Here is a 57,671-nt window from a genome sequence, read left to right as displayed (position 1 = left end):
TTTAGGAATTTAAAGGTTTTAGTAAGTTGAACTAAGGCTGCGTTATTCCATATAAGATTAACACTTTTTGCTGAATTTCTTGTATGAAAAAAGGCGGTTAGTTATAAAAGAAGATTAAAAAGTTCAACCATAAAGTTGAACTTTTAAGGCTTGTTACATATTTTCAAATTGGAGATACTCTAAAATATTTCCGAAGGGGTCTCTGAAACTAATATATTTTCCAGGAGGACAATTAGTTGGTTCATCTACAATAAAATCGACTTCTTTTTCTTTTAAAAGTTTAACCGTTTCATAAATATTTTCAGTTCGAAGTCCTAATACAACTCCTGTAATTTTATTATCGTGATTAAAGGTTGTATGATTGTTCTCCTCTAGAATAATTGGTAACTCTCCATGTACAAGTGAGGCAATATTAGGTCCATACTGCTTGTTTAACTCAAAACCTAAAGTATTCGTATAAAAGTCAATTGCTTTGTTTAAATTTGGCACGTAAATACTTATAACACAAACTTGATTCATCATTTTATCCCACCTTTTTGTTTTATTTATTTATTCTACACGCATTTATGAAAATCCTTTATGTGAAAATTCAATCGATTGTCTTGTTCAACTAACGAAGAGAGTTCCTTCAACAAGTGGAGGGGCATTATTATTGACGCCGCAGTATAGTAGAAGAACGCATAGCGATTTATTATGGTAATACTTATAGTGAAAGGAAGCTAAGAAAAATAAAATTTAATTTAGTTGCGGTTTCGATTTTTTTGTTAGCAATAGCTATTTTATTTAACGGTTGGTTAATATTAAGCAAATTACACGTGGAGGAACAACAGGATGTAGAAGATATTTCAATAATGACTGAGAAGCAGTTTCTAACACAATCGTAATTAGGTGAATACTTAGGCATTACAGAAGAAGAATTGCAAGAAAATAATGGTATTATGAAAAGCAGTATTTCATATATCTTAATTGGGGATAGATACTATTTTCTGTTTAAAGGGGTAAATAGGTGGCTAACTGAGATAGAAGTAGAAAGTTTTGATAGAAATTATTTCAATAAAGGAAGAGAACTAGCGAATATTTATAGAATGTGAGAAAGGTTGTGAAGTATTGGGCGGTTATAAAGCAATGCTATTTGATTTAGATGATACTTTACTTAATAGGGATCATGCCGTAGAGAAACTATTTTTAATTGTTTTAGAAAAGTGCTATGAGGATGTTAAACTTTCGGAAAGAAACGAAATGCTAAAAAAATTCAAAGAATATGACAATAGAGGCTATGGCAATAATGATAAAGTAAAAGTTTTGGAAGCATTTTTCGATGAATTTCCGCCTCAATATAGATTGCCACATAACGACATTCAAGATTTTTGGAATCGTCAATTTCCGAATTGCTTTTCGATAAACCAAGAAACTGTAAATATCATCAAAACGATAAAGATGCATGTTAAAGTTGGGATTATAACAAATGGTTCAACTCAAAGACAAAAAGCTAAAATAATTAACACTGAATTAAATCATTATTTTGAGACGATCATTATTTCTGAAGAAGCAGGATTTAGTAAACCTGACAAACGCATATTTGAATTGGCATTAAAAAAGCTTAATGTGGAACCTGAAGATGCATTATTCGTTGGAGATGACTTAGAAAAGGATATTGGTGGTTGTCAAAATACAGGTATAAAGGGTATATGGTTTAATCCCCAAAGGAACAATAATGACACTGAAATAAAACCATATGCCGAGATCAAATCTTTGGCTGAATTATTAAGTTATTTTACATAGGACGAAGAAGCATGTATATGGATGATTGAGGAAGTGGGGTTATATGGGGAATGATCCAATGTTCGTGTAACAAATAATAAGCTAAGGGGAAAGTATACATATTGAAAGAAAGTCCCTTCCGATAATTTGTAAGGACTTTCCTATATATTTAATGTATAAATTTAAACCCAAAATGATTATTTGTATTTTTTGGCTAGAGATTCACTACCAATCGCTCCAATGATAGTCATAAAAAATGGTCCAATTTGAAATAATAGAGAATCCTGTAAGAGTACAATATTTAAATCAAATAACTTATTACCTACTACAATGAAAATCTTAGCTAGTATACTTAAAAAGCCGATTATTAAAAGAATATCAAAAAATAATTTCCATCTTGGATAGGCTAATTTTTGGCTATCTTTTATAAGTTTCTCTTTCAAAGAAGTATCCCCCTTTACTAATTCATCAAGTGTAATATCAAATAGGTCACTTAACTTAATTAGCAATTCAATACAAGGGTAACTTTCTCCACGTTCCCATTTGGAAATAGATTGTCTACTAATATTAAGTTTTTCTCCAAGCTGTTGTTGTGACATACTGTGCTTCTGACGTTCTTCTTTTATTTTTGAAGAAAAATACATATGATCAACTCCTATCCCCAGTATATTTATTTTCACTAAAAAACTAAAGAACCGCATAGTTGCAAAGGTGTAAACTGTAGGTTTCCCCCTTGGAAACAGCGTTTATTTAAGTTGAAAGTACTTTGTTCATCAGTTTAGTTTTATAATAAATGAGTTTTTATAGACTTTCTATAAATTGAGATAAGCATTATAAGGGGCTATAATGACAGTTTAATGAAAGGAAAATTAGGAGATATAAGTTATTTGCTAAAATAAGGGGCATTCCGTAATCTGAAAGGAAATAAAGAGTTAAAAAATAATATACTAAAAGTAAAGAGTGTTTTATATTAAGCGAAAAAAAGCGATGCATAGTTGTTAGTTCAAATATGCACCGCTCTTTGAATTGTCTTTTATTACTGTAACAAAAGTATTTAATTAATAAGGAACACCATCTAAAAAAGTACCGTTACGATAGCTAGCGTACGCTTCTTTAATTTCTTCTTCTGTATTCATGACGAATGGACCGCGCGCAGCAATCGGCTCTTTAATCGGTAATCCTGCGAAAACAACGAATTTTGCATGAGATGTTGTGCTGAATGAAATCGAATCAACTAAGCTAGAACTGTCAAAACGAACGACATTATGTGTCTGTATTGTTTGATCTTGAACTGTAATACTACCTTCAAGAACATAAATATAGCTATTGTACTCTGCAGGGATAATTAGCTCCGAGGCACCGTTTTCTACAGTAACTGCCGCAAAAGTGAAGGGTGTGAATAGCTTCATTGGAGATTTTACACCATTCATTTCACCAGCATACACTTCAATTTTACCTCCATCAAATTCAATGAATGGTACATTTACATGTGCTAAATCCTCATATTGACCGTCCACTTTTTTATGTTCACTTGATAGATTGACCCAAAGTTGTAGGACACGCGCTTCTTGACCGGGATCTGGGTTTTCATTGTGAATAATGCCTCGCCCGGCCGTCATAATTTGAAAATCGCCAGGATTTAAACGACCACCGCCATTTGTTTTGCTATCATAATGTTCCAAACTGCCATCAATGACATAGGTAACGGTTTGAATTCCTTTATGCGGATGATCAGCAAATGTATTATGTGCAAATTGGTCGTCGGCTAAAATAATAAAAGGATCGTGCTCCTGTGGATTTGTTGGCTGTAATACTAAACGTACTTGTCGACCGTCGCCACCTTGAAGTGGGATCGGTTGGACAGATTGAATTGATAACATAAAAAATGCGCCACCTTTTCTGAATAGTTGTCATGTAAGCAACACGTGTTGTATATTTTCACTATAAGATGGATCGTAAAAAAGTACAATGAACATCAACCGGATTTTGTTATGTAAGCAACATAATTGAGAATCTGTTGTGAAAGGGAAGTGCAACAATGGAAAAAACGATGGATCCAAGAACGGTTCGTACACGGAAGTTGATTGTAGAAGCATTTAATCAACTCATTATTTCAAAAAGTTTTGAACAAATAACAGTAAAGGATATTACGGAGCAAGCAACGATTAATCGCGCCACATTTTATGCGCATTTTGTTGATAAATATGCATTATTGGAAGAAGTATTATCGGAGCGGATCGAACAAATTTTCACAGAGAATCTTCAAGAAAGCCCTAATCGCGCTTTCACGGAAGATATGATTGTACAAATGTTTTTAGCGATTGTATGTGTCCACGATCAAATGTTTTCGCAATGTCGAAGAGGCTATACAGCATTTACTCAAATGATTGATGACAAAGTGAAGGACTATTTGTTAGTAACAATTGAAAAACATTTACCAGAGGAACAAAAATTACAGGCTGTCCTCATTAGCTGGGGCTTATATGGAAGCTATGTAGCGTGGGATAAGCAAAAAAATACCGATGCCAAAACCTTTGCGAAACAAGTTGCGGGCTCTTTACTAATGCTTACGTAAGAAAATCACCTCTCAAAAACTCGTTGTTTGAAAGGTGATTTTCATCATGGTATCAGTTATTTAATAGCTAGGGAGTAATTTAATTGACCTTGAAATTGTTCATAAAGCTATTTAAAAACTTTTTCATAACAATAAAAGAACTTTCGGTATTTTTTGCATACACCCAACAAAATAAAATGGGTTCTTGTTCAAAATCGCTAATTTCTAAAGTTCTAATTTCATCCAGTATAAGGCTAGGCGAAGTATGTATTGTAATATCATAAAAGAATGTGGCAGCAATATTTTCATACAAAGCTGTGAAAATAGCGAGTGCATTGTCACTTGTAAATGACGTATTTACTTTGCCAAATTGCTCTTCAAAAAGCTGAAGTGTACGCTCAAAATGTGTTTCATTATATAAAATAATCGGATGCGCTAATAATTCTTTGGGAGAAATACTTTTCCTTGTCGCAAGTTCTGAACTTTTTCCAACTGCTAACAGCATTTTCCCTTCATAAAAAGGTTCAACAGTTAAGCCTTTAATTGATTCAAGTTCACTTTCTTTTATTGCAATTATGCCAAGGTCAACCTGTTTTTCGCTAACTTCTTGTATGACTTGTTGCGAGTTACGTTGCGTAATTGAAATTTTCGTCATAGGAAAATCTTGATTAAAACGTGCTACTGTTTTAACGAGTAATGAAAAGCTTACGGGAATACTAGCGATTTGTAGCTTTTCATTTAACATCCCTACATATTCTGAGGAAAGGTCTTTTATTTCTTGTACTTTTAGTAAAGCCTCTTCTGCCTTTTGAATAATATCCTGACCAACAGACGTAACGACAGTACCATTTCGAGAACGGTTAAAAATTTTTATCCCGAGCTCCATTTCTAAATTTGTAAGCGATTGACTAAGCGCGGATTGACTAATGTGTAAATTTTGAGATGCGGCAATTAATGATTTTGTTTTAGCGATTTCTACAATATATTGCATTTGCTCAATATTCATTGTTAGCTCCTTCTATAAGCATTGCTTAAGTTACTATTACTTTTACTAATTATATTTGTCCTTCATCCATTGTTACAATGAAATTGCTCATACAGAGATGCCATATATCTCAAATTCGAGATAAATGTATGCAAGCAAATTAATTAATAATGAGGGGGAAGTTGAAATGGTAAAAACAATAGCAGCAGTTGTAAGTGGAGCAGATACAGATTATGTGTTAGAAGAATTAGAGTTAGCTGAAATGCAAGCAGATGAAGTATTAGTGAAAATGGTTGCGTCGGGTATGTGCATGTCTGACGAAACAATCCGTAGAGGAAATACAGCTGTTGCTTTCCCAGTTGTGCTAGGACATGAAGGGGCAGGAATTATAGAGCAGGTAGGAAGTGCAGTAAAGAATTTTAAAGTAGGCGACCAAGTAGTTATGTCTTATGCCTATTGTGGTCATTGTGAAAGTTGCCAACAAGGACGCCCATCCGTTTGTGATGATTGGATGAAGCTGAATTTTTCAGGTGTACGTGAAGATGGTAGCCATACATTTTATCGCGAAGACAAAACACCGATTAAAAACTTTTATGGACACTCTTCATTCACAACGCATTCATTAGTGCATGAAAGCAATTTAACAAAGGTAGATGCGGATGCAGATTTACGTTTAGTTGGCCCACTTGGCTGTGGTTTCTTAACAGGTAGTGGCACAGTTGTAAACGGTTTAAAACCTACGATTGGTTCTTCAATTGCTGTATTTGGTACGGGAGCAGTTGGTTTAGCTGCTATGATGGCAGCTAAACTTGAAGGCTGTTCAACAATTATTGCAATCGATATTCATGATAGCCGTCTAGAGCTAGCAAAAGAGCTAGGTGCAACACATACAATTAATAGTAAGAACGAAGATCCAATTGCAAAAGTTCAAGAAATTACAAATGGCAGAGGGGTAAACTACTCTGTCGATACAACAGGTGTATCGCCTGTTATGAAAACAGCCTTAACTGTTTTAGGTAAAGGTGGTACATTCGCACCAATAGCTGTTTCACGAAATAGTCTAGAAATTATTCCAACAGCGGAAATCACGATGGCAAGTAAAAATATGATTGGTGTTGTAATGGGGGATGGTATCCCACAATTATCAATTCCACAGCTTGTGAAATTCCATAAAGAGGGACGCTTCCCATTCGATAAGTTAGTGAAATATTATGATTTTGAGCAAATTAACGAAGCAGCACAAGAATCTGTATCTGGTGCAGTTATTAAACCAATTTTAATTATGGATAAAACATATCGTCAATAATTTCTAGTAGCCCACCTCAATGACCATTTGATAGTTGAGGTGGGTATTTTATTTATTATTTACAGTTCCATTTGAAAAACACCACAATGTTGATTTGAGATGGGGCAATCTCAAGTTTCAACATTGTGGTGTTTAAAGAGCGCTCTCCTGTTTGCCGTTAAACTGAAAAGCGATATTCATCTGTTTATACCGTGCTTATTACGATGCGAACTGAGCGGCTAACTTTTGAGAAAATTCATTTCGTTCATTTTCATTTGCTGCACTCCACCATTTCTCTAAAAAGACTCCGAGACCTGGTAGTAGGTGCTCCTCACCGCGTGAAATTGCATCGTTTACAATGTCGCTAAATTCATTTGGCTGTGAATTTGTTACGTTTGCCGTAATGGCTTGTCGAATTTGAAAATCCATATGAAACCTCCTTTTCACTTACTATGAACAAAAATTCAATAATTATACATCGAATCCATTAGGGAAAAAAAGTGTTTTATGCTAAAATGGGTAATCGAATAAAGGTAGAGGACGGATAAAATGAAACGAATTGAATCAACTCAAAATGCGCTTGTAAAGCATTGGAAAAAGTTATTAACGCAGCGTAAAGAACGTGAAAAGTCAGGCGAGTATATCGTAGAAGGTTTTCATTTAGTAGAAGAAGCATTAAAACATAAAGATCAAATTACGCAAATTATCGTTCGTGACGGTGTGGATTTACCGTTACTTTGGGATATTGATGATGTTGTGCTAATTGAAGTCAATGATGCCGTAGCAAAGGAAATTGCCGAAACAGAAAATTCACAAGGCGTTTTTGCTCATTGTACACAACGTGAAATATCAGAAGATGAAAAGTATGATTGGCGTAAAGTGCTGCTAGTCGATGCAGTACAAGATCCAGGCAATATTGGCACAATGATTCGAACGGCTGATGCAGCAGGAATCGATGCAGTCGTATTAGGCAAAGGTTGTGTAGATGCTTTCAATCCGAAAACACTGCGCTCTGCACAAGGTTCGCATTTCCACATCCCTGTTGTGCGCGGAGATTTAATGGAATGGATTGAAAACCTTCAGCAAGATGGTGTTCGCGTATACGGTACATCTCTTGAAGAAGCGGTTTCGTATAAAAATGTTGAGCCAAGTGACGCTTTTGCCTTACTGTTAGGTAATGAAGGTAGTGGGATTAGTCCACAATTGCTTGCTAAAACGGATCAAAATGTCATTATCCCTATTTTAGGCGGTGCAGAATCCTTAAATGTAGCAGTAGCAGCGGGAATATTATTGTATGCATTTGTTAAATAAAAACTAAAAGAGTAGTACGGTTTAGTAGCCCGTATTACTTTTTTTGTATAATAAAATCAATTTAATTAAAAACTAACTCGAAAGTAATAAATAAGACTAATATTACGATGAAGCGCGTTATATCGCAGGTATATTTGTAAAATAAATGTAACGTATACAAATTGTTGATGAGTCAGAATAATCCGAAGAGAACAACTTTAGCATGTTCATCAAAATGTCATTATTAAATAGAGTTGCTTTTATTTCTCGTAACTGCGAGTTTTCTGTTTGATAAGCCTTATTATCTGTGACTTTCAAAAATTACCACCGATAAAATCTTGTTGAAATCAGTGTTTTTCCAATTAGATGTTTTGACACTTATTTGATGTTTCACTAGAATCGATATCAGTTAGACATGTCATTCAAATGTTGCGCATGACACGATAATAAATTCTTCTGTCGAGATTGCCGAAAGCATCACTTACGTTTGATTTAAATACGTACGGATGAAAAAGTATGTATTGTGGGAACATATAACGTAGTTTTCACTATACACATAGTGCAAAGAGTTACAAAAGATTTTATTCATGCAACACTTATTTTTCTAAGGTTTAAGCACTCATTGTAAGCGCTTAAGACTATTCTAACTAGCTCTATCTATTTTGGAAAGGAGTCCAACTATGAAAGTAAATATGAAGGGAACATTACTCTCTTTCTTAGGACTAGGCGCTGTATTATTAGCTGGTTGTAATGATAAATTAGCTGTCCTTGATCCTAAAGGTCCACAAGCACAAAGACAAGCCGACGATACAATCTTATTACTTACGGTTATGTCTGTTGTAGTTTTAACTGTTTTTGCAATGTTGGTATTTATGTTAGTTAAATACCGCGCTTCAAAGCAAAGCCCTGATTACGAGCCACCACATATCGAAGGTCACTGGCTTGTAGAAACAATTATGATTGGTATTCCTGTAATTATCGTTACTGGCTTAGCATTTGTATCTGTTAAGAGTAACTATATTGTTGAGAACATTCCTCAAGGATATGAAAATCAGGAACCACTAGTAATTTATGCATCATCATCTGACTGGAAATGGCATTTCAGTTATCCAGAACAAGATGTTGAAACAGTCAACTATTTATACATTCCGGCTGATCGTCCAATCGAATTCCGTTTATATTCATTCGGACCGATTACAAGTTTCTGGATTCCACAACTAGGTGGTCAGAAATATGCGATGTCAGACATGGTTACAACATTACATTTAGCAGCGGATGATCCAGGCGAATTCTGGGGACGTAACGCTAACTTCAGTGGTCGCGGTACAGCTGAAAATACATTTATCACAACTGCGATGACACAAGCTGAATTCGATGAGTGGGTAGATGAAGTACATGCTACTGCAAAACCACTTACAGAAGAAAAGTTTGATGAGTTATTAGAACCAGGTCACCTTGGTCGCTCAACTTATACGGGTACACACTTAGAGTTCTCACCAGCTCCAGAACATCATGAAACATCAGATGAAGAGCAAGCTACTAAGTAATTTTTCTAATATAGAAATTTTGAAAGGAGTACTACAATGAAAGAATTTTTTGCTCAGTTTGCGATTCCACATCCAAGCTTATTAATTTACATTGCGATGGCGTCAATCGTTATTGGTTCAATCGCATTAGTAGCAGTTGTCACATATTTTAAATTGTGGGGCTACTTATGGCGCGAGTGGATTACAACTGTAGACCATAAAAAAATCGGTATCATGTATTTACTCGTTGCGTTATTAATGTTATTCCGCGGCGGCGTAGATGCAGTTATGTTACGTATGCAACTTGCCGTTCCAGATAATACATTTTTAGATGCACAGCACTATAACGAAGTATTTACAACACATGGGGTAGTCATGATTTTATTCATGGCAATGCCATTTATTACATTCTTCTTTAACTATTTAGTACCATTACAAATCGGAGCACGCGACGTAGCGTTCCCACGATTAAATGCAATTTCTTTCTGGTTATTCTTCATGGGGATGGGATTATTCAACATCTCATTCGTACTTGGTGGATCTCCAGACGCTGGTTGGACTTCTTACTTCCCACTAGCAAGTAATGAATTTAGTACTTCTGTTGGTACAAACTACTATATGATCGCACTACAAATTGCGGGTCTTGGTACGTTAATTACAGGTATTAACTTCATCACAACAATTATGAAAATGCGTGCACCAGGTATGACATTATTCAAAATGCCAATGTTCACTTGGTCAGCACTTATTGCAAACTTAATTATCGTATTCGCATTCCCTGTTTTAACAGTGGCACTTGCAATGGGTACGTTAGACCGTTTATTCGGTACACAATTCTTTACAATGGATAATGGTGGTATGGACATGCTTTGGGCCAACCTATTCTGGGTTTGGGGACATCCTGAAGTATACATCTTGATTTTACCGGCATTCGGTATTTTCTCAGAAGTTATTTCAACATTTGCACGTCGTAACTTATATGGTTACACGTCAATGGTTTGGTCAATGCTTATTATTTCGGTATTCTCGTTCGCAGTTTGGACGCACCATTTCTTCACAATGGGTCAAGGTGCATTAACAAACTCAATCTTCTCAATTACAACGATGGCAATTGCTGTTCCAACGGGTGTAAAAATCTTTAACTGGTTATTTACACTGTATAAAGGGAAAATTGTTATTACGACGCCAATGTTATATGCGTTACACTTCTTACCACTATTTACAATTGGTGGGGTAACTGGGGTTATGCTTGCGATGTCAGCAGCTGACTACCAATATCACAACACAATGTTCTTAGTAGCTCACTTCCATAACGTAATCATCCCTGGTGTTGTTTACGCGATGTTAGCTGGTTTAACGTTCTACTGGCCGAAAATGTTTGGCTTCATGCTAAATGAAAAAATCGGTAAAGCAACAGTTTGGACAATGTCAATCGGTTTCGTCATGTCGTTCATGCCAATGTATGTCACTGGTTTAGACGGTCAAGCACGCCGTATGTACACATTCTCTGAATCAACAGGCTTTAGCTTATTAAATATGGTATCGTTCATCGGTGCTGGTATTATGACAGTATCATTCCTTATGCTTGTATGGAACATTTGGTATAGCTTTAAAAACTCTTCTCGTGATATTTCAAGTGACCCTTGGGATGCACGTGGACTTGAGTGGGCAACGCATACACCAGTTCCAGTTTACAACTTTGCAATTACTCCGAACCTAGAAAAAGGCTCATCAGAAGCATTCTGGGATTATAAGAAAAATGGTGTTGAATTATTCAAAGGTAAAATTGAAGACATTCATATGCCAAATAACTCGGGTCAACCGTTTGTTATGTCAGTATTCTTCTTCATTGGAGGATTTGGTTTAGTATTCAGTATGTTTGGATTGGCGATTTTCGGATTAATCGGTGTATTAATTACGATGGGTGTACGTTCTTTAGAAGACGATCACGGTTACCATATTCATAAACATGAAGTAGAAGCAACAGAAAAAAGTTATGAAAAAGGAGGTGCGAAATAATGGGTAAAGTAAATAACAATGTTCCTTTAGAGTATTCTACTGAGGAAAACAATTTGAAAATCTTTGGTTTCTGGGTATTCCTAGGTGCGGAAATTATGTTATTCGGTACATTATTCGCATCATACTTCACGCTTGTAGACCGTACAGGTAGCGGTCCAACAGGTGCTGAGATTTTCGAAATTACACCAGTTTTACTTGAAACATTTATTTTATTAGCATCAAGTTTTACAATCGGATTAGCCATTCATGCAATGCGTCTTGGTAGTAAAAAGGCGACAATTTCATTCATGGTAATCACATTACTATTAGGTGCGGCATTCTTAAGTGTGGAGATTTATGAATTTGTACACTATGCGAGCATTGGTGCTGGCATTACAGTAAGTGCATTTACATCAATTTTATTAACAACTTTAGGAACACACGGACTTCACGTTACATTTGGTTTATTATGGGGTACATTCTTAGTAATCCAAATCGCAAAACGTGGGTTAACATCAGTTACAGCAGGGAAAACATTCGTATTCTCACTTTACTGGCACTTCCTAGACGTTGTTTGGATCTTCATCTTTAGTTTCGTGTACTTGAAAGGAATGATGTAATATGGCGAAGTTCTTTCCTTTAGGTCAAGTAATGGGCTTCATCTTCTCTCTTGTATTAACAGGAATTGCGATGTTAGTTTATTTCACAGATATGTCATTCACGACAGGTATGATTGTTCTTTTAGTAACAGCGTTCATTCAAGCTGGATTACAGTTCATGGTATTCATGCATGCTGGTGAAACAGAAGATAAATGGTCAATTTACTCAAACATTTTTTACGGTCTTGGTTTAGTAGTTATTACAGTTTTAGGAACACTTTTAATCCTACTTTGGGATATGTAATTTTCTAATACGCTTCATTTCAGTTGAAATAATGTTGAAAATACATTAGACTAAATGAAGAATAACTTATTAAATGCTTTGACCGGGAAGAGTAATTATGTGAAATTTGTTTTAGGAAATGCGAGCCGAGACTGCAAGCTTGCATACAAATTGCATAATGAAGTTCACCCCGCGAGCAGCTTCCGGGAGCCATTATTGGTGAAAGGATAGCCGGCGTAATGAGTCGTTAGCTCAAATGAAGTGATTGCATTTTTGCAATAACTAGGGTGGTACCGCGAAACTCGTCCTCGTCCCTTTTTTAGGGGGCGAGGTTTTTTTGTGGACCAAAATAGGCATCCATAAAAAAATGAAGCAGCTTGCGTCCATATAGTACGTATGCTGTTTTTCATATTTGATTGAAGGAGGAAATGAAACGAATGGAACAACAATTAAAGCAATTAGAACAAGAAGTTTTAACGAAAATTGCAGAAGCTGCTAATTTAAAAGCGTTGAATGAAGTTCGTGTCGCTTATTTAGGTAAAAAGGGACCGATTACAGATTTATTAAAAGGCATGGGGAAACTATCTGCTGAAGAACGTCCAAAAATGGGTGCACTGGTCAATACAGTACGTGAAAATGTAACGGCACAATTAGAGCAAAAAGTTGCGGCACTTGAAGAAGCTGCTATTTTAGCACAGCTGGAAAATGAATCAATTGACGTGACATTACCAGGTGCACAAGTGCGCATCGGCAATCGTCATCCATTAACTCGTGTTGTAGAAGAAATTGAAGACCTATTCGTTGGTATGGGTTATGAAATTGCAGAAGGTCCAGAAGTCGAAAAAGACTACTACAACTTCGAAGCGTTAAACTTACCAAAAGGTCACCCTGCTCGCGATATGCAAGACACTTTCTATATATCAGAAGAGATTTTATTACGCACGCATACATCACCAGTGCAAGCGCGTACGATGGAAGCTAAAAAAGGGGAACATATTCGCATTATTTGCCCTGGTAAAGTATTCCGTCGTGATGCAGATGATGCGACGCATTCACATCAATTCATGCAAATTGAAGGATTAGTAATTGGCGAAAATATCCGCATGTCTGATTTAAAAGGGACACTAGATGTATTAGCTAAGAAGATGTTCGGTGCAGAGCGTGAAATTCGCTTACGTCCATCGTTCTTCCCATTTACAGAACCATCAGTAGAAGTAGATGTGTCTTGTCATAAATGTGGTGGTGAAGGTTGTAACGTATGTAAAAAAACAGGTTGGATTGAAATTTTAGGTGCTGGTATGGTGCATCCAAACGTACTTGAAATGGCTGGCTATGACTCGAAAAAAGTTTCAGGTTTCGCATTCGGTATCGGTGCAGAGCGTATTGCAATGTTAAAATACGGAGTTGATGATATTCGTCATTTCTATACAAATGACACACGTTTCTTATCACAATTCCATCAGGCAGAAGTGTGAGGGGGACGAAATAAATGTTAGTATCATTAAAATGGTTAAGCCAATATGTTGATTTTGAATCATTAACAGCGAATGAATTAGCTGAAAAAATTACGCGTGCCGGTATTGAAGTAGATGCAGTAATCGATCGTTCACAAGGAATGACAAATGTTGTTGTCGGTCATGTTGTATCGAAAGAAAAACATCCTGAAGCGGATAAATTAAATGTGTGCCAAGTAGATGTTGGAGAAGAAGAGCTTCAACAAATCGTTTGTGGTGCACCTAATGTGGATGCAGGACAAAAAGTAATCGTTGCGCGTCCAGGAGCAAAATTACCAGGCGGCATTAAAATTAAAAAAGCAAAATTACGCGGTCAAGAATCAAACGGTATGATTTGCTCGCTGCAAGAGCTAGGTATAGAAGGACGTCTTGTGCCAAAAGTGTATGCTGAAGGTATTTACGTATTACCAGCTGACAGTGAGCCAGGAGCGGACGTTTTAGCGCTATTAAGCTTAGATGATACGGTATTAGAGCTTGGCTTAACACCGAACCGTTCAGATGCAATGAGCATGTTAGGTGTGGCATATGATGTGGCGGCAATTTTAGGGCAAGATGTGAAATTACCGGAAATTACGTATACAGCAACTTCAGCAAAAGCATCGGATTTATTAAAACTTCGTGTTGAAAATATCGAAGCAAATCCAATGTACGCAGCAAAAGTTGTGAAAAATATTGAAGTAAAAGAATCACCAATATGGCTACAACAGTACTTAATGGCAGCGGGTGTCCGCCCACTTAATAATGTAGTCGATATTACAAACTATGTACTAATGGAATACGGTCAACCATTACATGCATTTGACTATGATCAATTAGAAACAGGTGAAATTGTAACGCGTCTTGCACAAGATGGCGAAATGATTACTACGCTAGATGGTCAAGAACGTAAATTAGCAAGTCACAACCTTGTTATTACAAATGGTCTAGAAGCAGAAGCGATTGCTGGTGTAATGGGTGGAGCAAAATCAGAAGTAACAGATGCAACGAAAACAGTCGTAATTGAATCGGCGTATTTCAAACCTGCATCGGTTCGTCGTACATCAAAAGAAATTGGTTTACGCTCGGATTCGTCAGCTCGCTTTGAAAAAGGTGTGGATCCAAATCGTGTATTAGCAGCTGCTGAACGCGCAGTGCAATTACTTGCAGAGCTTGCAAACGGAGAAGTTTTAGAAGGTACTGTTTTAGTTGATGAGCTAGATAAAACGCCTGCTCGAATTGTTGTATCACCAGATTTCATTAACGGTCGTTTAGGAATGAAAATTTCTTTAGAAGATATGCTTGAAATTTTAGAGCGCTTAAAGTTCGATGTAGAAGCAGCAAATGGTGTTTTAGTCATTGATGCACCAACACGTCGCGGCGATATTAAAATTCCAGAAGATATCGTCGAAGAAATTGCACGTATGTATGGTTATGATGAAATTCCGATGAGCTTACCAGCAGGTGATCAACCAGGGAAGTTAACAGCTTACCAAGCAGGACGTCGTATCGTTCGTAATGTGATGGAAGGGGCAGGTCTTTACCAAGCAGTTACGTATTCACTAACTTCTTCGGCATCTGCACAAAAATTCGCATTAAAAGAAGCGGTGACAACAAAATTATTAATGCCAATGTCTGAAGATCGTTCAACGTTGCGTCAAAGCCTAATCCCACATTTAGTGGAATCAGCAAGTTATAACGTAGCTCGTCAAGCGGATACAGTAGCTTTATATGAAATTGGTTCAGTCTTCTTTGGTCAAACAACGGATGCTTCACTTATAGAAGAAGAGCATTTAGCGCTTGTTTTAACAGGTAAATGGATTGATAATAGCTGGCAAGGTGAAAAGAAAAACGTCGATTTCTTCGTTGCAAAAGGGATGCTCGAAGCGGTATTTGCGAAGCTAGGCTTAACGAATAAAGTGACGTATGCAAAAGCAGTAGTAGATGGTTTACATCCTGGACGTACAGCTGAAATTTTATTAGATGGCGAAAAAATTGGGATTCTTGCACAATTACATCCACAAGAGCAAAAGGCAGTGGATTTAAAGGAAACATATGTTGCGGAGCTAAATTTACATGCCATTTTAAAAGCAGCAAAAGAAGAGTTAATTTATTCGATTGTTCCTCGATTCCCAGTAATGACACGCGATATTGCGCTTGAATTAGATCGTACAGTGCCAGCTGGTGAAATTGTTACCATCATTGAAAAAGCAGGCACAAAATTATTAAAAGATGTGAAAGTATTCGATGTGTATGAAGGGGAAAAAATGACAGAAGGTAAAAAATCAGTTGCCTTCTCGTTAAAATATTTCGATCCAGAGCGTACATTAACAGACGAAGAAGTAGTAGCAGCACATAATAAAGTACTAAAAGCATTAGCAGAAGCTGGCGCAGAAGTACGCTAAGTAAATGAATAAAACTCCGATGATTTATTACACGATCATCGGAGTTTTTTTTGCGTAAGCATTACGAATAAACCCCCTCCAAAATGGGCATTCTTTTACATATTGAAGTCAAGAATAGAGGGGGATTTTGATGTTTAGACGAAGGGGAGAAAAAGAGGCTAGTTTAACGAATAATGAAATCCTTCAACAAGAAAAAGTGAAATCTCCATTTCCTAAATTAGCTGACAACATACTTTTTATTCAACAATTATTCGTTCATACAGAAGATTTAATTATTCATAATTTATCCGAAACACAATCTCTCATTTTTATTAATTCTTTAGTTGATTCAAAAGAAATTTCTAATAAAATTTTGACGCGCATTTCTGTTCAGGAAAATGGACTAGTGTGCGATAAAAAAATAATGAATCTATATGAAGTTCCCAATTTGCTATTAGATGGCTACGTTTTTTATATTTCAGAGGATAAGGCGTATATAGCTGCGTTTAATGCTGCGGTACAAGAGAAGAGAGCGATTCAAGAACCAATAAGTGAAAAAATACTAAAAGGTTCACATGAAGGTTTTATTGAAAGTTTAGAATCAAATATTCATTTAGTGAGAAAGCAAATTAAAAATCCGAAGCTAATGATCAAGTATATGACGCTTGGTGAAAGATCTCGTACGAAAGTTGCTGTTATTTATATTGAAGATTTGGCTAATGAAGAAATGATTAATGAACTGTTTCGCCGATTATCCTATGCGAAAGTAGATTATATACAATCACCAGGACATATTCAGGAATTTATTGAGGATGAAACGTATTCGCCTTTTCCACAAATGTTAAATACGGAGCGACCTGATCGCGTCGTAGCGAATTTAATGGAAGGTAGATTTGCTATTATTGCTGATGGTAGCCCAACCGCAATGATCGCACCAATCAGTTTTTTTGCATTTATACAAACACCAGATGATTATAATAATCGTTTTTTTATTGGTTCATTTTTAACATTATTTCGAACGATGAGTCTTATGATTGTGATAGGTTTACCTTCTTTATATATTGCGGTCGTTTCGTTTCACTATGAAATCATTCCATTTGAACTCGTCCTTGCGTTAAAAGGAACGTTGGAGTTCGTTCCCGTTCCACCTATTATCGAAGCGGTGTCCATGCTTATTATTTTAGAGCTTTTAAGTGAGGCGGCTACGCGGTTGCCAAGCCCAATTGCTCAGACGATTGGTGTAGTAGGCGGTTTAGTTATTGGAACGGCTGTAGTAGAAGCAAATTTAGTATCAAATTCAATGGTTGTCGTCGTGGCACTAACAGCAGTAGCTTCCTATACACTTCCCATTACAGAAATGGGGACGACCATTCGACTGCTCAGTTTTCCGCTAATGGTGGCATCTTCTTTATTTGGTCTTGTTGGAATTGTTTTCGGATTGATGATTATATTACTTCATCTATGTAAGTTGGAATCTTTTGGGATGCCCTATTTTACGCCATTCGCTCCTTTTAAGTTATCAGAAAACAAAGATACAATAGTACGACTTCCGCTTTGGAAATTTATTAAAAGGCCAACTGGTCCACGTCCAAAAGATATTGTTAGAACAGGTAACCCTAGAGGATGGAAAAAAGATGAATGAAAAAAGTATATCTCAAAAGCAATTATTTTTTGTCGTTTTACAGGCTCAAATTGGCATAGGCTTACTATCACTTCCTTCCAATGTATTTAGCCATTCTAAAAATGATGGTTGGATATCTGTTATATTGGCAGGGGTTGGAATACAAATTTTAATTTTGCTATTGTGGACTTTGCTTAATGGATTTAAAGGAAAGAGCCTTTTTGAAATTTCGGTCATTGTATTTGGTCAGTATGTGGGAAAAGTAATTAATCTTTTATACACGCTTTACTTTTTACTTGTCATGTCATTATTAGCCCTTTTGTTTGCGAATCTTTTAAAAGAATGGATATTAAGTTATACACCGATTTCAATATTACTTTTAATTATACTGGCAACAGCAATTTATATTGGGAAAAGTAATTTACGTGTGTTAGCACGATTTTATATGCTAACGGCTGTAGTCATTTTAATCTCCATTTTACTGCCTTGGTTTGCTTTCACATTTAATATTGAATGGGCATATTTATTTCCGGTGGGGCAATCAGGATTGAAAAATATTACGATCGGTGCGCATGATGCCCTTATAGCAATGATAGGATTTGAAATCATTGCGGTCGTTTTACCTTTTGTGCAAGGAACATATAAGCAATCACTCAAAAGCATTTCATTAGCCAATATGACAGCAGTTTTTATCTATATTTACTTTACGATTTGTTGCTATTTAATATTTAGTCCTGAGGAATTAAAAATCATTTCAGAGCCGGTATTATATTTATTAAAAGCAGTTAATTTCCAATGGATTGAAAGATTAGATCTCATTTTTCTGTCGATTTGGATCATTCCAATGTCAACATCGCTTGTAGCTTATTTATATTTGGCAAGTAAATTCGCGGCATATACGTTGCATAAAGGGCAAAGAAAGTATCCGATTTGGTACTTGCCGTTCATAGCGTTTATTATCGGACTATTTCTTACAACGGAGTCCGAAATTGAACAATTTAATAAATATCTTTCTGTTAGTAGCTATATTTTTACTGTCTTTCTTCCCCTTCTTACATTATTCGTATCAATCGTAAGGAAGAAATATAACTATAGGAGTTCATCTACATGAAAAAAGGAATACTTATTTTAATTGTTTTGAATATATGGCTATTAACAGGGTGTTGGGATGTACGGCTGTTAAAAGATAGTAGCTTAGTAGTAGGAATCGGACTAGATGTAGAAGATGACAATCAAGTATTGAATACATCTGTCATTAGGCAAATTAAACAAGACAGTGGTGGAGCCGGTAAGCCAGCTACAGCAAATGTTATATATAGTGCAACAGGAAATACGTTGAGAGAAACGCGTTCCTCCATTGAAAAGCAGTTAGGTGGAAGATACGCATCGAATAAATTGCAAGTTCTTGTATTAGGTGAGGATTTAGCAAAAGAAAATATTTATCCAATCATCGATATGTTTTATCGGGATCCAAGAAATTCATTAGGGGCGAAAATGGTAGTTACTGAAGGCGATGCGAAAGATCTCCTTAACATGGAAATTTCAGATGATGCGTTTATTAGTGAAAAACTCTATAAGACTTTGAGAGAAACGGAAAATCAAACCCTTATTCCAAATGTAACAATTCAATCCGTATGCCCAGATTTATTTGATCCAGGGAAAGATTTTGCGCTGCCGTATATAAAGGCAAAAGACTCGGAAACATTTGATGTAGCGGGTATGGCACTTTTTCATGATAAAAGTTTTACAGGAGAAGTGTTGGAAGGACAAGACGCGACTGTTTTATTGTATATGAATGGTGAACATGGGGCGAACTCAACATTAAGTTTCAAAGTCAATCCAGAAGAGGCGGAGCTTCAAAACCAATACTTGACGGCCAATACTTTTTTAAAAAATCAAAAATTAAAACTAAATGTTGATGAAAATCATCATGTTTCTGTTGAAATTTATGTGAAATTAAATGTGACAGTAGTTGAATATCCAAAAGATCATCTATTTAATCATGAAAAGGTACTTAAATTGAACGAGGATCTTTCTAAGCAACTAACTGAAAAAGCGGAGAAGGTCGTTGAACAATTAAAAAAAGCAAATTGTGATTATTTCGGAATTGGTAGGCAGTTAATTGCTTACCACCCTGAGACGTGGAAGGCGATCGATTGGCCAAGTACATTTCCTACGATTGATATAAAGCCTAAAATAGAAGTAGAAATAACGGGAACGGGAATTCTTAAATAAAAATGTTTGCCGAATTGTATTAAAAAATGGTGCGAGAAGATAGGCGCTAAATACGCTCTTCTTGCACCACAGTAGGCTTTTTAAAAATTCCTATAATCGTAGCAGCTAAACCGCTCACCGCATGAGCAATACCGAATGTATAAAAGTTAATAAATACATGGTTCGTATATTCATTTAGCATCGGAAAGCCATATATTTGTGAACCTTTCGTATGCGTATTACCACCAAGTGAAGCATATACATCATTTTTAAATTCGATTGCATAAAAAACCATCACGATAAGGAACGCAACACCAAAAATTAAATAAATAAGGCGCATCAATTGATCACGTGCTTGACGCGAAGTTACGAGGAAAAAACGATATGTAATAAACAAGCTTAAAAGAATAAATGGTGCAGCAAGTGCTAAGCCAAGCGCCCCAAGATTTCCGGCTTGAGCGACATCATCTGGTTTCATCGTGAAAAAGTATTGAATAAGCATGACACCAAATAAACTAATGCCCATACTAATGAGCCAACTAAGACGTAACATGTAAATCCTCCGTTTCTAGTTAACACTATACAGGCTAGTCGCTTTCCTTTCAATGGAAGAAAAGCATCCTTTCTAGCGTCATTTCAAGTATAATGAAAGAGAAATGAGTCAAAGGGGAGGAATTTTTATGCTTACAAAAGAAGAAACGGTATTAGTGTTAATTGATATTCAAGGAAAACTTGCGCAAATTGTGGATGAGAGTGAATTTGTAATCGATAGCATTTCAAAAGTGGTACAAGGGGCACAAACGTTACAGCTCCCTATTTTATGGTTGGAGCAATATCCGAAAGGTTTAGGACCGACTGTGGAAGAAATTTCTCAGCATTTAACGGATATGAAGCCGATTGAAAAAATAACATTTAGCGCGTATGATACACCAGAATTCGTTCAGCAATTAGAAGCAACCGGCAGAAAAAAAGTATTGCTTGCAGGGATTGAAACGCATATTTGTGTATATCAAACGGCTGCTCACTTGCTAGCAAATGGCTATGAGGTGGAAGTGTTAGCGGACTGTGTATCATCACGAACTGCAGGAAACCGTGAAGTAGGCGTTCAGAAAATGCTTCAGCTAGGGGCAAAACTAACGAGTGTTGAAATGGCCTTATTTGAAATGCAACAAATTGCGAAGGGCGATACGTTTAAAACGATTAGTGCGTTGGTAAAATAAAATGGAAAGGTCGAGAAAGGCATGGTATGCCGATCTCGACTTTTTGCTATTTAAATAATGGTAACTTCTTCAGCGCCAAACATACAGGAATGGCAATTAGCATCCCAACCGCATTTTGCACTAAGTTACCTGGAATCGAGGCAAGAGGAGCAACCCAGTTTCCGAAAATGACGCGCTCGCATATATAATAGCCTAATAACATAAATGGTACGGAAACAAAAATTGCAATGACATTAAAAATAGGACTCTTACCATTACGCCCACCTGACCAGGCGATTTTTCCGACAATATAACCTTGCACACATCGCGCTACTAACGTAAATGGCGCCCATAAAGTCCAACCTGAAAATAAATCAAATAAAGCCATCCCAACGCCACCAGCAATGGCCCCTTTCTTCGGACCAAACATAATTGCTGCGATAAACAACATACCTGTACCTAAGTGAACAAGTCCGCCATTCGCTGCAATGGGTAGTCGAATGTTAATGAAAAATGTTGCAACGAATACAAGTGAGATGAGTAGGCTCGTTACGATTAAGTCGAATGTTTTATTGCTTTTACCATATGTCATCGGACGAGATTTTAATGGTTCCGCAGCAAGTATCACACTTGAATTTCTCCTGTTTGAATCAGGCATTAAAGGTTCAGGCGTCACGGTATGTATAGTTGAATTTGTTGTGTGACCGCCCGCGTCCGTGTAGCTTTTTGTTGATTGCATCAGTAAGCACTCCTTATCGGTTGAATTGCTCTTAATATTATCAACAGTCTGACATTTGTAAAAGTGCCAATTAAATAATAAATGTTAAGGTCAGATGGGGAACAGAAAAAATCCCCACATACCATTAAAGGTATAGGGGATTTCAAAGGAAAACTTATTTTGTATAGTTATCGAAGTAACCTTGGATATAAATCATCGGCGTACCTTTATCTCCAGAACCAGAAGTTAAGTCAGATAAAGAACCGATTAAATCCGTTAATTTACGAGGAGTTGTACCTTGAGCGGCCATATTTCCTGTTAAATCTTCTTCTTTATTGTTAATGTAATTTTTAATCGCTGCTTTTAATTCTTCGCCATGTAATTCAGCAAAATCATTGTCAGCTAAATATTTTAATTTAATTTCATTCGGCGTTCCAGCAAGACCTGGTGTGTATGCAGGTGATACAACAGGGTCTGCAAGTTCCCAAATTTGACCAACAGGATCTTTAAATGCACCATCACCATAAATCATGACTTCCACTAATTTACCAGAAGCTGCAAGAATTTTTGCTTGAATGTCATCCACGATTGGTTGGCAATTATCCGGGAATAATTTTACACCATCTTCTGTTGATTTGTTTGAACCTAATAGACCGTATTGCGTGTTGCAGCCTGAGCCATTATGAGACTCTGATAAAATATTGTCTAAGCCGAACACTTTTTCAGCGCCAGCCGCGTTTAAAATACGTTTTGTACGGAAACGAGAGTGAACATCACAAGTTAAAACTGTTTTCGTATAGTCTAAAATTGTTTTAGCATTGTTTGAGAAGATGACTTCTACTTCAGTACCTTGTTCAACGATTAATTCTTTGTAGTACTCAATATAATCGACACCAGTAAACGTATGTTTATTGTAGCCAAAGTGACCACGGAATTCAGCTTCTGTTAAAACATCTGTCCATGGATTAATGCCTTTTTCATCTAGTTCATCAATCGATACTAAATGGTTTCCAACTTCATCAGATGGGTAGCTTAGCATAAGAACAATTTTCTTTGTGCCTTTTGCAATTCCTTTTAAAATGTTAGAGAAACGGTTACGTGAAAGGATTGGGAAAATTACCCCAACTGTATCATCACCGAATTTTGCATTGACATCAGCAGCGATATCATCGATTGTTGCATAGTTCCCTTGCGCACGTGCAACAACTGATTCTGTTACTGTTACGATATCACGATCAGCAATTTCATAACCTTCTACTTTTGCTGCATTTAATGCTGTGTCAACAACGATTTGTACAATATCGTCACCTTCATTAATAATCGGTCCACGAAGACCTCGTACAACAGTTCCTACTACACGTTCCAAAATAATCTCTCCTATCAATGTTCGTTTCTTTATATATTAAGTCTCAAATCAATTACGCCTTGGCGTAATTGCGTCCAGATTTTTTCGAGCTCGCTCGAAAAATTTCCCTTAAAAATCTGTGACATCCGCTGGGGCTTAACTTGATTCAGCTGGATCTTGAACCCCAGCTGAATCAAGTTAAATCTCACAACGTTTACTATAGCTTATTTTTATGGTATAAGTAAAATTAATCATTCTAATAACTGATATAAGAGGTGCTTATATGCTTGTGAAGCTCGAATCGTATCGGATTTTTAATGTTGTCAGTCGCAATCAAAGCTTTTCGAAAGCAGCGGCGGAATTATATATGACGCAACCCGCAGTGAGTCAAACGATTTCAAAGCTTGAAAAAGAACTCGAAACGTTATTATTTAATCGTACCCCAAAAGGCGTTACATTAACAAACGAGGGTAAACTTTTACATGAATATGTGAATTCTGCACTTGGAATTTTAGATGCTGGAGAAGAAAAGATTTTAGAATTTAAAAATTTGCGAACAGGTCAGCTAAGAATTGGTGTAGGAGATACGATTTCTCGTTATTTTCTTTTACCCTATTTAGAAGCATTTCATGTAAAATATCCTGGAATTAAACTAAAGGTATTAAATGGAACGACGATTGAAATTTTGGCGTTTATTAAATCAGGTGAGGCAGACGTCGGTATTTGTAATTTACCAATTGTAGATGAACAATTGCAAGTCGTACCGTGTAAGGAAGTGCACGACATATTTGTCTGCGGTGAAAAATATAAAAATTTAACGAAAAAGCCCATCAGTTTGGATATGCTAATGAAGTTACCGTTAATTTTTTTAGAAAAAAAAGCGAATTCCCGAAATTATGTAGAAAACTACTTAAAGGAACAAGGTTATACTATATCACCTGAATTTGAACTAGGTTCACATGATTTAGTGTTGGAATTCGCGAAAATCAATTTGGGCATTGCAAGCGTGACGAAAGAGTTTGCAATGGATTATTTAGATAAAGGAATTTTACATGAAGTTCATTTACAGCAAGAAGTACCTAAGCGAAGTATCGGAATTGTCCATTTGAAATCAGTCCCGATATCTAGAGCAACGAAAAAATTTATTGCGATTGTTGATCCAGCAATTGCGAATAACTAAGGCAAGAATAAAAGGAGCAAATATATGAGTAAGCCATTTCAACAATTTAATTTATCAGAAGAAATTATCCGAGCACTAGGGGATTTAGATTATACAGAACCGACTGAAATTCAAGAAAGAGTCCTACCGATTGCCATGCAAAAACAAGATATTATCGCGAAATCTCAAACCGGAAGTGGGAAAACGGCTGCATTTGCCATTCCGATTTGTGAAAATGTCGAATGGCTTGAAAATAAACCACAGGCACTAGTCCTGACGCCGACAAGGGAACTAGCTGTACAAGTTAAGGAAGAGTTTACGAATATTGGGCGCTACAAGCGTATTAAGGCAACGGCTCTTTATGGGAAACAGCCATTTCGTTATCAACAGGATGAGTTGAAGCAAAAAACACATATTGCAGTAGGGACGCCTGGTCGTGTGTTAGATCATATTGAAAAAGGCACGTTAAAGCTAGAAAAAATAAAATATCTTGTATTAGATGAATCAGATGAGATGCTCAATATGGGCTTTTTAGATCAAGTGGAAGCTATTTTATCTTACTTGCCAAAAGAACGTATAACGATGCTATTTTCAGCAACTGTGCCGAATGAAATTAAAACATTAGCGTTGCGCCATATGAAGCAGCCAGTTGATATTGAAGTGGAGCAACAACAACAAACGGCTCCTCAAATTGAGCATGTTGCAATGGAAGTGCCAGAGGAAGAGAAATTTGCCGTATTAAAAAAGGCGTTGATTGTGGAAAATCCAGATAGCTGTATTATTTTCTGCCGTACAAAAGACCGTGTAGATGAAGTACATGATCGCCTCTACGATTTAGAATATAGTGTCGACAAGCTACATGGCGGGATGGATCAGTCTACTCGTTTAATGGTGATGGACGACTATAAGCGCGGGGAGTTTCGTTATTTAGTAGCGACAGATGTTGCGGCGCGTGGGATTGATGTTGAAAATATTTCACTTGTTGTTAACTATGACCTTCCTTTAGAAAAAGAAGCTTACGTTCATCGAACAGGTCGAACAGGTCGCGCGGGATTATCAGGCAAAGCGATTACATTCGTAACGCCACATGAGCATAATTTTTTAGCGGGCATTGAAGAATTTATTCAATTTGAAATTGCAAAAACTGCACTTCCAACAGCGGAGGCGGTAGCGGCTAATCAAGATGCGTTCGAACAAAAAATGGATTCTAAACCGGTTAAGAAAAAATCGAAAAGCGCTAAAGTAGATGCGCAAATTACGAAGCTGTATTTTAACGGTGGTAAAAAGAAGAAATTGCGTGCAGTAGATTTTGTTGGAACAATTGCTAAAATCCCAGGTATGACGGGGGATGACATCGGGATCATTACGATTTTAGATACATCAACTTTTATCGAAATTTTGAATGGTAAAGGAAACTTAGTGTTAAAGGCAATGAAAACAACACCGATAAAAGGTAAGCATTTAAAGGTGCATATTGCGAATAGTAAATCATTTTAATAGCATAATAAAAAAGCATTTGCATCTAATTCCGTTTTGACACGGTGAGTGCAAATGCTTTTTGTTATTTTGATTCCGGTTTATCTTTTAGGAAATACCACATCAAATTCGCAATTTCGATGGATTCTGCAGCATTAGGTGTCTCATCTAATGATTTACGGAAACCTCTAAGCAATGTTTCAATGACAGCAATGCGCAAATTTTCTCGCTTAAACTCGTCCAGTAAACTTTCGGTAAATTGTACACCAATACAATCAGGATTATCATAAATTAATCCTTCATGGAAACTTATGAGCTTTTCTAATACCTCTTCTTTTAAAACGGATTTGCGCTCCACTCGGGATTCGATTAAATACCATAAGTCCTGGGTTAGTAAAATTTCTTCCTTACTCATTGTAGGTAAAACCGCTTTAATATTTCTAAATGCAATCTTCACAATTTTATCTGCTTCAATAGCAATTCCGTGTGACGATCGATAAGTCATGGATAGATGTTGAATGATCCCGAAGAATGTAATGGTCAATTCAAATGTAAAAGGCCTAGATTCTTCACCAAACACGTCAACAAATCGGTTGGATACCCATTCGACTTCATAAAGACGGTAACGCGCTAGCATCGATCGTAATTCCGTATCATTCGATTGGAAAATGCCCTCAAACAAAGGAATTAAATTTTGCTCCTTATTAATTTGCATTAATACAACGATTTGTTCGATTAATACTTGCTCATCCGTGATATCTTTGCCAAGCAGTATTTCATGTCGGCGTAAATTTGCTTCGTATCGGCTTTGCTCTAAGATCGCCATGAAACATTCATTCTTTGAGGAAAAGTAATTATAAAATGTCCCTTTAGAAATTTTCGCCCGATCTAAAATTTCTTGAATCGATGTATTGTGAAAACCTTTTTCGATAAAAAGTTGCAAGGCCGAATCAATCACTTGTTTTTTTCGTTGATTCATCTAAATCCTCCTGAATAAATAATACGTTAATATTACTTCTCGTAAATGGAAATAGCAATCGATTTGGACTTCGTGTTCTAAATTATTGATTTTTTTGGACTTGAAGTATAAAATAGTGCAAGTACAGTGAATTCAGAGGAAAGAAGAAAGGAAAATACAATGGCACAAACAACACAGATTAAAAAGCCGCCTTATTTAATGATAGCGATATTATTTGTAGGGGCATTCGTAGCATTTTTAAACAATACATTATTAAACGTTGCACTTCCAACGATTATGAAATCTTTTAATATTGAGGATTTTTCAACGGTACAATGGTTATCGACAGGATACATGCTTGTTGGGGGTGTATTAGTACCTGCTTCAGCATACCTAATAACAAAATTTAAAACAAAACCATTATTTATTGTCTCGATGTCGATCTTCGTGGTCGGTACAGCGACGGCAGCATTTGCTCCATCATTTGAAATTTTACTTGCTGGACGTATGGTTCAAGCAGCAGGAGCATCTGCACTTGCTCCACTTTTAATGAACGTTATGCTCATTAGCTTCCCAGTAGAAAAACGTGGTACAGCGATGGGTATGTTCGGCTTAGTTATGGTATTAGCACCGGCAATTGGACCAACATTATCGGGGTGGATCGTGGAACATTACGACTGGAGCGTACTGTTCAAAATGATTTTACCGTTCGCAGTCATCGCATTAGTATTAGGGATTTGGAAGGCGGAAAATGTCTTACCAAACCGACCGGCAAAAATTGACTTTCTTTCAGTTGGGTTATCAACGATTGGATTTGGTGGATTATTATACGGATTCAGTACAGCGAGTACAGCAGGTTGGGGAGCAGTTGAAGTTTGGGGGACAATTTTAGTAGGTACGCTCGGAATCATTTGGTTCGTTATTCGTCAGCTAAGATTAGAAGAACCGCTACTAGATTTACGAATTTATTCTTACCCAGCTTATGCATTAGCATCAGTCATTTCAATGGTATTATCAGTAGCAATGTTCTCAGGAATGATTTTAACACCTGCGTATGTGCAAAATGTACGTGAAATTAGCCCATTTGATGCAGGATTAATGATGTTACCAGGTGCAATTGTAATGGGGATTATGTCTCCAATCACAGGGAAATTATTTGATAAATTTGGACCGCGTATCATTGCGCTAGTTGGATTATTTATTACCGCAGCTGCAACTGTTGGATTAGGTTATTTATCACTAGAATCTTCTTATTTATATATTATCTCAATCTATACAATTCGTATGTTTGGTATTTCAATGGTTATGATGCCGATTATGACAAATGGTTTAAATGCATTACCAAACCGTCTAAACCCGCACGGTACAGCGATGAACAATACAGCACAACAAGTGGCGGGGGCAATTGGTACTGCGATTTTAGTAACGATCTTTAACACGCACACAAAAACGCGTGCAACAGAAATTGTAGGAGAAATGCAGGCAACTACAAGTACGCAAATATCTGGAGAGCAAATGGCACAAATCGGGCAACAGGCAATGCTTGACGGGATTACGTATTCATTTATGATTTCAGCAGCAGTAACTGTTGTGGCGCTCGTGCTGACAATATTCGTAAAACGTGTAGATATTACAAAGCGCGAAGATTTTATGGGCGAAGTAAAAGAAAAATAATAATGAAATGGCATGAGTGAAATTTGCTCATGCCTTCGTTATTTCTGTATAATTAAAAAAAATCGAAAAAGTAGAGAGGAAGAAGATTATGATTGAACAATTAGGACAAGTAATGCTTTATGTAGATAACCAAGATCAGGCTAAAACGTTTTGGACAGAAAAAATGGGCTTTCTCGTTATAGCCGATGAGGATAATGGAATGCGCGCGATTACGATTTCTCCGACAGAAGGGGCTCAAACAACGATCGTTTTACATGACAAACAAGTCATTGCGAAAATGCAACCAGAGTTAAATTTAAAAACTCCTTCATTATTATTTTATTCAAGCCAATTGGACGAGCTGTATGAAAAGTTAAAAGGCTTGAATGTAACGGTTGGTGAAATGGTAACAATGCCGTTCGGAAAAGTGTTTAATTTTGCGGATGATGAAAATAATTATTTTGCAATTTTAGAAAATTAATGAAAAAAGCTGCGAACGTTTTAATGTTCGTAGCTTTTTGTCATCTCGTTAGTTCGAGCGCTTTTTTTGAATGAGGGTTTTTGCCTTTTCAGTATTAGCAAAATGCCATTTCGTCATGGAACGCAGTGTGTCCTCACCAAATTTCAGCCATATTTTAGCGGCCATTTGGTCTACTTTACTACTCGCACCTTTTTGAATTGGAAAGCCAACGATTTCCGCTATTTTGTCCATTTCCTTTAAAAAAGCATAGCGAGCTAAAATCGAAGCAGTTGCAACTGCGACATGTAAATTTTCCGCTTTTGTAGAAAATAGCACGTGCTCACGAATAACCTCTTTTTCATTTTTAAGGTAATTATAATAAACGCCACGTTCTGCAAATTGATCGATTAAAATAGATTCAGGCTTTACTGGGGCAATTTTATTTAAAACATGCTTTAATGCTTGATTGTGTAAAATCGCCTTTATTTTCCCTTGTGAGTAGCCCCTTGCTTGAATCTCATTGTATTTGTCGTTGCGTAAAGTTAAAATACTGTGGGTACAAACTTTCATTAAATCGGGTGCGATTTTTCTCATATAATCATCCGTTAATTGTTTCGAATCTTTTACACCAAGTTCTTGAACTAATTCGATTTTATCGGCGGGCACATACACTGCTGCGACAGTGACGGGACCGAAATAATCACCGGTTCCTGTTTCATCGGAGCCAATTACAGAAAGGGAAGCGAAATCTTTCGGCAACGTATCCCCTTTTGTATTTGAACTTTTTTTTGCCGTCGCGGATACAGTTCCCCATTTAGCCGCTTCTCGAGTCGCACCAGCTCCTTGAAACATCACTTTACCTGATTTGTAAGCTGTAATGGCTGTATCGGTGAGCTTGATTCCAAAAAGGATACCTGGCCCATTACGTTCGATAAGCGACTTATTATAAAACGCCTTTATTTTTTGTTGTGCTTCACTTGTTAACTGCAATACAATATTTGTCATAAGAAACCCTTTCTCAAAAAAGCTAATTAATAATTAGTATAACGGGTTAAAGGGAAAAGTGGAAATTTCATTGAAATATCATGTTTCATCGTGACAATACGGTGATTGTGTTGCTATGTTTAAATTGGAAATGGTATGATGTAAAATATGAAAAATGCAAAATTAATTAATCAGAATCGGATTGTATTTTGAAAAGAATGGGAATACTGCTAGTTGAAGGAATACGACTAGGGGTACCATTTTATCTTCAATCAGCAAAAGATAACTTCCTCATATAAGTGGAAGGATATGTACGATTTTTTGTTGACTGTTGCAGCGGGAGTTTAAACTCTGGCTGAACAATGATAAATGCTGCCGGCAGATGTCGCGGATTTTTAAGGGTTTTAAGCTTGAAAAAAGTCCGGACACAATCATGCCTTGGCGTGATTGATATATTCTTTCTGGAGGGATTATTTTGACTGCACAAGAGAAGAATCGAATTTCAGTAGAAATTTACGGTCATACATATAAAATGGTGGGAATGGAGTCGACAAGTCATATGCGGCTAGTCGCTTCAATAGTAGATGAAAAAATGCGTGAAATCAATTCACATAACCCATCATTAGACAGTGCAAAACTCGCAGTGTTGACAGCTGTTAATTCGATTCATGATTATTTATTATTAAAAGAGCAATGTGAAAAATTAGAAGAACAATTGAAGCAATTGAAGGGTTGAAATAAATGTTAGATTTACTTATTGTCATAATACTTATTATTAGTTTGATTATTGGAGCGAAACGTGGATTCATTGTAGAATTAATTCATATAGGTAGTATTATTATTGCACTACTTCTTGCCGTTTCTTACTACAAGCAACTTGCGGATAAATTTGTTTTGTGGATTCCTTATCCAGGGTTCACTGAAAATGCAACGATTGTACTTGCATTGGATTCCTTAGATGTGGATCGTACATTTTATCGCGTCTTTGCTTTTGCCATTATCTTTTTTGTTGCAAAGATTGCATTACAGATTATCGGGTCTATGTTCGACTTTTTAGCATATTTACCTGTATTTAATTCATTGAACTTCCTTTTAGGTGCTGTACTATGCTTTATAGAGGCGTATATTGTCCTATTTATCGGTTTATATGTAGTAGCACTTATTCCATTAGAGTCTGTTCAAAAAATTGTGGATAAATCTATCATAACGGGCATTATGCTCGAACATACACCAGTCATTACGAAGATGTTCCAAAACTGGTGGTATATTTACATGAAATAATTGAAAATCAATGTGAAGCGCTTCCCTCGATTTTCGGGGGGAGTTTTTTTCGCGAATAGGGGGGCTTCTAATTATGAACAAAAAAATAATCATCCGTACATTAGAGAAAATTGCACTATATATGGAATTACAAGCGGAAAATCCATTTAAAGTTTCGGCATTTCGTAAGGCGGCAGCAGCACTAGAGGCGGACGAGCGTAGTTTAAGTGAAATAGATGATGTAACCGCTATAAAAGGTATTGGCAAAGGGACGGCAGCAGTTATTTTAGAGTTGATCGAAACGGGACAATCTAGCGTTTTAATAGAGCTTGAAACCGCTGTACCAAAAGGTTTAATCCCACTGATGAAATTACCTGGGCTAGGTGGCAAAAAATTAGCGAAACTTTATCAGGAATTACAAATTACCGATGCAGAAACGCTAAAAGCAGCATGTGAAGCTGGAAAAGTTCGTGAACTCGCGGGCTTTGCTGCCAAAACAGAAGAAAAGATTTTAAAGGAATTAGAAAACTTCGGAAGTCGCGCAGAACGTTTACCGGTATGGCAATTAGAGCCAGTAGTCGTTGAAATTAATGAATTGTTGGCAGGTTTACCAGAAGTAGAAAAGTTTTCGGTAGCAGGAAGTTTCCGTCGTGTTGCGGAAACGAGTAAGGATGTTGATTTTATTGTTGCGACGGAAGCACATGACGTAGTGCGTGAAGCGATTTTATCCAAACTAGTCATTTTAGAAACAGTGGCTGCTGGTGACACAAAGATTTCGGTTATTTTAGATCGTGAGGAGCCCGTTAGCGTCGATTTTAGATTGGTGAAACGCTCAGAATATGCAACAGCACTACATCATTTTACAGGCTCTAAAGATCATAATGTCCGCATGCGCCAACTTGCAAAATCGATGGGCAAGAAAATTAGTGAATACGGTGTGGAACAAGAAGATGGGTCAATGATGACATTTGAAACAGAGGAACAGTTTTTCGCGCATTTCAATTTGCCATTTATTCCGCCAACTGTTCGTGAAAGTGGTAAAGAGTTGGATCGTTTAGATGAACTCGATCAGCTTGTCCAGCTTTCGGATATTGTTTCAGATTTACACATGCATACAACTTGGTCGGATGGGGCGCATTCGGTGGCTGAAATGGGAGAAGCTTTAATCGCTCATGGCTATACACATGGTGTCATTACCGATCATTCCCAATACTTAAAAGTGGCGAATGGATTAACACCAGAACGACTAAAGAAGCAAAAATTGGAGATTGCCGCATTCAATGAAGCACATCCGAATTTCCGTTTATACCATGGGACGGAGATGGATATATTACCTGATGGGTCATTAGATTTTGATAATGATGTTATGAATCAGTTAGATTTTGTCATTGCATCGATTCATTCGAGCTTTACGCAATCACAAGATAAAATTATGGCGCGCTTAAAAACAGCCATCGAAAATCCGTATGTGCATATGATTGCTCATCCAACAGGGCGTATCGTCGGGCAGCGCGGTGGCTATGATCCAGATGTGCCATTACTCATTGAATGGGCCGCGCAGCATGGCAAAATTTTAGAACTCAATGCCAATCCATACCGCTTGGACTTATGTGTAGGGCATTTGCAATTGGCGATGGAGAAAAATGTCCCGATTGCTATTAATACCGATGCCCATGCGATTGATCAACTACGCTTTATGGATATCGGTACAAAATATGCGCAAAAAGCTTGGCTGAAAAAAGAGTTAATCGTTAATACATGGTCAAAAGAGCAGTTTGATACATTTATAAATAAAAATAAAATCTAATTTAAAGTAACAGGAGGTGTTTCCATGATCGAAAATAGAGCATTGAAAACACTAGAATTTGATAAAGTCCGCGAGCAAGTAGCGGCATTTTGTACAAATTCAATTGGTAAAAAAGCAATCGATGAATTAGTACCAGAAACAAATTTTGAAACAGTTGTGGAATTACTTGCGGAAATGGATGAAGGTTTAGCCATTTTACGTGTTAAAGGTAGCGTTCCGATGGGCGGAATTTTCGATGTTCGTCCCCATGCAAGACGTGCTCAAATTGGTGGTATGCTAAGTCCAATGGAGCTAATGGAAATCGCAAGTACGATTCGAGCAAGTCGAATTTTCCGTAATTTTATTGAAGATATTGAGTCAGACGATACGATTACTATTCCTCATTTTATTGAACGAAAAGAACAAATGCCTGTATTAACAGCGTTGCAGCATGAAATAAATGACTGCATTGATGATAATGGCGCGGTTTTAGATTCAGCAAGTCCAGCACTCAGATCTATTCGTCAAAGCTTACGTGCAGAAGAATCCAAAGTACGTCAAAAATTAGAAAGCTTAACACGTGGCTCAAATGCAACGAAAATGTTATCCGATACGATTATTACAATTCGTAATGACCGATTTGTAATCCCAGTAAAACAAGAATATCGTTCGCATTATGGTGGAATTATTCATGATCAATCGGCTTCAGGACAGACTCTTTTTATCGAACCGGATGCAGTTGTACAAGCAAATAATGAAGTGCAGCGATTAAAAATGAAGGAAAAAGTCGAAATCGAACGTATTTTAGCAGCATTAACTGCACAAGTAGAAGAAGTAGGTCATGATTTATTTGTCCTTGTACAGCTTCTTGGTGAAGTCGATGTCATTTTAGCAAAAGGGAAATATGGACAGGCGAATAAATGTACAATGCCGAAAATGAATAAGGAAGGTTTCACGCGCTTAGTTCGAGCTCGCCATCCTTTATTACCAATTGAAATTGCGGTCCCAAATACGATTGAATTTGGCCGTGATATTACCGCGATTGTCATTACGGGTCCAAATACAGGTGGTAAAACCGTTACGTTAAAAACAGTAGGTCTATGTACAATAATGGCGCAATGTGGTTTACCAGTACCTGCATTAGATGGTTCGGAATTAGCTGTATTTGAACAAATCTTTACAGATATTGGTGATGAACAATCAATCGAACAATCATTATCAACTTTCTCGTCTCATATGGTGAACATTGTTGATATTTTAAGTAAGTTTGATGACAAATCCCTCGTTATTTTCGACGAGCTTGGAGCGGGGACGGACCCACAAGAAGGTGCAGCATTGGCCATTTCTATTTTAGATGAAGTGGTAGGTAAAGGCGCACGCATAATGGCAACAACGCATTATCCAGAATTAAAAGCGTACGGCTATAATCGACCTTCTGTTGTCAATGCAAGTGTGGAATTTGATGTAGAAACATTGAGCCCAACGTATCGCCTATTAATCGGTGTACCGGGACGTTCGAATGCATTTGAAATTTCAAAACGACTTGGATTAAATAATGAAGTCATTGACCGAGCAAAATCATTTACGGGAACTGATCGTCATGAAGTAGAGTCCATGATTGCCTCGTTAGAAGAGAGTCGATTACGTTCAGAGCGTGAGGCGGATGAAGCGCATATTTTATTAGAAGATGCACAAAAAATCCGTACAGACCTTGAAGCACGCTTAAGAGCATATGATGAGAAGAAAGATAGCTTAGAAAAGAAAGCAAAAGATAAAGCGCATAAAATTGTTGATGCGGCGAAAAAAGAAGCTGAAAAAATCATTGAAGAATTGCGTGAAATGAAAAAAAATGCAGCAATGTCCGTTAAAGAGCATGAAATCATTGACGCGAAAAAACGTTTAGATGAAGCTGCACCTCAAGATAATAAAGTGTTACAAAAGGCCGTTGCTGCACGTGAACGCGTTCAAAATCTTCAAGTTGGTGACGAAGTAAAAGTATTAAGCTATGGTCAAAAAGGATCGTTACTTCAAAAAGTAAGTGCAAAAGAATGGGTCGTTCAAATTGGTATTTTAAAAATGAAGCTACCAGAAACGGACTTAGAATACATTAAGCCTGAAAAAGAGCAAGTGACAAGAACGATGACAAATATTAAAAACCGCAATACAATTGTGAAGCTTGAGCTTGATTTACGCGGAGAACGTTATGAAGATGCATTAATCCGTACAGAAAAATATTTAGATGATGCGATTTTAGCTAATTACCCACGTGTTTCTATTATTCACGGTAAAGGTACGGGCGCGCTTAGACAAGGAATTCAAAGCTTTTTAAAGAAACATAAGCGTGTCAAAACATACCGCTACGGGGAAGCGGGTGAGGGTGGCTTTGGGGTCACAGTAGTCGAATTGAAATAAATCATTGCTCCTTTATGAATTTTCGTTAATAGTTAATAGAAGTGATAGAAGTTAATTTAGAAGGGAGTTGAATGGATTGCTAGGTTCAAAATTTTGGCACCATCCTCTCGTTGAAACAGCAGGCTATTTTAGTGTAGTCGTACTTTGTCTGTTTGTTTCAATGATTTTATTTGAAATCGTAACCAAATATAAAAATTGGGAAGAAATAAAAAATGGCAATGTTGCTGTTGCCTTAGCGACAGGTGGTAAAATTCTGGGCGTTTGTAATATTTTTCGCTATTCGATTGAGCGACATACGTCATTAGTTGAAATGTTAAGCTGGGGGCTATTTGGATTTATTCTTTTAATTTTTGCGTATTTATTATTTGAATTTTTAACACCAAAATTTAAAGTAGATGAAGAAATTGCCGCAGATAATCGTTCAGTTGGATTTATTTCGTTTACGATTTCTGTCGGATTATCATTCGTAATTGGGGCAAGTATATCTTAGGAGAATGTAATGGAAACCTTATCGAAAGTGTTAATTGTCGTCTGTGTGTTATTCCTGATTGTAGGCGTATATTATATGCTTACAGTATGAGCATAAAAAGTAAGCTATCAAACTAGAGAATTTCTAGCTTGGTAGCTTTTTTTAGTAATCTACTTCACGGTTTAGTTTCACGTATATAATTCGCAAACGATAAAAATTATACTAAAAAAATATATTTGGAAGGTAATGTATATTCTGTACTATAAATGAATATAAGTATTATTATAAAAAACATAATTTTTTTCAGAAAAAAACTGTACAGAAGAGAATAATTAGAAAAATCAGATAAAAATAGTTTGAAAGAAATTCCTTTTTTAATTATAATAAATGCAAGTGAATGAAGCTTTTGCAAAGGGGAGAAGTTTTATGACAGAAAAAGTATGGTTTGCGAGTTACCCAGAGGAAGTTCCGCATACGTTGGAAATTCCCAAAATTCCTGTTCAGCAATTTTTAATACAGGCAAATAATGAAGTTCCGTCAAATGTAGCGGTTCATTTTATGGGGAAGGAGCTTACTTACAAAGAACTTTATGAGTCTTCTTTAAAATTTGCGAATTATTTGCGTTCTCTAGGGGTGGAAAAAGGGGATCGTGTAGCGGTTATGCTACCAAACTGTCCACAAGCGGTAATAGCATACTATGGAATATTGTTTGTAGGGGGCGTTGTTGTTCAAACAAATCCATTGTATACAGAGCGTGAATTGCAATATCAAATGGCGGATGCAGGCGTAAAAGTTATTTTAGTAATGGATATTTTGTATCCACGCGCGATGAAAATATTAAAAGAAACGAATATTGAAAATGTCATCGTGACAGGGATTAAAGATTATTTGCCATTTCCCAAAAATTTAGTGTATCCATTTGTGCAAAAGAAGCAATATGGTTTTAGTGTAAAAGTAGAGCATAGTGGAATGAATCACCTATTCACTGAAATTATGCGTACGGAGTCTGCAACGCCGATCGAAATCGAATTTGATTTTGAGAATGATTTAGCATTGTTGCAATATACGGGTGGCACGACTGGCTATCCAAAGGGCGTTATGTTAACGCATAAAAATTTAGTTGCTAATACGACGATGTGCGATGCTTGGATGTATCGTTGTAAAAAACGTGAAGAAATCATTTTAGGCGTATTACCATTTTTCCACGTATATGGCATGACGACGGTGTTAGTATTATCAGTTATGCAGCAAGCAAAAATGGTGTTATTGCCAAAGTTTGATGTGGAGCAGACACTAAAAACGATTGATAAACAAAAGCCAACATTATTTCCAGGCGCACCCACGATGTATATCGGTATTTTAAATCATCCGGATTTGTCAAAATACGATCTTACGACTATTAAAGCGTGCATGAGTGGGTCTTCACCATTACCGTTAGAAGTGCAGGAGAAATTCGAATCGTTAACAGGTGGCCGAATTGTAGAAGGCTATGGATTAACGGAAACATCACCAGTAACGCACGTGAATCCAATATGGGAAAATCGAATTAATGGTTCGATTGGTTTACCATGGCCGAATACGGATGCAGTCATCTTACGTTCAGGAGATACTGAAATTTTACCTTCAGGCGAAATTGGAGAAATTGCAATTAAAGGTCCACAAGTGATGAAAGGCTACTGGAATCGTCCAGAAGAAACGGCAATGGCATTTGCTGACGGTTGGTTTTTAACAGGGGATTTAGGCTATATGGATGAAAAAGGATACTTTTATGTTGTTGACCGTAAGAAGGACATGATTATTGCGGGGGGCTTTAATATTTATCCTCGTGAGGTTGAGGAAGTGCTATATGAACATGAAGCGATTCAAGAATGTGTTGTAGCAGGAATACCTGATCCTTATCGTGGTGAAACCGTAAAAGCTTATATCGTGTTAAAAGAAGGAAAAACGGTGACGGAAGACGAATTAAATACGTATTGTCGTCAAAATCTAGCTGCTTATAAAGTACCTCGTTTTTATGAATTCCGTGATGAACTACCAAAAACGGCAGTAGGAAAAATATTGCGTCGTACACTAATTGAAGAGGAAAAACAAAAACTCGAAGAACAAGCAGCAAAATAATTCGTTAGTAAACTATTGACAGAAACTTCGATAAACTATAAGATAAAAACATGAATGAATAGTCATTCATGTTTTTCTTTTTTAATGCAAATGCATAAGTAACGACCTGATCTTACACGACTTGGCGTAAGATTTGTCATTTAAATGGTGGTGAACAACTTGAAACGAAATAAACCCAAATATATGCAAATAGTGGATGCAGCTGTAATCGCAATCGCTGAAAACGGCTACCATCAAGCGCAAGTAGCTAAAATTGCAAAACAGGCTGGGGTAGCAGATGGTACCATTTATTTATACTTCAAAAACAAAGAAGATATATTAATTTCTGTATTTAAAGAAAAAATGAGTATATTTGTAGAGAACTTACAGGATATAATAAAAAGTGGAAATACTTCTTCAGAAAAGTTATGCGGTATGATCGAGAATCACTTAAGTGTCCTTTCGAATGATCGTCATTTAGCGACGGTTACACAGCTCGAATTGAGACAGTCGAATAGAGAACTCCGATTGAAGATTAATTCCATTTTAAAAGAATATTTGGCATTGCTTGATCAAATATTGATTGAAGGAATGGTAAGTGGAGAATTTAAATCAACAATGGATGTTCGAATTGCCAGGCAAATGGTGTTCGGTACAATCGACGAAATATCGACAACTTGGGTGATGTCAGATAATCGTTATAACTTATTGGAGCAGTCTCCAAAAATTCAACAAATGCTGTTGAGTGCACTAAAAGCATAAAAGGGGATGTGGGGAAATGGAGTTTCTTAGTTGGCGTGTAGAAGAAGGTGTAGCGGTTGTTACAATTTCGAGACCACCTGCAAATGCATTATCACAAGGGTTAATTAAAGATGTCGATGCCTTTTTAGATGCAGTTGAACAAGACGAAGCAGTTCGTGTCATTGTCTTACATGGTGAAGGACGATTCTTCTCTGCAGGTGCGGACATCAAAGAATTTACAAACGTTCAAACGGGTGAAGAATTTACTGTCCTTGCTCAAAATGGACAGCAAGTTTTTGAACGATTAGAAAATTTCTCGAAACCAGTCATTGCGGCCATTCATGGTGCAGCACTAGGTGGCGGGTTGGAGCTAGCAATGGGCTGCCATATTCGTTATGTTACAGAATCAGCTAAATTAGGATTGCCTGAACTATCATTAGGACTTATCCCAGGTTTTGCTGGTACACAGCGCTTACCACGATATGTAGGTGTTGCTAAAGCAGCAGAAATGATGTTTACGAGCGACCCGATTACTGGGGTAGAAGCTGTTCAGTGGGGATTAGCAAACCGTGCTTTCACAGAGGATGAGCTTCTTCCAAAAACACTTGAATTGGCTAAGAAAATGGCAAAGAAAAGTCCAATTGCATTAAAAGCGGCGATTCAAATGCTAAATCATGCGAAAACACCATCTTTCTATGAAGGTGTACAAGCAGAAGCAACAAGCTTTGGTGAAGTTTTTGTCTCAGCAGATGCCAAAGAAGGTATTCAAGCATTTATTGAAAAACGTGAACCACAGTTTACTGGCAAATAAAAATAGAAGCTTTTAGGAGGTCTGAATAATGAATATTTTTGTATTAGTAAAACGTACTTTTGACACGGAAGAAAAGATCGTCATTTCTGGCGGTAAAATTCAAGAGGATGGTGCAGAATTCATCATTAATCCATATGATGAATATGCGATTGAAGAAGCCATTCAAAAACGCGACGCTTTAGGCGGTAAAGTTACAGTTTTAACAATCGGTGGTGAGGATGCTGAAAAGCAACTTCGTACAGCACTTGCAATGGGTGCAGATGAAGCCGTATTAATTAATACAGAAGATGATCTAGACGAGCTAGATCAATATTCTGCAGCTTACATATTAGCTGAATATTTAAAAGACAAAGAAGCGGATTTAATTTTAGCTGGTAACGTTGCTATTGATGGAGGATCTGGTCAAGTAGGTCCTCGTTTAGCAGATTTATTAGGAATCAATTATGTGACAACAATTACAAGTCTTGAAATTGAAGGAACGACAGCAAAAATCGTTCGTGATATTGAAGGGGACGCTGAAATATTAGAAACTTCATTACCATTATTAGTGACGGCACAGCAAGGTTTAAATGAACCGCGCTATCCTTCTTTACCAGGAATCATGAAGGCGAAAAAGAAGCCACTTGCCGAGCTTGAGTTAGATGATTTAGATATTGATGAAGAGGATGTGGAAGTGAAAATCGAGACAATCGAAATTTATTTACCACCTCAAAAAGCAGCAGGCCGCGTATTAGCAGGCGATCTTTCTGATCAAGTCAAAGAGCTAGTTAGCTTACTTCATAATGAAGCAAAAGTAGTTTAAGTGGTTTAATCGCAACATTCTAAAAAAAATGCCAACTGGCTAATTTTACGAAGATGGTAATGGAGGGATATACATGTCAAAGAAAGTATTGGTGTTAGGTGAAGTTCGTGAAGGAAGCTTACGTAACGTTTCATTTGAGGCAATTGCTGCAGGTGCACAAATTGCTGATGGAGGCGAGATAGTAGGTCTTATCGTAGGGGATTCAGTTGCTGGGGTAGCATCTGAATTAGTTGAATACGGTGCAAACCGTGTCGTAACGGTGGAACATCCACATTTAAAAACATACACTTCTGATGGGTTTAGCCAAGCTATTTTAGCGGTAGTAGAGCAAGAAAAACCAGATGCCATTGTATTCGGTCATACATCTTTAGGAAAAGATTTATCACCTAAAATTGCGTCTCGCTTAAATGCTGGTTTAGTGTCGGATGTAACAGAGATCCAAGGTGCTGGAGATGATGTTGTATTCGTTCGTCCAATCTATTCTGGAAAAGCATTCGAAAAAGTGAAAGTAAAAGACGGCATTATTTTCGCAACGATTCGTCCTAATAACATCGCACCTCTTGCAAAAGAAGCTGGCCGTGCTGGTGATGTATCATCGGTATCAGTGGAAATTACAAATTTACGTACAATTATTAAAGAAGTTGTTCGTAAATCAACTGAAGGTGTCGATTTATCGGAGGCTAAAGTTGTTGTAGCAGGCGGACGTGGTGTGAAGTCTGAAGAAGGCTTCGAACCATTAAATGCGCTTGCTAAATTACTAGGCGGTGCTGTTGGCGCTTCTCGTGGTGCATGTGACGCAGATTACTGTGACTACTCATTACAAATTGGACAAACAGGGAAAGTGGTAACACCAGACCTTTATATCGCGGCAGGTATTTCGGGAGCCATCCAACATGTTGCCGGTATGTCGAACTCGAAGGTGATTGTTGCAATTAACAAAGATCCTGAAGCAAATATTTTCAAAATAGCAGACTACGGAATTGTTGGCGATTTATTCGAAGTCATTCCAATGCTTATTGAAGAGTTTAAAGCGTTAAAAGTAGGCGCATAATAATAACAGCTCCCTCACCTTACAAGTGTGGGAGCTGTTATTATTTCTATGTTCAAGGTGGTTTTGAATAAAATATACCTCCCCAAGCATATTATTTTTAGCTAATTGGGAAATCATGTTATACTACAAGCAGATGTTAGATAAGGAGGCTATATAATTATGGCAATTGTACACGGTACAGACCAAACTTTTGGTGAAGAAATTTCAAATGGTGTTGTTTTAGTAGACTTTTGGGCTGCATGGTGTGGTCCTTGTAAAATGATCGCTCCAGTTCTTGAAGAGCTAGATGCAGAAATCGGTAACGATGTGAAAATCGTGAAGGTTGATGTTGATAACAACCAAGGAACAGCGGCTGAATACCAAATCATGTCGATTCCATCATTATTATTATTCGTTGATGGCGAGTTAAAAGCAAAAACTGCTGGCTTCATGCCAAAAGAAGCGTTAATCGATTTCATTAACGACAACAAATAATTCAATTCAAAAAGTCGTATGCCTATAGCGGGTATACGGCTTTTTTTCTATTCAACTTCTTCTATTCAGATTTGCCCCAATACAAATCCTAATCTGTTTTAGAGAATGAAATAAAGTTTAGCTATCCAATATTTTTATTGAAATATGCGCCCGACAATAAAATATGTATTCAAAATCGCTAAAGGACAATTAATTAAGTTAACGCCGCCTCCCCGGTAGCGGCGCACTTTATACAGAAAGCTTCAGTAGGGGGAAATTTTATAAAGGCTGGCCTTGCACAAAGCACAAAGATGAGTCGTACAGATTTGTGCAACAAAGCTGTGCGCCTCATGTGCTTAGCCAGCCAAAATTAGCAAGTACTTTATGAGAAGCTTTATTAGGACACTTATATCATTAGGATAGATTCTTGGTTAAACATATATGGAAACGATTAAAGCACTAGCACTTACCTTTCAAATTCACCTGAACATAAGGTAAACTAAAAGGAAATGACGAAATTTTAAGGTGATGGAATGAATGCAAATATTAAGGCGAAACTAGAAATTTTGCCAGGTGATCCAGGTTGTTATTTGATGAAAGATCACCAAGGGACGATTATTTATGTTGGCAAGGCAAAATCATTAAAAAATCGGGTGCGATCGTATTTTACAAGTAGCCATGATGGAAAGACCGCCCGCCTAGTAAGTGAAATTGTAGACCTCGAATATATCGTGACTTCAAGCGATTTAGAGGCATTAATTTTAGAGCTAAATTTAATAAAGCTCCATGATCCAAAATATAATATTAAACTAACGGATGATAAAACATATCCGTATATTAAAATTACAAATGAAAAATATCCGCGCATTTTAACGACGCGCAAAATCAAAAAGGATAAAGCCAAATATTTCGGTCCGTATCCGAATTCATTCGCAGCAAACGAAACAAGAAAATTATTAGATCGATTGTACCCTTTGAGAAAATGTGCCATTATCCCGAAGCAGGTTTGCCTTTATTATCATTTAGGGCAATGTTTGGCACCATGTGTGAAGGAAATTGAGAGCGATGTATACCGTGAAATGATTGATGAGATTGCCAAGTTTTTAAATGGTGGTTATGAAGAAGTGAAGCAAGATTTAGAGCGAAAAATGTTGGATGCTGCTGAAAAGTTGGAATTTGAACGGGCAAAGGAATATCGAGACTTAATGGCGCATATCGAAAAGATTATGCAAAAGCAAAAAATGGTGACAGGTGATTTAAGCAATCGTGATGTATTCGGTTATGCTGTGGAAAAAGGCTGGATGTGTGTGCAAGTATTTTTTGTGCGACAAGGGAAGTTAATCGAACGGGATGTTTCCATTTTTCCGATTTACAATGAACCAGAAGAAGAGTTTTTAACATTTGTCGGACGTTTTTATGAGGAACCAAACCATATGCTACCAAAGGAAATTTTCATTCCTACACAAGTGGATGGTGTTTTATTAGAAAAGCTTTTGAATGTTAAAATTGTTATACCTAAAAAAGGTTCGAAAAAAGAATTAGTTGATCTAGCTACGAAAAATGCGGATATCGCCATTCATGAAAAGTTCCAGCTTATTGAGCGCCAAGAGGAACGAACGATTGGTGCGTGTGAGGCATTAGGTGAGGCAATGAATATTCCGATTCCGATGCGCATTGAGGCATTTGATAATAGTCATATGCACGGCGCGGACCCTGTTTCGGCGATGGTTGTTTTTGTTGATGGCAAGCCATTAAAAAAGGAATACCGTAAATATAAAACGAAGGAAGCCGCGAAACATGATGATTACGGTGCGATGCAAGAAGTCATTCGACGTCGATATACACGCGTTTTACGAGAAAATTTACCGCTTCCCGATCTCATTGTAATTGATGGGGGAAAAGGGCAAATGGAAGTGGCGCGTGAAGTCATTGAAGATGAGTTAGGTCTTTATATTCCGATTGCTGGACTCGCAAAGGATGATAAGCATAATACGTCCCAATTGTTATTCGGTGATCCAGTGGAGCCAATTCCACTAAAAAGAACGAGTGATGCGTTTTATTTATTGCAACGTATTCAAGACGAGGTACACCGTTTTGCTATTACATTTTTACGCCAACAGCGCCAGGCTAATACAATTGTTTCGGTGTTGGATGGCATTGAAGGGATTGGTCCGAAGCGTAAACAACAGCTCATGAAGCATTTCGGGTCGGTGAAAAAAATACGTGAAGCAACTGTTGCGCAGCTTATTGAAGCAGGCATATCAAAAAAACTTGCCGAAACGATTCAGCACCATTTTCAGGAACAGTCATTGAAAAACGAATCTTAGTATGCTAAAGTGAGATTTAATTCAATAATTTCAATCGATAGAGGCGCAGTATTCAAAAGTAAGATGCATGAGGAAGGACAATTCCGTTGAATGTATCCGAAAGGGTAAACTGCCGAAGTGAATTGTGTATTGTTCGCACAATTTGCTGGTTTTGCATTTAAGAGATGTAAAATTGTCAGAGCGCATGTTCTGGAGAGCTATCCAAAAAGCACATTTAATTTTATTATTTGTCTTGACGGCGACTTTCCATAAACGTGGAAGGTCGCTTTTTTACGTGGATGAAAGGCCTGAAACTTGTTTTTGATTGCTAATATAAAGGGGTTGCAAAAAAATGGGGAATAATTTAATGGTGCGCAAGGTTGCTTATGAAGCGGATGTCATTCGACTAACGATCGGCTATGATTTTTATGAAACGGCATCCATTGCAGAAGTATTTAGTATTTTAGCAGATAATCATATTAATGTGGATATGATTGTGCAGTCAGTAATGGATGGCGTCAAACCAATCGTGTCATTTACAATAGCGAAGGAGAAATTTGCTGAAAGCTTACGGATATTGGAGGCAAGTAAAGTCTCTTTAGGTTTTCAGTTTGCTGATTTCGAAGTAGGGTTAGCGAAAATTTCTATTACAGGATCGGGCATGGTTTTTGGTCCAGGCGTAGCGGCACGAATATTTGCGCGGTTAGGGAAGGGGCATATCCCTGTAAAAATGGTAAGTGCATCAGAAGTTAAAGTGTCGGTTATCGTGCCACAAGATGAAATGATGCAGGCGGCGAATATGTTGCATGATGAGTTTGCCTTGATTCATTAAAATTACCCATTTCTATAAAGGGTGGCATGAATCTGATATTAGTTGCCTCAATCAATAGGTTTTCTAACGATTGTTGAATAAATAAAAGCTTCAAGCTAGATTCCATAATAGCTTGAAGCTTTATAAATAGTAAGTAGTGGGGAACTTATTAACGAATGGGTTCTTTTAAATCCCATTTTAAAGTGAATTTAATACAGTTATGCTTTATGTTTTTTTCCTCGTAACATTCCGTTAAATAGCCGATATTTTTTTGTTTTTGTTCGGCTAAAAAACCGGCTTCTAATCGAAAGCAGCGCTGCTCAATATTCAGAGCTGCGGGATCTTCAGTAGTGAGTATGTAATGCACTTCATCTTTCAGTTCTTTTTCTAAAGTGAGTTGTCCCCAACCCGCTTCCACGAAAAATGAAGATGCTTCTTCCATTGAAAATAGTGGGAATTGACGAGCGACTTCTTTTCCTCCCCAATAAAGGACATCTGCTTCGTGTTTTCCTAAAATTGATGAAAGTAAATGATCACGAACAATTTCGTAGCCAAATGATGGAATCGTTTTCATTTTGTGCGGTTCCATAGAAAAAACCTCTTTCCTAAATTTTCTTGTAATTTAATCTGTTATATAGAAAGTGGAACTATAGTAGAATAATAGTGACTTTAAACAGCGTAATCCCGTCTTTAAAAGGGGGGTGAAATGTTCGATGTTATCTTGACGCTAGTATCTGTTGAGAGTACAATGGACATGTCATAATATTGTACCATGATGAGATGCGCAGTCAATAAACAACATTTACAAAATGGTGACTTTATAGATGCGAATTTCAAGTACTTAAGGGGGGTAACAATTTTGTCGAAAGATCGTGAATTTTTATGGCGCCGCTTACATTCGTTATTAGGTGTAGTTCCAGTAGGATTGTTCTTGGCGTTCCACTTGTCTTTGAACTTCACTGCAGTAGGCGGTGAAGAAACTTACAATAATGCAACAGGTATGATGGAATTAGTTCCGCATTCATTATTGTTAGCAATGGAATGGATTATTATCTATATTCCACTTATGTTCCACGCATTCTACGGAGTGTATATTGCATTTACTGCTACGAACAACGTAAAACGCTTCAGCACATTCCGTAACTGGATGTTCGCATTACAACGCTTTACTGGTATATTCCTTGTAATCTTCATTGCATGGCATATTTTCCAAACACGTGTTCAAAAAGCGTTCGGTACAGAAGTTAACTTTGATATGATGGCTGAAATCGTGGCGAATCCATTTATGTTAGGATTCTACATCGTGGGTATCTTATCTGCAACTTTCCACTTAGCGAACGGCTTATGGTCATTCCTAGTAAGCTGGGGTATTACGCAATCTAAAAAGTCTCAACAAATCGCAACTTATATTACATTATTAGTATTTGTAATTTTAAGTATTATGGGTGTTGCGGCAATCTTAGCATTCGTTTAATTTTTCAAACTGTAACACTGATACAAGGTAAGAAATTGATGATGAATGATTTGTGAGTAAAGGTAATTAGCAATTATATGAGGAGTGAGAAATAATCATGGCGAAAAGTAAAATCATCGTCGTTGGCGGCGGTCTGGCAGGCTTAATGGCTACGATTAAAGCGGCTGAAGAAGGTACAGCAGTTGAATTATTCTCGTTAGTTCCTGTTAAACGTTCACACTCTGTATGTGCACAAGGCGGAATTAACGGAGCAGTTAATACAAAAGGTGAAGGGGATTCTCCATGGATCCACTTTGACGATACAGTATACGGTGGAGATTTCTTAGCGAATCAACCACCAGTTAAGGGTATGTGTGATGCAGCCCCTGGTATTATTCACTTAATGGACCGTATGGGTGTAATGTTCAACCGTACGCCAGAAGGACTTCTTGATTTCCGTCGTTTCGGTGGTACATTAATGCACCGTACAGCATTCTCGGGTGCAACTACGGGTCAACAATTATTATACGCACTAGATGAGCAAGTTCGTGCACACGAAGTAGCTGGTTTAGTAACAAAATATGAGCACTGGGAATTCCTTGGTGCAGTTCTTGATGACGAAGGCGTATGCCGCGGTATCGTAGGACAAGATTTACGTACTGAAGAAATTAAATCATTCCGTTCTGACGCTGTTATTATGGCAACAGGTGGTCCTGGTATTATCTTCGGTAAAACAACGAACTCTGTTATCAATACAGGTTCTGCAGCATCAATTGTTTACCAACAAGGTGCTACATATTCAAATGGTGAAATGATTCAAATTCACCCAACAGCGATTCCTGGGGACGACAAAAACCGTCTAATGTCAGAATCTGCTCGTGGTGAAGGTGGACGTGTATGGACTTATAAAGACGGTAAGCCTTGGTACTTCTTAGAAGAAAAATACCCAGCTTACGGTAACCTAGTACCACGTGATATCGCAACACGCGAAATCTTCGACGTATGTGTAAACCAAAAACTTGGTATTAACGGCGAAAACATGGTATACCTAGATCTTTCTCATAAAGATCCACATGAGTTAGACATCAAATTAGGTGGTATTATCGAAATCTACGAAAAATTCGTAGGTGATGACCCACGTAAATTACCGATGAAAATTTTCCCAGCAGTTCACTATTCAATGGGTGGATTATGGGTTGACTATGATCAAATGACAGAAATTCCAGGCTTATTTGCTGCTGGTGAATGTGATTACTCACAACACGGAGCAAACCGCTTAGGAGCGAACTCGCTATTATCAGCTATTTATGGCGGTATGGTTGCAGGTCCAAACGCAGTCGAATATATCAAAACGCTTAATAAGCATGCAGAAGATTTACCAGAAGGCATTTTCACTGCTCGTGAAGAGGAAGAAAAAGCGAAGTGGGAAGCAATCCTTTCTATGGATGGTACAGAAAACGCTTACCTTTTACACAAAGAACTTGGTGAATGGATGACTGACAATATGACAGTAGTACGTCATAACGACCGTCTAGAAAAAACATATGCAAAATTAACTGAACTACAAGAGCGTTGGGAAAAAATTAACATCAATGACACACAAAAATGGTCAAACCAAGGTGCTCACTTTACACGCCAGTTAAAAAATATGTTATACCTAGCTAAAGTAATGACGAAGGGTGCATTATTACGTGATGAATCTCGTGGTGCTCACTATAAACCAGATTTCCCAGAACGTGATGATGAGAAATTCTTAAAAACGACAATGGCTAAGTTTGATCCAGCTACTGGTGAACCAGTTATTACCTATGGAGAAGTCGACGTTTCGTTAATTCCACCACGTAAACGTGACTACTCGGCCTAAGGGGGAAATAAACAATGGAAACAGTAAATACTGGAAGAACAGTTAAGTTAGAGATCGTTCGTCAAGATACAGAAAATGGCTCAACACGTGTTGAAAAATTCGAAGTACCTTACCGTCCAGGTATGAACGTTATCTCTGCATTAATGCATATTCAAAAATATCCTGTAACTGCTGAAGGTCAACAAACGACGCCAGTATCTTGGGATATGAGTTGTTTAGAGGAAGTTTGTGGTGCTTGTTCAATGGTCATCAATGGCCGTCCACAACAATCATGTTCAGCATTAGTTGACAAACTAACTCAACCAATTCGCTTAGAGCCTATGAAAACTTTCCCAGTTGTACGTGACTTACAGGTTGACCGTAGCCGTATGTTCAATGCACTTAAGAAAGTAAAAGCATGGGTGCCAATCGATGGTACTTATGATTTAGGTGAAGGTCCACGTATGCCTGAACGCAAACGTCAATGGGCTTATGAATTATCTAAATGTATGACTTGTGGTGTATGTATGGAAGCGTGTCCAAACGTGTCTGAATCAGCTTCATTCATGGGACCAGCACCATTATCACAAGTACGTTTATTCAACACTCACCCAACTGGTGCGATGAACAAAGATGAGCGTTTAGCTGCAATTATGGGCGACGGTGGTCTTGCAAACTGTGGTAACTCACAAAACTGTGTAGCTGCTTGTCCAAAAGGGATTCCTTTAACAACTTCTATCGCTGCGCTTAACCGTGCAACAACAGTTCAAATGTTCAAGAACTTCTTCGGTTCTGACCACATGGTTGACTAATAATAAATGAAGGGGCCCTCACATTGTGGGGGTCTTTTTGGATGTTATTAATTCAAAATTTGATTTTCCGGCATCAAAATTTCATAAAGTTTCAACAATTAATTTGTGATATAATGAATGAGTATTCATTACACAATTGGGGATTTTATTGAAAAGGGAGGAATTAGGATGCGTGCTACATATATTCAAGATGTACAACAATGGGTTGCAGGGTTTAACTTTTCGACAGAGGTGCAAGTTCGTTTTTCCGAAACAGATATGTATGGCCATGTGAACAATACGAAGGTGTTTACTTACTTTGAGTATGCTCGAATCGAATATTTAAAAGCATTAGGATTTCAATCTCTCTCAGAATCAAAGGGTATGAACATGCTCATCGTAGCAGACATACAATGTGATTATCTGAAAGAGGCATTTTTTGATGAAATATTGACTGTTTTTGTAAAAACAGCTTCGATAGGTACGTCATCAATGGATTTGCATTATTTAGTTAAAAATGCAAAGGAAGAAATCTGTTATACTGGACGAGGTACACTAGTGCAGCTAAGCTCAGAGACGGGTAAAGGGGTCCCGATTTTAGATGAGCAGAAAAAAATATTACTGGGGAAATAGTTAAATGCCCTCACCTGCTTTGGAGTATTGACATACTTTACAAAGAAGAGGATAGGAGGGTGTTGCAAAATGACTAGTTCGCAGCATCGTTCGCTGTTAACGAAGCGAGAACGAGAAATTTTTGAACTATTGATAAAAGACTATTCGACGCGAGATATTTCAAATAAACTTGGCATTAGCGAAAAAACAGTTCGTAATCATATTTCAAATACAATTCAAAAACTAGGAGTCTCCAGTAGAACGCAAGCATTAATCGAATTACTACGATTGCAAGAATTATCTATAAACTAAGTGGATACTTGCTATTTTACGCAAAAAACTTCAAAATAGAGTTATGAAAAGTATTGGGGAGTGAATGAACTAGATGACAGACCAAAACAAACATAGTTCTGAATCTGTAGCAATCCTAGAAAAAGAATTAAGATATATTTCACACTTAATTAAGCAAAAAGGTCGCGAAATTTTAAGTAATTATACAATTACACCTCCACAGTTTGTTGCGCTCCAATGGTTACATGAGTCAGGCGATATGACGATTGGAGATTTGTCGACAAAGATGTATTTAGCGTTTAGCACGACAACAGATTTAGTTGATCGTATGGAAAAGAATGAGTTAGTGCAGCGTGTTCGTGATGAAAAAGATCGCCGAGTTGTACGTATTCACCTTTTACCAGAAGGGGAACGCATTATTGCAGAGGTAATATTGAAACGACAAAATTATTTACATGATATTATGGGCGAATTTGATGAAGTAGAATTTGAACAATTATCAAAGAACTTACAAAAGTTACATTTATTAATGAAATAGGATAGAGGCGGTAGTAGTGAATGCCCCAATTGGTGTAATCGATTCTGGAGTTGGCGGGTTAACAGTTGCAAAAGCGATAATGGAGCTTTTGCCGAACGAAACAATTTATTATATTGGTGATACAGCACGTTGTCCATACGGGCCGCGTACGATACAAGAAGTACGAAATTTTACTTGGCAAATGGCAAAGGCACTTGAAAAGATGAATATTAAACTGCTTGTTATTGCTTGCAATACAGCGACAGCAGTAGCTTTAGAAAGTTTACAAAAACATATGCCATTTCCGGTTATAGGTGTCATAAATGCAGGGGCAAGAGCCGCAGTAAAGAGTACAAAACGCAATGAAATCGTAGTCTTAGCAACGGAAGGTACGATCAAAAGTGGAGCTTATGAGGAAGCGTTACATTCGCTTGCAACAAAGGCAAAGGTTATTCCACTTGCATGCCCGACGTTTGTTCCACTTGTTGAAAGTGGAGAATATGAAGGTCAGTTTTCATATGATTTAGTAGCAAATGGTTTAAATCCATTAGAAAATGAGCGTTTTGATACGGTTATTTTAGGCTGTACACATTACCCGATTTTACAAAAACAAATCGAGGCCGCTGTAGGTTCGGAGGTAAAGGTATTATCCTCTGCCGAAGAAACAGCCAAGGATGTTGAAGCGATTTTAAGTTACAACAATCAGTTGCGTACAGACAAAGAATCACCGAAACACATTTTCCATGCATCGGGCTCAGTCCCGATTTTCAGGTCTATCGCTGAACGCTGGCTAGATCAAGGTGAATTAACAATTCGACGCATTTCATTTTAAAAGAATAAAATGTTAATAAGGCTTAAGTAGATGTAATAGTCTATTTGAGTCTTTTTGTCTTGGTAAGGATTCAAAATATGGGCATAACTAAGTTAAAGTAAAATGGATTTCAGTATGTATTATAATGTTGGAAATCCAAGTAATTTGGCATTTATCCTTTAGGCAGTAATAGAAGTATGTTAAAATTAGTGCGCGAAACTTTTTAGGGGGAAAACCATGACAAGACATGACTTAAGAGCTGTGAATGAATTACGTCCAGTTCAAATTGAAAATAATTATTTAATGCATCCAGAAGGCTCTGTATTAATTGAAGTAGGCAATACAAAAGTAATTTGTACGGCAACGATTGAAGACAAAGTACCAGGCTTTTTACGTGGACAAGGCAAAGGGTGGATTACTGCAGAATATTCGATGCTACCACGCGCTACAGAGCAACGTACACGCCGTGAATCATCAGCAGGAAAGGTGACAGGTCGTACAATGGAAATTCAGCGCCTAATCGGTCGTGCTTTGCGTGCGGTTGTCGATTTAGAGGCACTTGGAGAAAAAACGATTTGGATTGATTGTGACGTTATTCAAGCAGATGGCGGAACGCGTACAGCATCGATTACAGGTGCATTTGTTGCGATGACACAAGCGATTGCAAAACTAGCTGCGGACAAGCCGTTTGCGAAGTTCCCAGTGACAGATTATTTAGCTGCAACGAGTGTCGGCAAGCTTTCAGAAATTGGCGCTGTTCTTGATTTAAATTATATTGAAGATTCTTCTGCAGATGTGGACATGAATGTGATCATGACAGGTGCAGGCCAATTTGTTGAGCTACAAGGTACGGGCGAAGAAGCGACATTTTCACGTGCGGAGTTAAATGAATTACTTGATTTAGGGGAAGTAGGAATTGCCCAATTAATCGACATTCAAAAAGAAGCATTAGGTGAGTTAGCGAGCTACGTTGGAAAGGTGGATGCTTAATATGAAACAAGTCGTGATTGCAACGAAAAACAAAGGTAAGGCAAAAGATTTTGAGGCACTATTTCAACCATTCGGCTATGAAGTCGTAACAATGTTTGATGTTGCGCCTGATTTAGAAATTGAAGAAACGGGTACAACGTTTGAAGAGAATGCAATTTTAAAGGCAGAAACATTAGCGAATTTACTTGGCAAAATCGTCATTGCAGATGATAGTGGCTTAGCGATTGATGCATTAAATGGCGAACCAGGTGTTTATTCAGCGCGCTATGCAGGCGATCATGATGATGAAGCGAACATGGTGAAAGTGTTAGCCAACATGAAGGATGTTCCAGAAGCAGAGCGTACAGCACGTTTTTGCTGTGCACTAGCAATTGCAGGTCCAAATATGGAAACAAAAACGGTATTTGGTACATGTGAAGGGATTATTGCACAGGAAAAGCGCGGAACAAATGGCTTTGGCTATGACCCGATTTTCTACGTACCAGCACTAGAACGCCACATGGCCGAACTAACAGCTGATGAAAAGGGTGCCATTTCACACCGCGGCAACGCCATTCGTGAATTAGCGTTTCAGTTAGCAGAGATTTTAAAATAAAATTTTTTATGGAGTGATGATGGTAATGAAACTAGTCGTAATGAGTGATACACATGGCGATGCAGAGGTAATTGAAAGGGTAAAAAGCTATCATACGGATGCACAATCGGTCATTCATTGCGGAGATAGTGAGTTACCATTCACTCATCCATCTTTACATGGCGTCGAGCGGGTCAAAGGTAACTGTGATGCAGATCCAGACTTTTTAGACGAGCTTATATTTCAACTAGCAGACGAGCGCATTTATGTGACACATGGTCATTTATATGATGTGAAAAATTCACCGATGAAACTCGTTTACCGTGCAAAGGAAGTCGGAGCTACAATTGTTTGCTTCGGTCATTCTCATGTATTAGGCGCGGAAATGATTGACGGGACTCTATTTGTGAATCCAGGTAGCCTTTTAAAGCCACGCCGCATTAAAGAAAAATCATTCATGATAATTACAACAACGGAAACACAATATATTGTTGATTGCTATGAAGACAATAATACGTTGTTGGAGCAAATGATTTTTGAAAAAACAATAATGGGGTAGTAATATTCGATGATTCATTATCGTATACTAATATGGTTACATATTGTAGGGGCTCTTTGTAGTTAACTTAATTTAGCTGGAGGATGTCACAGATTTTTAAGGGATAAAAGAATAACTTTTTTTGAAAAACGTGTTGACTTTCTATTATTTGTAGCCTATAATAAAAAATGTCGCAATTACCAATTGGTGATTACAACATGTCTCAGTAGCTCAGCTGGATAGAGCAACGCCCTTCTAAGGCGTCGGTCGGGGGTTCGAATCCCTCCTGGGACGTACTAGTAAGCCTTACAGCCATAACGGTTGTAAGGCTTTTTTTTATTCAGGGGGATGTATTTATATGCGCCTAGGAAGTGCCCAAATTTATTCTTAGTGTCTTTATTTAAAGTATTGATGCAATTAAATTTGTGAGGAATTATCAATACATAAATAAAACAATATTTACTTGCATAATAGTTATTATATTAAGTGTATTACTTCAATTCAATCTCGTTTTAGATGTAGCCTTAACTTTCAAGATCCAATGATAATTTTGATAAGGAACGGTGATCAAATGAATAGAAAAACTAAAAAAATTTTATTTTTCTCAATAGGTACTTTAGCGTTATCGAGTATATACTTATTTACTTCAGGACATATTAAGTATCTTGTACCATTCCTAGTGTTAAGTGGCTTGGCTTTGATTTTATTTTTATTAAATGAAACGAAAAAACAAAAATAAACCTGTAATAAATCATAATAGATAACCCCTCAATATTTTAATTATCGTAGTTTTTTACGACAAGACACTGTAATTAAAATTCCAGTAGCGATAATATAAATATTATTAGGAGAATGCTATGTATAATGGTGTTCTTTTTTTGAATAAATTTGTATCGGTACTTATAAATAGTTAGGCTCTCTTCCTTACATATTCCCTTGTAAACAATAGTTCATAAAACTTTGACAAATTACTAACAAGTAGTAGTAAAATATTGACACTTTAGGTATTTCTACTTATAATCAGAAGGGTTTTTATTATGATTAAGTAGGTGCGTTAATTGAAATTGTTTCAGAAGTTAGTACTTATGGTTACCGTTTTGTTAGTTAGTTCGTTAAGCATTGTGTCATATTTTGGCTATCAACTAACGAAAGACTTAATGGTTGATAATTTTACGACACAAGCGAATGGGCAACTTGAGGCCATTACAAACAATATTGATCTTTGGGTAGAGGGAAAACAAAATCTTCAGCAGTCCGCAGCTGAACTTGATATTGTGAAAAAACAAAACATCGAAGCGATATTGGACTATAACAGCCGCTTAGAGCCGATTTTACCGAACACGGAAACAGCATTTGCCTTTATCGATGCAGAAGGTTTCGTTCATTTACCAGATGGGTTAACGGTCCCTATCCAAGATGCTGAACATACGCAACGAGGATTAAATGGAGATATTGCCACTATTGGACCGTATCCTTCAGCTAGAGATGGTAAACCGATTGCATTAACAGTTGCGCCTGTACGTGATGAAACAGGAAAAATCGTTGGTGTGATCAATGGTGGTAATTACATGGATGACTTAATCGAAATCATTTCAAATGTAAAAGTTGGTCAAACGGGTCAAGCCGTTGTATTCGCAAGGGATGGTGCGATTGTTGCTCATCAAGACAATGACCTCATTTTAACAAGCAATATAGCTGATTTAGGTGAAGACTTGTTTGTTGATGTGTTTAATAAAGCGATGAATGAAGAAGCAGGTACGATGGAAGGTGTTGTGAATAACGAAGACCATTTCATCTACTATTCAAAAGCGAATAAAGTGGATTGGGGCATTTTTATTATGGTGCCAAAATCAGAAGCTTTTGCCAAAGCGAATACATTGTTGATGTTCTTTATTTTAGTTGGCGTGGGCACTGTTGTGTTCGCATCGATTCTATTATTCTTTTTCATCAAAAAGATGCTGAAGCCGTTTGATGCCATCAATGAAAAATTAGATGTGTTAGCTTCTAGCGAAGGGGATTTAACGACAAGAATTGCAGTCACAACTCGTGATGAATTTGGCGAAATGTCTACTAAGTTTAATTTGATGTTGGATAATTTACAAGGGCTTGTATCAGGGGTGCTGCACAAAGGTGATGAAGTAAGTCATTCGAGCACTTTGCTACGAGAGCAATTTGATGACATGTCCGTTGTCTCGAAAGAAATTACCGCAACGATTCAAGAGGCGGCTACTTTATCTGAGAATCAAATGGAAAGTTACGAGAAGAGTTTATCGTACATAGAAGATATTGGTAAAAACGTTTTAACCATTTCTGATATTTCATCGGTTGCTTCTAGTGGTGCTACTGCCGCGTCACAAAACGCATTGGACGGTAGCAAAACGCTCGATAATTTAAATGAACAAATGGGCTACATTCAACAATCTGTGCATGAGTCCTCAACAATGATTAAAAATTTGGAAGCTCGTTCAAAAGAAATCGGACAAATTTCCGAAATGATTACACAAATTGCGACCCAAACAAACTTGCTTTCATTGAATGCCTCCATAGAAGCTGCACGTGCAGGCGAACATGGGCAAGGATTCAAAGTTGTAGCAGATGAAGTGAAAAAACTTGCCGAGCAATCAGGTGAATCGGCTCGACAAATCTCGGATATCATTCAAGAAATTCAACGAGATACTGAGAAAACCAATCTCACAATGGATATTGGAATTGAAAATGTCCGTATTGGGATGGAACGTACTAATGAAGTGAACGAGACGTTTGAAAATATCGTAAGTTCTACAAAAACGGTTGCGCATCAAATCGAAGAAAACTTTAGCTCGATTGAAGCTCTTGCCAATCACATGAAAGAAATCGAACATATGATCAATAATAATGTGACAATCTCACATGAAGTGGCACAAAACTATAACACCGTTGCGTCTTCTTCTGAAGAACAGTTGTCTTCTATTCTAGAAGTGCAACAATCGGTCAAACATCTATCTGCATCTGCAGAAGCGTTACAAAAAATCTTAGGTGATTTCAAAGTGTAACGAAACAAAATAAAGCATGTTTATGACCGCTAATTCGAAACTGAATTAGCGGTTTTGAACGTCCCTGTACAATAGCATCATTCGTGCAGGTACATAATATTAAACTTATTGAAAGTTCAAGATTTTTCCATTATAATGATTTTTATATCTGAATAATCTGAATTATACGGACGGGAAAGTAGATAGCTATAACAAAATAGTCTACTAAAGGGGAGTTGGTTAGTATGTTTGCTGCATTAACACCATTGGATTGGAAAAGAAGAGCGATTAAGTATTACCCACAAAAAGTAGCAGTTATTGACGGAGAAAAACAGTTTACCTATAAAGAATTTGGACAACGAGCTGACAGGTTATCTGCTGCACTATCAAAAGCTGGTATTCAAAAAGGCGATCATGTCGCAGTCATGCTACCAAATACGCATTATATGCTAGAAAGCTTTTATGGAATTTGCCAAATAGGTGCTGTCCTTGTACCGCTTAATTACCGACTAAGTGCAGAGGATTTGGAGTATATCATTAAGCATAGTGATGCCAAAATGCTAATAGTGGATGAAGAATTTAGTCGTCCAATTGAGGAAATTGGGGATTGTTTGCCTGTTGATCAAGTGATCATTGTTGCTGTAGAAGGGGAAACGAATTCATTGAATGCGATCGATTTTGAAACATTTATCGAACACGATTCCGATGATTTTACGCTACCGAAAACGGAAATTGATGAAAACCAGCTTCTGACATTGAATTATACGAGTGGTACAACATCTAAGCCTAAAGGGGTTATGTTAACGCATCGTGGAAACTACATGAATGCGGCCAATTTCTTATATCATTTAAATGTAAGGCATGATGATGTATATCTTCATACTTTACCAATGTTCCATGCGAATGGTTGGGGTGGCGTATGGGCTATTACAGCGGCCGGTGCAACGCATGTATGTTTAAGAAAAGTGGACCCGAAAGTTATTCTGAATTTATTTACAGAACATCAAATTTCCTTATTATGTGGTGCACCGACAGTTGTTAACTTTTTGGTGAATGAACCATTGGCTAAAGAAATAAAAATTACTACAAATCCACGAATGGCAACTGCAGGTTCCCCTCCAGCAGCTGCACTTATTGCAAAAGCACAAGCAATTCTAGGGTTAAATATGATTCACGTGTATGGATTAACTGAAACTTCACCGTTCATTTTATACAATGAATGGAAAAATGAATTCGATGAGAAATCACTTGATGAACAAGCTACAATTAAAGCGAGACAAGGAATTGAACTTGCTTTTA

The 57,671-nt window shown here is 37.3% G+C and carries 55 protein-coding genes, 1 tRNA gene, 1 riboswitch and 1 other annotated feature (2 of these 58 only partly in view); of the genes, 45 read left to right on the top strand and 11 right to left on the bottom strand.

Going from position 1 to position 57,671, the window contains the following annotated elements; all coding sequences use genetic code 11:
* Positions 1–13, top strand: the final stretch of a protein-coding gene (locus tag MHI10_RS15550) for a VOC family protein (RefSeq protein ID WP_340787004.1). 377 nt of this gene lie to the left of the window's left edge; the window shows 13 of its 390 coding nt (coding positions 378–390); its start codon lies beyond the left edge, outside the window; its stop codon occupies positions 11–13.
* A 140-nt stretch (positions 14–153) separates the two neighbouring features.
* On the opposite strand, the gene MHI10_RS15545 is transcribed toward MHI10_RS15550, so the two are convergent.
* On the bottom strand, positions 154–522 hold the full coding sequence (locus MHI10_RS15545) for a VOC family protein (protein WP_340787002.1): 369 nt from the start codon (positions 520–522) through the stop codon (positions 154–156).
* Positions 523–1,125: 603 nt separating this feature from the next.
* On the opposite strand from MHI10_RS15545, the gene MHI10_RS15540 reads away from it, so the two are divergent.
* Complete coding sequence (locus MHI10_RS15540; protein WP_340789266.1) at positions 1,126–1,782, top strand: HAD family hydrolase; 657 nt, start codon at positions 1,126–1,128, stop codon at positions 1,780–1,782.
* A 176-nt stretch (positions 1,783–1,958) separates the two neighbouring features.
* On the opposite strand, the gene MHI10_RS15535 is transcribed toward MHI10_RS15540, so the two are convergent.
* Together MHI10_RS15535 and MHI10_RS15530 are read right to left on the bottom strand one after the other, a co-directional pair.
* A complete protein-coding gene (locus tag MHI10_RS15535) occupies positions 1,959–2,405 on the bottom strand; it encodes a helix-turn-helix domain-containing protein (RefSeq protein WP_340786999.1) in 447 nt (148 codons plus the stop codon).
* A gap of 414 nt (positions 2,406–2,819) precedes the next feature.
* On the bottom strand, positions 2,820–3,641 hold the full coding sequence (locus tag MHI10_RS15530; protein ID WP_340786996.1) for a pirin family protein: 822 nt from the start codon (positions 3,639–3,641) through the stop codon (positions 2,820–2,822).
* 158 nt (positions 3,642–3,799) lie between these two features.
* Here MHI10_RS15530 and MHI10_RS15525 point away from each other — a divergent pair, with 158 nt between their 5' ends.
* Entirely contained in the window at positions 3,800–4,336 is a 537-nt protein-coding gene (locus MHI10_RS15525) for a TetR/AcrR family transcriptional regulator (RefSeq protein WP_340786992.1), read from the top strand.
* A 79-nt stretch (positions 4,337–4,415) separates the two neighbouring features.
* Here MHI10_RS15525 and MHI10_RS15520 read toward each other — a convergent pair whose 3' ends face one another.
* Positions 4,416–5,321 carry a LysR family transcriptional regulator gene (locus MHI10_RS15520; protein ID WP_340786990.1) on the bottom strand — a complete coding sequence of 302 codons (906 nt, stop codon included), beginning with the start codon at positions 5,319–5,321 and terminating at the stop codon, positions 4,416–4,418.
* 166 nt (positions 5,322–5,487) lie between these two features.
* Between MHI10_RS15520 and MHI10_RS15515 the strand changes: the two genes are divergently transcribed.
* Complete coding sequence (locus MHI10_RS15515; protein ID WP_340786987.1) at positions 5,488–6,606, top strand: NAD(P)-dependent alcohol dehydrogenase; 1,119 nt, start codon at positions 5,488–5,490, stop codon at positions 6,604–6,606.
* A 198-nt stretch (positions 6,607–6,804) separates the two neighbouring features.
* On the opposite strand, the gene sspI is transcribed toward MHI10_RS15515, so the two are convergent.
* On the bottom strand, positions 6,805–7,014 hold the full coding sequence (gene sspI, locus MHI10_RS15510; protein ID WP_340786985.1) for a small acid-soluble spore protein SspI: 210 nt from the start codon (positions 7,012–7,014) through the stop codon (positions 6,805–6,807).
* A gap of 120 nt (positions 7,015–7,134) precedes the next feature.
* Here sspI and MHI10_RS15505 point away from each other — a divergent pair, with 120 nt between their 5' ends.
* The 10 genes from MHI10_RS15505 to MHI10_RS15460 all read left to right on the top strand — a co-directional run bounded on the left by MHI10_RS15505 (position 7,135) and on the right by MHI10_RS15460 (position 20,011).
* Entirely contained in the window at positions 7,135–7,896 is a 762-nt protein-coding gene (locus tag MHI10_RS15505) for a TrmH family RNA methyltransferase (RefSeq protein WP_340786983.1), read from the top strand.
* A 659-nt stretch (positions 7,897–8,555) separates the two neighbouring features.
* The gene (qoxA, locus tag MHI10_RS15500) at positions 8,556–9,422 is read left to right on the top strand and encodes a cytochrome aa3 quinol oxidase subunit II (protein WP_340786980.1); all 867 of its coding nucleotides are present in this window, start codon (positions 8,556–8,558) and stop codon (positions 9,420–9,422) included.
* 36 nt (positions 9,423–9,458) lie between these two features.
* Complete coding sequence (gene qoxB / locus MHI10_RS15495; RefSeq protein WP_340786978.1) at positions 9,459–11,420, top strand: cytochrome aa3 quinol oxidase subunit I; 1,962 nt, start codon at positions 9,459–9,461, stop codon at positions 11,418–11,420.
* Positions 11,420–12,019, top strand: a complete 600-nt coding sequence (qoxC, locus tag MHI10_RS15490; RefSeq protein ID WP_340786974.1) for a cytochrome aa3 quinol oxidase subunit III — start codon at positions 11,420–11,422, stop codon at positions 12,017–12,019. Before qoxB ends, qoxC begins: the two co-directional genes overlap by 1 nt.
* Before the next feature lies 1 nt (position 12,020).
* On the top strand, positions 12,021–12,302 hold the full coding sequence (gene qoxD / locus MHI10_RS15485) for a cytochrome aa3 quinol oxidase subunit IV (RefSeq protein WP_340786971.1): 282 nt from the start codon (positions 12,021–12,023) through the stop codon (positions 12,300–12,302).
* A 69-nt stretch (positions 12,303–12,371) separates the two neighbouring features.
* Positions 12,372–12,600 (top strand) — a binding site (T-box leader).
* Between the two features lie 118 nt (positions 12,601–12,718).
* The gene (gene pheS / locus MHI10_RS15480; protein ID WP_340786968.1) at positions 12,719–13,756 is read left to right on the top strand and encodes a phenylalanine--tRNA ligase subunit alpha; all 1,038 of its coding nucleotides are present in this window, start codon (positions 12,719–12,721) and stop codon (positions 13,754–13,756) included.
* A 14-nt stretch (positions 13,757–13,770) separates the two neighbouring features.
* Positions 13,771–16,176 (top strand): phenylalanine--tRNA ligase subunit beta, encoded by a 2,406-nt coding sequence (gene pheT, locus MHI10_RS15475; protein ID WP_340786965.1) that lies wholly within the window; start codon positions 13,771–13,773, stop codon positions 16,174–16,176.
* Between the two features lie 130 nt (positions 16,177–16,306).
* Positions 16,307–17,797 (top strand): spore germination protein, encoded by a 1,491-nt coding sequence (locus MHI10_RS15470; RefSeq protein ID WP_340786962.1) that lies wholly within the window; start codon positions 16,307–16,309, stop codon positions 17,795–17,797.
* Complete coding sequence (locus MHI10_RS15465) at positions 17,790–18,887, top strand: GerAB/ArcD/ProY family transporter (RefSeq protein WP_340786959.1); 1,098 nt, start codon at positions 17,790–17,792, stop codon at positions 18,885–18,887. Before MHI10_RS15470 ends, MHI10_RS15465 begins: the two co-directional genes overlap by 8 nt.
* Complete coding sequence (locus MHI10_RS15460) at positions 18,884–20,011, top strand: Ger(x)C family spore germination protein (RefSeq protein WP_340786957.1); 1,128 nt, start codon at positions 18,884–18,886, stop codon at positions 20,009–20,011. The genes MHI10_RS15465 and MHI10_RS15460 overlap by 4 nt, the downstream gene beginning before the upstream one ends.
* 46 nt (positions 20,012–20,057) lie before the next feature.
* Here the strand turns inward: MHI10_RS15460 and MHI10_RS15455 are convergent, their stop codons facing one another.
* Positions 20,058–20,543 carry a nucleoside-diphosphate sugar epimerase gene (locus MHI10_RS15455; protein WP_340786955.1) on the bottom strand — a complete coding sequence of 162 codons (486 nt, stop codon included), beginning with the start codon at positions 20,541–20,543 and terminating at the stop codon, positions 20,058–20,060.
* A gap of 127 nt (positions 20,544–20,670) precedes the next feature.
* Between MHI10_RS15455 and MHI10_RS15450 the strand changes: the two genes are divergently transcribed.
* On the top strand, positions 20,671–21,210 hold the full coding sequence (locus MHI10_RS15450; RefSeq protein WP_340786952.1) for a hydrolase: 540 nt from the start codon (positions 20,671–20,673) through the stop codon (positions 21,208–21,210).
* 46 nt (positions 21,211–21,256) lie between these two features.
* Here MHI10_RS15450 and MHI10_RS15445 read toward each other — a convergent pair whose 3' ends face one another.
* Together MHI10_RS15445 and MHI10_RS15440 are read right to left on the bottom strand one after the other, a co-directional pair.
* Entirely contained in the window at positions 21,257–21,781 is a 525-nt protein-coding gene (locus tag MHI10_RS15445) for an ECF transporter S component (RefSeq protein WP_340789265.1), read from the bottom strand.
* A 301-nt stretch (positions 21,782–22,082) separates the two neighbouring features.
* Positions 22,083–23,273, bottom strand: coding sequence for a coenzyme F420-0:L-glutamate ligase (locus MHI10_RS15440; protein WP_340786951.1), 1,191 nt, complete (start codon positions 23,271–23,273; stop codon positions 22,083–22,085).
* Between the two features lie 262 nt (positions 23,274–23,535).
* Here MHI10_RS15440 and MHI10_RS15435 point away from each other — a divergent pair, with 262 nt between their 5' ends.
* Positions 23,536–24,432 (top strand): LysR family transcriptional regulator, encoded by an 897-nt coding sequence (locus tag MHI10_RS15435; RefSeq protein WP_340786948.1) that lies wholly within the window; start codon positions 23,536–23,538, stop codon positions 24,430–24,432.
* A 24-nt stretch (positions 24,433–24,456) separates the two neighbouring features.
* Complete coding sequence (locus MHI10_RS15430; protein WP_340786947.1) at positions 24,457–25,908, top strand: DEAD/DEAH box helicase; 1,452 nt, start codon at positions 24,457–24,459, stop codon at positions 25,906–25,908.
* Between the two features lie 64 nt (positions 25,909–25,972).
* Here the strand turns inward: MHI10_RS15430 and MHI10_RS15425 are convergent, their stop codons facing one another.
* Positions 25,973–26,866 (bottom strand): TetR/AcrR family transcriptional regulator, encoded by an 894-nt coding sequence (locus tag MHI10_RS15425; RefSeq protein WP_340786943.1) that lies wholly within the window; start codon positions 26,864–26,866, stop codon positions 25,973–25,975.
* 159 nt (positions 26,867–27,025) lie between these two features.
* Here MHI10_RS15425 and MHI10_RS15420 point away from each other — a divergent pair, with 159 nt between their 5' ends.
* Positions 27,026–28,519, top strand: a complete 1,494-nt coding sequence (locus tag MHI10_RS15420; RefSeq protein ID WP_340786940.1) for a DHA2 family efflux MFS transporter permease subunit — start codon at positions 27,026–27,028, stop codon at positions 28,517–28,519.
* Between the two features lie 88 nt (positions 28,520–28,607).
* On the top strand, positions 28,608–28,979 hold the full coding sequence (locus MHI10_RS15415; RefSeq protein ID WP_340786937.1) for a VOC family protein: 372 nt from the start codon (positions 28,608–28,610) through the stop codon (positions 28,977–28,979).
* Positions 28,980–29,027: 48 nt separating this feature from the next.
* On the opposite strand, the gene rnhC is transcribed toward MHI10_RS15415, so the two are convergent.
* Positions 29,028–29,963, bottom strand: coding sequence for a ribonuclease HIII (rnhC, locus tag MHI10_RS15410; RefSeq protein WP_340786934.1), 936 nt, complete (start codon positions 29,961–29,963; stop codon positions 29,028–29,030).
* Positions 29,964–30,417: 454 nt separating this feature from the next.
* On the opposite strand from rnhC, the gene zapA reads away from it, so the two are divergent.
* From zapA to MHI10_RS15345, 13 genes are all read left to right on the top strand, one after another.
* Entirely contained in the window at positions 30,418–30,678 is a 261-nt protein-coding gene (zapA, locus tag MHI10_RS15405) for a cell division protein ZapA (RefSeq protein WP_340786932.1), read from the top strand.
* A 5-nt stretch (positions 30,679–30,683) separates the two neighbouring features.
* Positions 30,684–31,223, top strand: a complete 540-nt coding sequence (locus MHI10_RS15400; RefSeq protein WP_340786929.1) for a CvpA family protein — start codon at positions 30,684–30,686, stop codon at positions 31,221–31,223.
* Between the two features lie 73 nt (positions 31,224–31,296).
* Positions 31,297–33,009 carry a DNA polymerase/3'-5' exonuclease PolX gene (gene polX / locus MHI10_RS15395; RefSeq protein WP_340786927.1) on the top strand — a complete coding sequence of 571 codons (1,713 nt, stop codon included), beginning with the start codon at positions 31,297–31,299 and terminating at the stop codon, positions 33,007–33,009.
* Between the two features lie 24 nt (positions 33,010–33,033).
* A complete protein-coding gene (locus MHI10_RS15390) occupies positions 33,034–35,400 on the top strand; it encodes an endonuclease MutS2 (protein ID WP_340786924.1) in 2,367 nt (788 codons plus the stop codon).
* Positions 35,401–35,476: 76 nt separating this feature from the next.
* Positions 35,477–35,890, top strand: coding sequence for a DUF350 domain-containing protein (locus MHI10_RS15385; protein ID WP_340786921.1), 414 nt, complete (start codon positions 35,477–35,479; stop codon positions 35,888–35,890).
* A gap of 405 nt (positions 35,891–36,295) precedes the next feature.
* A complete protein-coding gene (locus tag MHI10_RS15380) occupies positions 36,296–37,987 on the top strand; it encodes a long-chain-fatty-acid--CoA ligase (RefSeq protein ID WP_340786919.1) in 1,692 nt (563 codons plus the stop codon).
* Between the two features lie 159 nt (positions 37,988–38,146).
* Entirely contained in the window at positions 38,147–38,728 is a 582-nt protein-coding gene (locus MHI10_RS15375; protein WP_340786918.1) for a TetR/AcrR family transcriptional regulator, read from the top strand.
* A gap of 16 nt (positions 38,729–38,744) precedes the next feature.
* Positions 38,745–39,518: an enoyl-CoA hydratase gene (locus tag MHI10_RS15370; RefSeq protein ID WP_340786917.1), complete on the top strand. Its 774-nt coding sequence runs from the start codon at positions 38,745–38,747 to the stop codon at positions 39,516–39,518.
* Positions 39,519–39,546: 28 nt separating this feature from the next.
* Positions 39,547–40,320: an electron transfer flavoprotein subunit beta/FixA family protein gene (locus tag MHI10_RS15365; protein WP_340786916.1), complete on the top strand. Its 774-nt coding sequence runs from the start codon at positions 39,547–39,549 to the stop codon at positions 40,318–40,320.
* A gap of 73 nt (positions 40,321–40,393) precedes the next feature.
* Entirely contained in the window at positions 40,394–41,371 is a 978-nt protein-coding gene (locus MHI10_RS15360) for an electron transfer flavoprotein subunit alpha/FixB family protein (protein WP_340786914.1), read from the top strand.
* A gap of 159 nt (positions 41,372–41,530) precedes the next feature.
* The gene (gene trxA / locus MHI10_RS15355) at positions 41,531–41,845 is read left to right on the top strand and encodes a thioredoxin (RefSeq protein WP_340786913.1); all 315 of its coding nucleotides are present in this window, start codon (positions 41,531–41,533) and stop codon (positions 41,843–41,845) included.
* 512 nt (positions 41,846–42,357) lie between these two features.
* Positions 42,358–44,151, top strand: a complete 1,794-nt coding sequence (gene uvrC / locus MHI10_RS15350; RefSeq protein WP_340786912.1) for an excinuclease ABC subunit UvrC — start codon at positions 42,358–42,360, stop codon at positions 44,149–44,151.
* A gap of 30 nt (positions 44,152–44,181) precedes the next feature.
* A riboswitch (Lysine riboswitch) is annotated at positions 44,182–44,359 on the top strand.
* A gap of 123 nt (positions 44,360–44,482) precedes the next feature.
* Positions 44,483–44,962, top strand: a complete 480-nt coding sequence (locus MHI10_RS15345) for an ACT domain-containing protein (protein WP_340786909.1) — start codon at positions 44,483–44,485, stop codon at positions 44,960–44,962.
* A gap of 148 nt (positions 44,963–45,110) precedes the next feature.
* Here MHI10_RS15345 and MHI10_RS15340 read toward each other — a convergent pair whose 3' ends face one another.
* Entirely contained in the window at positions 45,111–45,530 is a 420-nt protein-coding gene (locus MHI10_RS15340) for a YslB family protein (RefSeq protein ID WP_340786906.1), read from the bottom strand.
* Between the two features lie 270 nt (positions 45,531–45,800).
* Here MHI10_RS15340 and MHI10_RS15335 point away from each other — a divergent pair, with 270 nt between their 5' ends.
* From MHI10_RS15335 to MHI10_RS15275, 13 genes are all read left to right on the top strand, one after another.
* Positions 45,801–46,415, top strand: coding sequence for a succinate dehydrogenase cytochrome b558 subunit (locus MHI10_RS15335; protein ID WP_340786903.1), 615 nt, complete (start codon positions 45,801–45,803; stop codon positions 46,413–46,415).
* 97 nt (positions 46,416–46,512) lie between these two features.
* Positions 46,513–48,258: a succinate dehydrogenase flavoprotein subunit gene (sdhA, locus tag MHI10_RS15330; protein ID WP_340786901.1), complete on the top strand. Its 1,746-nt coding sequence runs from the start codon at positions 46,513–46,515 to the stop codon at positions 48,256–48,258.
* Between the two features lie 14 nt (positions 48,259–48,272).
* Positions 48,273–49,049, top strand: coding sequence for a succinate dehydrogenase iron-sulfur subunit (sdhB, locus tag MHI10_RS15325; RefSeq protein WP_340786898.1), 777 nt, complete (start codon positions 48,273–48,275; stop codon positions 49,047–49,049).
* 168 nt (positions 49,050–49,217) lie between these two features.
* Positions 49,218–49,661, top strand: coding sequence for an acyl-CoA thioesterase (locus MHI10_RS15320; RefSeq protein ID WP_340786895.1), 444 nt, complete (start codon positions 49,218–49,220; stop codon positions 49,659–49,661).
* A 69-nt stretch (positions 49,662–49,730) separates the two neighbouring features.
* On the top strand, positions 49,731–49,952 hold the full coding sequence (locus MHI10_RS15315; RefSeq protein ID WP_057989864.1) for a helix-turn-helix domain-containing protein: 222 nt from the start codon (positions 49,731–49,733) through the stop codon (positions 49,950–49,952).
* 73 nt (positions 49,953–50,025) lie between these two features.
* Entirely contained in the window at positions 50,026–50,469 is a 444-nt protein-coding gene (locus MHI10_RS15310; protein WP_340786885.1) for a MarR family winged helix-turn-helix transcriptional regulator, read from the top strand.
* 16 nt (positions 50,470–50,485) lie between these two features.
* Positions 50,486–51,280: a glutamate racemase gene (gene racE, locus MHI10_RS15305; RefSeq protein WP_340786883.1), complete on the top strand. Its 795-nt coding sequence runs from the start codon at positions 50,486–50,488 to the stop codon at positions 51,278–51,280.
* 216 nt (positions 51,281–51,496) lie between these two features.
* Entirely contained in the window at positions 51,497–52,249 is a 753-nt protein-coding gene (rph, locus tag MHI10_RS15300) for a ribonuclease PH (RefSeq protein ID WP_340786879.1), read from the top strand.
* A 1-nt stretch (position 52,250) separates the two neighbouring features.
* Positions 52,251–52,844 (top strand): XTP/dITP diphosphatase, encoded by a 594-nt coding sequence (locus MHI10_RS15295; RefSeq protein WP_340786876.1) that lies wholly within the window; start codon positions 52,251–52,253, stop codon positions 52,842–52,844.
* 25 nt (positions 52,845–52,869) lie between these two features.
* Positions 52,870–53,382 (top strand): metallophosphoesterase, encoded by a 513-nt coding sequence (locus tag MHI10_RS15290; protein ID WP_340786874.1) that lies wholly within the window; start codon positions 52,870–52,872, stop codon positions 53,380–53,382.
* A gap of 199 nt (positions 53,383–53,581) precedes the next feature.
* A tRNA-Arg gene (locus tag MHI10_RS15285) sits at positions 53,582–53,655 on the top strand.
* Positions 53,656–54,419: 764 nt separating this feature from the next.
* Positions 54,420–56,393, top strand: a complete 1,974-nt coding sequence (locus tag MHI10_RS15280) for a methyl-accepting chemotaxis protein (RefSeq protein ID WP_340786872.1) — start codon at positions 54,420–54,422, stop codon at positions 56,391–56,393.
* Positions 56,394–56,617: 224 nt separating this feature from the next.
* Positions 56,618–57,671 carry the 5' portion of a long-chain-fatty-acid--CoA ligase gene (locus tag MHI10_RS15275; RefSeq protein WP_340786871.1) on the top strand. 542 nt of this gene lie beyond the right edge of the window, so the window shows 1,054 of its 1,596 coding nt (coding positions 1–1,054); its start codon is at positions 56,618–56,620; its stop codon lies beyond the right edge, outside the window.

This window comes from Solibacillus sp. FSL K6-1523 (assembly GCF_038005225.1).
GTDB lineage: Bacteria > Bacillota > Bacilli > Bacillales_A > Planococcaceae > Solibacillus.
This window is presented reverse-complemented; position numbering and strand designations above follow the sequence as displayed.

What these genes read in the sequence shown, in the direction of transcription:
- MHI10_RS15545 (WP_340787002.1), bottom strand. Translation starts at nt 522, where the DNA reads ATGATGAATCAAGTTTGTGTTATAAGTATTTACGTGCCAAATTTAAAC.
- MHI10_RS15540 (WP_340789266.1), top strand. Translation starts at nt 1,126, where the DNA reads ATGCTATTTGATTTAGATGATACTTTACTTAATAGGGATCATGCCGTA.
- MHI10_RS15535 (WP_340786999.1), bottom strand. Translation starts at nt 2,405, where the DNA reads ATGTATTTTTCTTCAAAAATAAAAGAAGAACGTCAGAAGCACAGTATG.
- MHI10_RS15530 (WP_340786996.1), bottom strand. Translation starts at nt 3,641, where the DNA reads ATGTTATCAATTCAATCTGTCCAACCGATCCCACTTCAAGGTGGCGAC.
- MHI10_RS15525 (WP_340786992.1), top strand. Translation starts at nt 3,800, where the DNA reads ATGGAAAAAACGATGGATCCAAGAACGGTTCGTACACGGAAGTTGATT.
- MHI10_RS15520 (WP_340786990.1), bottom strand. Translation starts at nt 5,321, where the DNA reads ATGAATATTGAGCAAATGCAATATATTGTAGAAATCGCTAAAACAAAA.
- MHI10_RS15515 (WP_340786987.1), top strand. Translation starts at nt 5,488, where the DNA reads ATGGTAAAAACAATAGCAGCAGTTGTAAGTGGAGCAGATACAGATTAT.
- sspI (WP_340786985.1), bottom strand. Translation starts at nt 7,014, where the DNA reads ATGGATTTTCAAATTCGACAAGCCATTACGGCAAACGTAACAAATTCA.
- MHI10_RS15505 (WP_340786983.1), top strand. Translation starts at nt 7,135, where the DNA reads ATGAAACGAATTGAATCAACTCAAAATGCGCTTGTAAAGCATTGGAAA.
- qoxA (WP_340786980.1), top strand. Translation starts at nt 8,556, where the DNA reads ATGAAAGTAAATATGAAGGGAACATTACTCTCTTTCTTAGGACTAGGC.
- qoxB (WP_340786978.1), top strand. Translation starts at nt 9,459, where the DNA reads ATGAAAGAATTTTTTGCTCAGTTTGCGATTCCACATCCAAGCTTATTA.
- qoxC (WP_340786974.1), top strand. Translation starts at nt 11,420, where the DNA reads ATGGGTAAAGTAAATAACAATGTTCCTTTAGAGTATTCTACTGAGGAA.
- qoxD (WP_340786971.1), top strand. Translation starts at nt 12,021, where the DNA reads ATGGCGAAGTTCTTTCCTTTAGGTCAAGTAATGGGCTTCATCTTCTCT.
- pheS (WP_340786968.1), top strand. Translation starts at nt 12,719, where the DNA reads ATGGAACAACAATTAAAGCAATTAGAACAAGAAGTTTTAACGAAAATT.
- pheT (WP_340786965.1), top strand. Translation starts at nt 13,771, where the DNA reads ATGTTAGTATCATTAAAATGGTTAAGCCAATATGTTGATTTTGAATCA.
- MHI10_RS15470 (WP_340786962.1), top strand. Translation starts at nt 16,307, where the DNA reads ATGTTTAGACGAAGGGGAGAAAAAGAGGCTAGTTTAACGAATAATGAA.
- MHI10_RS15465 (WP_340786959.1), top strand. Translation starts at nt 17,790, where the DNA reads ATGAATGAAAAAAGTATATCTCAAAAGCAATTATTTTTTGTCGTTTTA.
- MHI10_RS15460 (WP_340786957.1), top strand. Translation starts at nt 18,884, where the DNA reads ATGAAAAAAGGAATACTTATTTTAATTGTTTTGAATATATGGCTATTA.
- MHI10_RS15455 (WP_340786955.1), bottom strand. Translation starts at nt 20,543, where the DNA reads ATGTTACGTCTTAGTTGGCTCATTAGTATGGGCATTAGTTTATTTGGT.
- MHI10_RS15450 (WP_340786952.1), top strand. Translation starts at nt 20,671, where the DNA reads ATGCTTACAAAAGAAGAAACGGTATTAGTGTTAATTGATATTCAAGGA.
- MHI10_RS15445 (WP_340789265.1), bottom strand. Translation starts at nt 21,781, where the DNA reads ATGACATATGGTAAAAGCAATAAAACATTCGACTTAATCGTAACGAGC.
- MHI10_RS15435 (WP_340786948.1), top strand. Translation starts at nt 23,536, where the DNA reads ATGCTTGTGAAGCTCGAATCGTATCGGATTTTTAATGTTGTCAGTCGC.
- MHI10_RS15430 (WP_340786947.1), top strand. Translation starts at nt 24,457, where the DNA reads ATGAGTAAGCCATTTCAACAATTTAATTTATCAGAAGAAATTATCCGA.
- MHI10_RS15425 (WP_340786943.1), bottom strand. Translation starts at nt 26,866, where the DNA reads ATGAATCAACGAAAAAAACAAGTGATTGATTCGGCCTTGCAACTTTTT.
- MHI10_RS15420 (WP_340786940.1), top strand. Translation starts at nt 27,026, where the DNA reads ATGGCACAAACAACACAGATTAAAAAGCCGCCTTATTTAATGATAGCG.
- MHI10_RS15415 (WP_340786937.1), top strand. Translation starts at nt 28,608, where the DNA reads ATGATTGAACAATTAGGACAAGTAATGCTTTATGTAGATAACCAAGAT.
- rnhC (WP_340786934.1), bottom strand. Translation starts at nt 29,963, where the DNA reads ATGACAAATATTGTATTGCAGTTAACAAGTGAAGCACAACAAAAAATA.
- MHI10_RS15400 (WP_340786929.1), top strand. Translation starts at nt 30,684, where the DNA reads ATGTTAGATTTACTTATTGTCATAATACTTATTATTAGTTTGATTATT.
- polX (WP_340786927.1), top strand. Translation starts at nt 31,297, where the DNA reads ATGAACAAAAAAATAATCATCCGTACATTAGAGAAAATTGCACTATAT.
- MHI10_RS15390 (WP_340786924.1), top strand. Translation starts at nt 33,034, where the DNA reads ATGATCGAAAATAGAGCATTGAAAACACTAGAATTTGATAAAGTCCGC.
- MHI10_RS15380 (WP_340786919.1), top strand. Translation starts at nt 36,296, where the DNA reads ATGACAGAAAAAGTATGGTTTGCGAGTTACCCAGAGGAAGTTCCGCAT.
- MHI10_RS15370 (WP_340786917.1), top strand. Translation starts at nt 38,745, where the DNA reads ATGGAGTTTCTTAGTTGGCGTGTAGAAGAAGGTGTAGCGGTTGTTACA.
- MHI10_RS15365 (WP_340786916.1), top strand. Translation starts at nt 39,547, where the DNA reads ATGAATATTTTTGTATTAGTAAAACGTACTTTTGACACGGAAGAAAAG.
- MHI10_RS15360 (WP_340786914.1), top strand. Translation starts at nt 40,394, where the DNA reads ATGTCAAAGAAAGTATTGGTGTTAGGTGAAGTTCGTGAAGGAAGCTTA.
- trxA (WP_340786913.1), top strand. Translation starts at nt 41,531, where the DNA reads ATGGCAATTGTACACGGTACAGACCAAACTTTTGGTGAAGAAATTTCA.
- uvrC (WP_340786912.1), top strand. Translation starts at nt 42,358, where the DNA reads ATGAATGCAAATATTAAGGCGAAACTAGAAATTTTGCCAGGTGATCCA.
- MHI10_RS15345 (WP_340786909.1), top strand. Translation starts at nt 44,483, where the DNA reads ATGGGGAATAATTTAATGGTGCGCAAGGTTGCTTATGAAGCGGATGTC.
- MHI10_RS15340 (WP_340786906.1), bottom strand. Translation starts at nt 45,530, where the DNA reads ATGGAACCGCACAAAATGAAAACGATTCCATCATTTGGCTACGAAATT.
- sdhA (WP_340786901.1), top strand. Translation starts at nt 46,513, where the DNA reads ATGGCGAAAAGTAAAATCATCGTCGTTGGCGGCGGTCTGGCAGGCTTA.
- sdhB (WP_340786898.1), top strand. Translation starts at nt 48,273, where the DNA reads ATGGAAACAGTAAATACTGGAAGAACAGTTAAGTTAGAGATCGTTCGT.
- MHI10_RS15320 (WP_340786895.1), top strand. Translation starts at nt 49,218, where the DNA reads ATGCGTGCTACATATATTCAAGATGTACAACAATGGGTTGCAGGGTTT.
- MHI10_RS15315 (WP_057989864.1), top strand. Translation starts at nt 49,731, where the DNA reads ATGACTAGTTCGCAGCATCGTTCGCTGTTAACGAAGCGAGAACGAGAA.
- MHI10_RS15310 (WP_340786885.1), top strand. Translation starts at nt 50,026, where the DNA reads ATGACAGACCAAAACAAACATAGTTCTGAATCTGTAGCAATCCTAGAA.
- rph (WP_340786879.1), top strand. Translation starts at nt 51,497, where the DNA reads ATGACAAGACATGACTTAAGAGCTGTGAATGAATTACGTCCAGTTCAA.
- MHI10_RS15295 (WP_340786876.1), top strand. Translation starts at nt 52,251, where the DNA reads ATGAAACAAGTCGTGATTGCAACGAAAAACAAAGGTAAGGCAAAAGAT.
- MHI10_RS15290 (WP_340786874.1), top strand. Translation starts at nt 52,870, where the DNA reads ATGAAACTAGTCGTAATGAGTGATACACATGGCGATGCAGAGGTAATT.